Origin of the sequence: Dactylosporangium sp. NPDC049525 (genome assembly GCF_040676755.1) — a bacterium.
GTDB lineage: Bacteria > Actinomycetota > Actinomycetes > Mycobacteriales > Micromonosporaceae > Dactylosporangium.
In genome coordinates this window covers 442890-499189 of record NZ_JBFAPO010000002.1, presented here as the reverse complement: position 1 = coordinate 499189, position 56300 = coordinate 442890, and the positions used below count along the sequence as shown (strand labels likewise).

53 protein-coding genes and 1 pseudogene (1 of these 54 only partly in view) are annotated in these 56300 nt (G+C 72.3%); 25 read left to right on the top strand and 29 right to left on the bottom strand.

Features of this window, described 5'->3' with window-relative positions:
* Positions 1-692, bottom strand: partial view of a cytochrome d ubiquinol oxidase subunit II gene (gene cydB / locus AB0K00_RS06615; protein WP_363516380.1) — the 5' portion only. 316 nt of this gene lie to the left of the window's left edge; only the first 692 of its 1008 coding nucleotides appear in the window; the start codon lies at positions 690-692; its stop codon lies off the left edge, out of view.
* 10 nt (positions 693-702) lie between these two features.
* A complete protein-coding gene (locus AB0K00_RS06610) occupies positions 703-2067 on the bottom strand; it encodes a cytochrome ubiquinol oxidase subunit I (protein WP_363516377.1) in 1365 nt (454 codons plus the stop codon).
* Between the two features lie 160 nt (positions 2068-2227).
* Between AB0K00_RS06610 and AB0K00_RS06605 the strand changes: the two genes are divergently transcribed.
* The gene (locus tag AB0K00_RS06605; protein WP_363516374.1) at positions 2228-2596 is read left to right on the top strand and encodes a BlaI/MecI/CopY family transcriptional regulator; all 369 of its coding nucleotides are present in this window, start codon (positions 2228-2230) and stop codon (positions 2594-2596) included.
* Positions 2593-3504, top strand: coding sequence for a M56 family metallopeptidase (locus AB0K00_RS06600; protein ID WP_363516371.1), 912 nt, complete (start codon positions 2593-2595; stop codon positions 3502-3504). Before AB0K00_RS06605 ends, AB0K00_RS06600 begins: the two co-directional genes overlap by 4 nt.
* On the opposite strand, the gene AB0K00_RS06595 is transcribed toward AB0K00_RS06600, so the two are convergent.
* Both AB0K00_RS06595 and AB0K00_RS06590 read right to left on the bottom strand, forming a co-directional pair.
* The gene (locus AB0K00_RS06595; protein ID WP_363516368.1) at positions 3484-3792 is read right to left on the bottom strand and encodes a DUF1905 domain-containing protein; all 309 of its coding nucleotides are present in this window, start codon (positions 3790-3792) and stop codon (positions 3484-3486) included. The two genes, AB0K00_RS06600 and AB0K00_RS06595, sit on opposite strands and share 21 nt — an antisense overlap.
* Before the next feature lie 24 nt (positions 3793-3816).
* Entirely contained in the window at positions 3817-4542 is a 726-nt protein-coding gene (locus tag AB0K00_RS06590) for a Crp/Fnr family transcriptional regulator (protein ID WP_363516365.1), read from the bottom strand.
* Between the two features lie 100 nt (positions 4543-4642).
* Here AB0K00_RS06590 and AB0K00_RS06585 point away from each other — a divergent pair, with 100 nt between their 5' ends.
* Positions 4643-5314, top strand: a complete 672-nt coding sequence (locus tag AB0K00_RS06585) for a TetR family transcriptional regulator (protein WP_363516362.1) — start codon at positions 4643-4645, stop codon at positions 5312-5314.
* Between the two features lie 18 nt (positions 5315-5332).
* On the opposite strand, the gene AB0K00_RS06580 is transcribed toward AB0K00_RS06585, so the two are convergent.
* The gene (locus AB0K00_RS06580) at positions 5333-7009 is read right to left on the bottom strand and encodes a cellulose binding domain-containing protein (RefSeq protein ID WP_363516359.1); all 1677 of its coding nucleotides are present in this window, start codon (positions 7007-7009) and stop codon (positions 5333-5335) included.
* A 245-nt stretch (positions 7010-7254) separates the two neighbouring features.
* On the opposite strand from AB0K00_RS06580, the gene AB0K00_RS06575 reads away from it, so the two are divergent.
* The 4 genes from AB0K00_RS06575 (at position 7255) to AB0K00_RS06560 (ending at position 11761) form a co-directional block, all read left to right on the top strand.
* The gene (locus AB0K00_RS06575; RefSeq protein ID WP_363516356.1) at positions 7255-8292 is read left to right on the top strand and encodes a LacI family DNA-binding transcriptional regulator; all 1038 of its coding nucleotides are present in this window, start codon (positions 7255-7257) and stop codon (positions 8290-8292) included.
* Positions 8293-8338: 46 nt separating this feature from the next.
* Positions 8339-9385 (top strand): LacI family DNA-binding transcriptional regulator, encoded by a 1047-nt coding sequence (locus tag AB0K00_RS06570; RefSeq protein ID WP_363516353.1) that lies wholly within the window; start codon positions 8339-8341, stop codon positions 9383-9385.
* 29 nt (positions 9386-9414) lie between these two features.
* Entirely contained in the window at positions 9415-10323 is a 909-nt protein-coding gene (locus AB0K00_RS06565; RefSeq protein WP_363516350.1) for a DUF4304 domain-containing protein, read from the top strand.
* Positions 10324-10444: 121 nt separating this feature from the next.
* Positions 10445-11761 (top strand): condensation domain-containing protein, encoded by a 1317-nt coding sequence (locus AB0K00_RS06560; protein ID WP_363516347.1) that lies wholly within the window; start codon positions 10445-10447, stop codon positions 11759-11761.
* Here AB0K00_RS06560 and AB0K00_RS06555 read toward each other — a convergent pair.
* Positions 11745-12458: a PIG-L family deacetylase gene (locus AB0K00_RS06555; protein ID WP_363516344.1), complete on the bottom strand. Its 714-nt coding sequence runs from the start codon at positions 12456-12458 to the stop codon at positions 11745-11747. The genes AB0K00_RS06560 and AB0K00_RS06555 overlap by 17 nt on opposite strands.
* A gap of 176 nt (positions 12459-12634) precedes the next feature.
* Between AB0K00_RS06555 and AB0K00_RS06550 the strand changes: the two genes are divergently transcribed.
* Positions 12635-13309: a response regulator gene (locus AB0K00_RS06550; protein WP_363516341.1), complete on the top strand. Its 675-nt coding sequence runs from the start codon at positions 12635-12637 to the stop codon at positions 13307-13309.
* Between the two features lie 93 nt (positions 13310-13402).
* On the opposite strand, the gene AB0K00_RS06545 is transcribed toward AB0K00_RS06550, so the two are convergent.
* The gene (locus tag AB0K00_RS06545) at positions 13403-14485 is read right to left on the bottom strand and encodes a ricin-type beta-trefoil lectin domain protein (protein ID WP_363516338.1); all 1083 of its coding nucleotides are present in this window, start codon (positions 14483-14485) and stop codon (positions 13403-13405) included.
* A gap of 183 nt (positions 14486-14668) precedes the next feature.
* Between AB0K00_RS06545 and AB0K00_RS06540 the strand changes: the two genes are divergently transcribed.
* The 6 genes from AB0K00_RS06540 (at position 14669) to AB0K00_RS06515 (ending at position 22719) form a co-directional block, all read left to right on the top strand.
* Positions 14669-15646 (top strand): LacI family DNA-binding transcriptional regulator, encoded by a 978-nt coding sequence (locus tag AB0K00_RS06540; protein ID WP_363516335.1) that lies wholly within the window; start codon positions 14669-14671, stop codon positions 15644-15646.
* A 114-nt stretch (positions 15647-15760) separates the two neighbouring features.
* Positions 15761-16969, top strand: coding sequence for a sugar ABC transporter substrate-binding protein (locus tag AB0K00_RS06535; RefSeq protein ID WP_363516332.1), 1209 nt, complete (start codon positions 15761-15763; stop codon positions 16967-16969).
* Complete coding sequence (locus AB0K00_RS06530) at positions 16966-17826, top strand: sugar ABC transporter permease (protein ID WP_363516329.1); 861 nt, start codon at positions 16966-16968, stop codon at positions 17824-17826. Before AB0K00_RS06535 ends, AB0K00_RS06530 begins: the two co-directional genes overlap by 4 nt.
* Positions 17823-18629, top strand: a complete 807-nt coding sequence (locus AB0K00_RS06525) for a carbohydrate ABC transporter permease (protein WP_363516326.1) — start codon at positions 17823-17825, stop codon at positions 18627-18629. The genes AB0K00_RS06530 and AB0K00_RS06525 overlap by 4 nt, the downstream gene beginning before the upstream one ends.
* A gap of 7 nt (positions 18630-18636) precedes the next feature.
* Complete coding sequence (locus AB0K00_RS06520) at positions 18637-20583, top strand: TIM-barrel domain-containing protein (RefSeq protein ID WP_363516323.1); 1947 nt, start codon at positions 18637-18639, stop codon at positions 20581-20583.
* Complete coding sequence (locus AB0K00_RS06515; RefSeq protein ID WP_363516320.1) at positions 20584-22719, top strand: hypothetical protein; 2136 nt, start codon at positions 20584-20586, stop codon at positions 22717-22719. It begins immediately after the preceding gene.
* A 50-nt stretch (positions 22720-22769) separates the two neighbouring features.
* Here the strand turns inward: AB0K00_RS06515 and AB0K00_RS06510 are convergent, their stop codons facing one another.
* Positions 22770-22904, bottom strand: a complete 135-nt coding sequence (locus AB0K00_RS06510; RefSeq protein WP_363516317.1) for a hypothetical protein — start codon at positions 22902-22904, stop codon at positions 22770-22772.
* Positions 22905-23393: 489 nt separating this feature from the next.
* Positions 23394-24047 carry a transposase family protein gene (locus tag AB0K00_RS06505; RefSeq protein WP_363516314.1) on the bottom strand — a complete coding sequence of 218 codons (654 nt, stop codon included), beginning with the start codon at positions 24045-24047 and terminating at the stop codon, positions 23394-23396.
* Positions 24048-24388: 341 nt separating this feature from the next.
* Here AB0K00_RS06505 and AB0K00_RS06500 point away from each other — a divergent pair, with 341 nt between their 5' ends.
* Positions 24389-24922 (top strand): DUF3515 family protein, encoded by a 534-nt coding sequence (locus tag AB0K00_RS06500; protein ID WP_363516311.1) that lies wholly within the window; start codon positions 24389-24391, stop codon positions 24920-24922.
* A gap of 100 nt (positions 24923-25022) precedes the next feature.
* On the opposite strand, the gene AB0K00_RS06495 is transcribed toward AB0K00_RS06500, so the two are convergent.
* The 4 genes from AB0K00_RS06495 to AB0K00_RS06480 form a co-directional block, all read right to left on the bottom strand.
* On the bottom strand, positions 25023-26903 hold the full coding sequence (locus AB0K00_RS06495; RefSeq protein ID WP_363516308.1) for an RHS repeat-associated core domain-containing protein: 1881 nt from the start codon (positions 26901-26903) through the stop codon (positions 25023-25025).
* 115 nt (positions 26904-27018) lie between these two features.
* A complete protein-coding gene (locus AB0K00_RS06490; RefSeq protein ID WP_363516305.1) occupies positions 27019-27966 on the bottom strand; it encodes a transporter in 948 nt (315 codons plus the stop codon).
* Positions 27963-28853 (bottom strand): ABC transporter ATP-binding protein, encoded by an 891-nt coding sequence (locus AB0K00_RS06485; RefSeq protein WP_363516302.1) that lies wholly within the window; start codon positions 28851-28853, stop codon positions 27963-27965. Before AB0K00_RS06485 ends, AB0K00_RS06490 begins: the two co-directional genes overlap by 4 nt.
* Before the next feature lie 23 nt (positions 28854-28876).
* On the bottom strand, positions 28877-29266 hold the full coding sequence (locus AB0K00_RS06480; RefSeq protein ID WP_363516299.1) for a GntR family transcriptional regulator: 390 nt from the start codon (positions 29264-29266) through the stop codon (positions 28877-28879).
* A gap of 196 nt (positions 29267-29462) precedes the next feature.
* On the opposite strand from AB0K00_RS06480, the gene ctaD reads away from it, so the two are divergent.
* The gene (ctaD, locus tag AB0K00_RS06475) at positions 29463-31211 is read left to right on the top strand and encodes a cytochrome c oxidase subunit I (protein ID WP_363516452.1); all 1749 of its coding nucleotides are present in this window, start codon (positions 29463-29465) and stop codon (positions 31209-31211) included.
* Positions 31212-31215: 4 nt separating this feature from the next.
* On the opposite strand, the gene AB0K00_RS06470 is transcribed toward ctaD, so the two are convergent.
* The 7 genes from AB0K00_RS06470 to AB0K00_RS06440 all read right to left on the bottom strand — a co-directional run bounded on the left by AB0K00_RS06470 (position 31216) and on the right by AB0K00_RS06440 (position 37357).
* Complete coding sequence (locus AB0K00_RS06470; RefSeq protein WP_363516296.1) at positions 31216-32319, bottom strand: hypothetical protein; 1104 nt, start codon at positions 32317-32319, stop codon at positions 31216-31218.
* Positions 32320-32383: 64 nt separating this feature from the next.
* Positions 32384-33217, bottom strand: a complete 834-nt coding sequence (locus tag AB0K00_RS06465) for an IclR family transcriptional regulator C-terminal domain-containing protein (protein ID WP_363516293.1) — start codon at positions 33215-33217, stop codon at positions 32384-32386.
* Between the two features lie 24 nt (positions 33218-33241).
* Entirely contained in the window at positions 33242-34216 is a 975-nt protein-coding gene (locus tag AB0K00_RS06460; protein ID WP_363516290.1) for a zinc-binding alcohol dehydrogenase family protein, read from the bottom strand.
* Positions 34216-34578, bottom strand: coding sequence for a hypothetical protein (locus AB0K00_RS06455; RefSeq protein WP_363516287.1), 363 nt, complete (start codon positions 34576-34578; stop codon positions 34216-34218). The genes AB0K00_RS06460 and AB0K00_RS06455 overlap by 1 nt, the downstream gene beginning before the upstream one ends.
* A complete protein-coding gene (locus AB0K00_RS06450; protein WP_363516284.1) occupies positions 34575-35438 on the bottom strand; it encodes an extradiol ring-cleavage dioxygenase in 864 nt (287 codons plus the stop codon). The genes AB0K00_RS06455 and AB0K00_RS06450 overlap by 4 nt, the downstream gene beginning before the upstream one ends.
* Positions 35439-35450: 12 nt before the next feature.
* A complete protein-coding gene (locus tag AB0K00_RS06445; protein WP_363516281.1) occupies positions 35451-36230 on the bottom strand; it encodes a citryl-CoA lyase in 780 nt (259 codons plus the stop codon).
* Positions 36215-37357, bottom strand: coding sequence for a CoA transferase (locus AB0K00_RS06440; RefSeq protein WP_363516278.1), 1143 nt, complete (start codon positions 37355-37357; stop codon positions 36215-36217). Before AB0K00_RS06440 ends, AB0K00_RS06445 begins: the two co-directional genes overlap by 16 nt.
* A gap of 189 nt (positions 37358-37546) precedes the next feature.
* Between AB0K00_RS06440 and AB0K00_RS06435 the strand changes: the two genes are divergently transcribed.
* Both AB0K00_RS06435 and AB0K00_RS06430 read left to right on the top strand, forming a co-directional pair.
* A complete protein-coding gene (locus tag AB0K00_RS06435) occupies positions 37547-38998 on the top strand; it encodes an amidohydrolase family protein (protein ID WP_363516275.1) in 1452 nt (483 codons plus the stop codon).
* Positions 38999-39091: 93 nt separating this feature from the next.
* Positions 39092-39583 carry a hypothetical protein gene (locus tag AB0K00_RS06430; protein ID WP_363516272.1) on the top strand — a complete coding sequence of 164 codons (492 nt, stop codon included), beginning with the start codon at positions 39092-39094 and terminating at the stop codon, positions 39581-39583.
* Between the two features lie 43 nt (positions 39584-39626).
* On the opposite strand, the gene AB0K00_RS06425 is transcribed toward AB0K00_RS06430, so the two are convergent.
* Positions 39627-41345, bottom strand: a complete 1719-nt coding sequence (locus AB0K00_RS06425) for a sodium:proton antiporter (protein WP_363516269.1) — start codon at positions 41343-41345, stop codon at positions 39627-39629.
* Between the two features lie 39 nt (positions 41346-41384).
* Here AB0K00_RS06425 and AB0K00_RS06420 point away from each other — a divergent pair, with 39 nt between their 5' ends.
* Together AB0K00_RS06420 and AB0K00_RS06415 are read left to right on the top strand one after the other, a co-directional pair.
* On the top strand, positions 41385-42218 hold the full coding sequence (locus AB0K00_RS06420) for a HEAT repeat domain-containing protein (RefSeq protein WP_363516267.1): 834 nt from the start codon (positions 41385-41387) through the stop codon (positions 42216-42218).
* Between the two features lie 66 nt (positions 42219-42284).
* Positions 42285-42524, top strand: a complete 240-nt coding sequence (locus AB0K00_RS06415; protein WP_363516265.1) for a hypothetical protein — start codon at positions 42285-42287, stop codon at positions 42522-42524.
* Positions 42525-42569: 45 nt separating this feature from the next.
* On the opposite strand, the gene AB0K00_RS06410 is transcribed toward AB0K00_RS06415, so the two are convergent.
* The gene (locus tag AB0K00_RS06410; RefSeq protein WP_363516263.1) at positions 42570-43205 is read right to left on the bottom strand and encodes an HNH endonuclease family protein; all 636 of its coding nucleotides are present in this window, start codon (positions 43203-43205) and stop codon (positions 42570-42572) included.
* A 181-nt stretch (positions 43206-43386) separates the two neighbouring features.
* Positions 43387-46479, bottom strand: a complete 3093-nt coding sequence (locus AB0K00_RS06405) for a BTAD domain-containing putative transcriptional regulator (protein ID WP_363516261.1) — start codon at positions 46477-46479, stop codon at positions 43387-43389.
* Positions 46480-46692: 213 nt separating this feature from the next.
* Between AB0K00_RS06405 and AB0K00_RS06400 the strand changes: the two genes are divergently transcribed.
* Positions 46693-47214, top strand: a complete 522-nt coding sequence (locus tag AB0K00_RS06400) for an RICIN domain-containing protein (RefSeq protein WP_363516259.1) — start codon at positions 46693-46695, stop codon at positions 47212-47214.
* A 93-nt stretch (positions 47215-47307) separates the two neighbouring features.
* Here the strand turns inward: AB0K00_RS06400 and AB0K00_RS06395 are convergent, their stop codons facing one another.
* The 3 genes from AB0K00_RS06395 to AB0K00_RS06385 all read right to left on the bottom strand — a co-directional run bounded on the left by AB0K00_RS06395 (position 47308) and on the right by AB0K00_RS06385 (position 51872).
* Complete coding sequence (locus tag AB0K00_RS06395; protein WP_363516256.1) at positions 47308-48762, bottom strand: class II fumarate hydratase; 1455 nt, start codon at positions 48760-48762, stop codon at positions 47308-47310.
* 4 nt (positions 48763-48766) lie between these two features.
* Positions 48767-50473 carry an NAD-dependent malic enzyme gene (locus AB0K00_RS06390; protein WP_363516253.1) on the bottom strand — a complete coding sequence of 569 codons (1707 nt, stop codon included), beginning with the start codon at positions 50471-50473 and terminating at the stop codon, positions 48767-48769.
* 136 nt (positions 50474-50609) lie between these two features.
* Positions 50610-51872, bottom strand: coding sequence for a S1 family peptidase (locus AB0K00_RS06385; RefSeq protein ID WP_363516250.1), 1263 nt, complete (start codon positions 51870-51872; stop codon positions 50610-50612).
* 128 nt (positions 51873-52000) lie between these two features.
* Between AB0K00_RS06385 and AB0K00_RS06380 the strand changes: the two genes are divergently transcribed.
* A complete protein-coding gene (locus AB0K00_RS06380) occupies positions 52001-52453 on the top strand; it encodes a helix-turn-helix domain-containing protein (protein WP_363516247.1) in 453 nt (150 codons plus the stop codon).
* Between the two features lie 66 nt (positions 52454-52519).
* Here AB0K00_RS06380 and AB0K00_RS06375 read toward each other — a convergent pair.
* The 3 genes and pseudogenes from AB0K00_RS06375 to AB0K00_RS06365 form a co-directional block, all read right to left on the bottom strand.
* Positions 52520-52609, bottom strand: a pseudogene (locus AB0K00_RS06375) (hypothetical protein); the annotation flags it as partial.
* Positions 52566-53111 carry a hypothetical protein gene (locus AB0K00_RS06370; protein ID WP_363516244.1) on the bottom strand — a complete coding sequence of 182 codons (546 nt, stop codon included), beginning with the start codon at positions 53109-53111 and terminating at the stop codon, positions 52566-52568. The pseudogene AB0K00_RS06375 and the gene AB0K00_RS06370, both read right to left, overlap by 44 nt.
* A gap of 144 nt (positions 53112-53255) precedes the next feature.
* Positions 53256-53381, bottom strand: coding sequence for a hypothetical protein (locus AB0K00_RS06365; protein ID WP_363516241.1), 126 nt, complete (start codon positions 53379-53381; stop codon positions 53256-53258).
* A gap of 144 nt (positions 53382-53525) precedes the next feature.
* Here AB0K00_RS06365 and AB0K00_RS06360 point away from each other — a divergent pair, with 144 nt between their 5' ends.
* The 3 genes from AB0K00_RS06360 to AB0K00_RS06350 form a co-directional block, all read left to right on the top strand.
* Positions 53526-54272 carry a sulfite exporter TauE/SafE family protein gene (locus tag AB0K00_RS06360; protein ID WP_363516238.1) on the top strand — a complete coding sequence of 249 codons (747 nt, stop codon included), beginning with the start codon at positions 53526-53528 and terminating at the stop codon, positions 54270-54272.
* Between the two features lie 23 nt (positions 54273-54295).
* Complete coding sequence (locus tag AB0K00_RS06355) at positions 54296-55516, top strand: MFS transporter (protein WP_363516235.1); 1221 nt, start codon at positions 54296-54298, stop codon at positions 55514-55516.
* Positions 55517-55933: 417 nt separating this feature from the next.
* On the top strand, positions 55934-56300 hold a 367-nt coding region (locus AB0K00_RS06350; RefSeq protein ID WP_363516232.1), incomplete at its 3' end, for a hypothetical protein.

Genomic DNA, 56300 nt, shown 5'->3' with positions numbered 1-56300 from the left:
GCCACGACGGCGGTCGTGCCGGCGGCGACGACCAGGGCGGCGACGGCCACCACGAGCGCACCGCCCGCGCCGGCGGTGCCGACCCGCCGGGCCAGCAGGCCGGCCCTGCGGCGCACCGGACCCGTGGTCCGCAGCGCCAGGAAGGTCGCGCCGAGCAGCACCGCCGCGGTCAGCGCGAGCAGGGCGCCGAGCGCCGCGGCAGGGGTGAGGACCGGCGCGACGGTGCGGCCGAGCCCGCCGCCCTGCACGGCACCGCCGGCGTCCAGGGCGAGGCCGCGGACGAAGACGGTCAGCACGGCGCCCCACAGCAGCACGACTCCGGCGGAGCAGGCCGCGAGGACGAGGTCGCAGCGGCGGCGCCAGCGCGGGTCGTCGTGCTTGCCGCGGAACTCGAGGGCCACGCCGCGCCCGGCGAGCAGCAGCAGGATCGCGACCATCGGCAGGTACAGACCCGACAGCAGCGCCGCGTACCACGAGGGGAAGGCAGCGAAGGTGACGCCGATCGCGGCGACCAGCCACACCTCGTTGCCGTCCCAGAACGGGCCGATGGTGCGCACGGCCGCGGCGCGTTCGTGCTCGTCGCGGCCGAGCAGCGGGCTCAACAGGCCGACGCCGAAGTCGAAGCCTTCCAGCACGAAGAACAGGACCCAGCAGAGCACGACCAGGGCGTACCAGATGATGACGAGATCCATCAGAGTCTCCTCAGTAGCTCAGGGCCGGCTCGGGTTCGGCGGCGTCGCTGTTCAAAGGCTTGCTGAGCGGCTGGCGGGCGAGGTGCCGCACCAGGCGCAGCCACACGACCGCGAGGACGCCGTAGACGGCGGCGAAGCCGAGCAGGGACGCGAGGACCTCGCCGCTGGTGAGGCCCGGGGAGATGCCGTCGGCGACCTTCGACAGGCCGAACGCGATCCACGGCTGCCGGGCGGTCTCGGTGAAGATCCAGCCGAGGCTGTTGGCCGCGGAGGGCAGCAGCGGCAGCAGCACGGCCGCGCGGATCAGCCAGGCGGCGGGTTGCCGGCCGCGGCGGGTGCGCCAGAGGTACAGCACGGCGAAGAGCATCGCGAGCATGCCGACGCCGATCATCAGGCGGAAGGACCAGAACGCGACCGGGATCATCGGGATGTAGCTGCCCGGGCCGTATGCGGCGGTGTACTGCGCCTGGAGGTCGTCGATGCCGGCGACAGTGGCGTCGGGGCTGCCGTAGGCGAGGATCGACAGCAGTCGGGGCACCTCGATGCTGAAGTCCGGGCCGACCGCGAACAGGGAGAAGGGTGCGCCGGTCGTGGTGGAGTACAGCGCCTCGGCCGCGGCCATCTTCATCGGCTGCACCTGGGTGATGACCTTGCCAAGGTGGTCGCCGGTGATGGCGGTGAGGGCGCCGCCGGCCGCGGTCATCCAGGCGCCGATGCGGGCGAGCGTGGCGAAGGCGGCTCCGTCCACGTCGGCTGCGCGGCGCCAGGCGCCGATCGCCAGCAGCAGCGCGCCGCCGACCATGATTGCACCGGCGGTGGTGTGCGGGAACGCGGCGAGGTTGACCTCGTTGAGCAGCAGCTCGCGGAAGCTGGTCAGGTGGGCGCGGCCGGTGGTCGGGTCGAGCTCGAAGGCGACCGGGTGCTGCATGAAGGAGTTCGCGGCCAGGATGATGAACGCCGAGAGCAGGGTGCCGACGGCGACGACGACGATCGTGGCCAGGTGGACCGGGCGGGACAGCCGGTCCCAGCCGAAATACCACAGGGCGAGGAACGTCGCCTCGAGGAAGAACGCGAGCATGCCCTCGATGGCGAGGGTGGGGCCGAAGACGTCGCCGTAGAAGCGGGCGAACTCGCTCCACGCGAGCCCGAACTGGAACTCCTGGACCAGGCCGGTGACGACGCCGACGGCGAAGGTGACGATGAGCAGCTTGCCGACGAGCAGGGTCAGCTGCCGGTACCGGTCCTGCCCGGTCCGCATCCACGCGATCTGCAGCCCGGCCGTGGTCGCCGACAGGCTGATCGACAGCGGGACGAACAGGTAGTGGTAGATCGTGACGACGGCGAACTGCAGCCGGGTCAGGTCGAGCACGTCCATGGCACCCCCATCTACGACGGTTCGTAGTAGATACTACGCGACGTAGTACGACGCGCACCGTAATCCGCGTTACAGTGGGAGGCATGAGCGGCCCTCGGGCCGCTCATCATGGGCGCAGCGTTGGCTCAGGGCGGCGCCGGAGCGGAGCGGAGGTGGCGGCATGAGCGGACTCGGGGAGCTGGAGCGCGAGGTGATGGCGCGGCTGTGGGACGCCGGCGAGCCGCTGACCGTCCGGCAGGTGCACGAGCGGCTCGACCCTGACCGGGGCCTGGCGTATACGACCGTGATGACCGTGCTGGACCGGCTCGCCAAGAAGGGCGTCGTCACGCAGCAGAAGGCGGACCGGGCCTACCGGTACGCCGCCGCGCAGACCCGCGAGGAGATGACCGCGGCGCTCATGCTCGACGCGCTCAGCGCCGCCCCGGACGGCGCGGCCCGCGACGCGGCTCTCGCCCACTTCGTCGGGCGGGTCGGCCCGGCCGGCGCCGCCGCCCTGGCCGCGGCGCTCAAGGCCGCCGAGAGCCGGTGACCGCGCTCCTGCTGGGGGCGCTCGGGCTGACCCTGTCGCTGGTCGCGCCCGGCCCCCTGGCCAGGGCCCGGTGGACGGCGCGGGCGCCGGGCGCCGCCGTCGCGCTGTGGCAGTCGCTGACCCTGGCGGCGGTGCTGTGCGCGCTGGGCGTGGTCCTGGCGGCCCCCGAGGAGCTGGTCCGGGCCCACGGCGCCGACCAGGCCCTCGCCGTCGCCGCGCTCCTCGCCGCCCTCACCGTCGCCGCCGTGATCGTCGTGCGGTTGCTCGTGTCGCTGGGTCTGGTGGTGTACCGGTCGCGCGTCCGCCGGGCCCGCCACCGCCTGCTCGCCGACCTGCTCGACCGGGCCGAGGAGCGCGCCGGGTTTGACGACGCGGTGCGGGTGCTCGACGGCGGGCTGCCGTTCGCGTACTGCGTGCCGGGTCGCGACCCGCGCATCGTGCTGAGCCAGGGCACGCTGCGGGTGCTGGACCCGGAGCAGGTTGCCGCGGTCCTCGCCCATGAGCGGGCACACCTGCGCGCCCGGCACGACGTGGTGATGGAGTCCTTCACCGCCTTCTACCGGGCCGTGCCCGGCCCGCTGCGCAGCCGCGCCCCGCTCGACGCCGTACACATCCTGCTGGAGGCCCTCGCGGACGACGCGGCACGGCGGCGGCACGGCACCGGGCCGCTCCGCGAGGCGCTGCAGGCACTCGGCGGGTCCACCGGCGACCTCGAGCTCGAGGGGCACGACCGCGACGCCGACCAGGAGCGCCGGTGGCGGCTGGACCGCCTCGCCCCGGGCGCGCCCGGCACCGCCGGGTGGCTCAGCGCCGCCGTCTACACCCTCGCCGCAGCGATCCTGGTCCTGCCGACGGTGCTGCTGGTCGTGCCGTGGCTCAGCGAGGCGCTACGCACCTGGCCGCTCTGAGAAGACGTCGACGGTCAGCCGGATCGTGACGGTGTCGCCGACGTCGATCTCCTCCGCCTTGCGGACCCGGTCCTTCAGCGGCACGACATAGCCGCCGTTCTTCGGGAACAACGACGTCGTCCAGCCGGTGCCGCCGATGCGGGCCGCGACCGGGATCATGCCCCAGCCATAGGTGACCAGGGCGGCCGCGTCACGCAGCGCGACACACTCGTCCTCGGGCACGGTGACGAAGTGATACGGCGACGGCCCGCGCCAGAACCACACCTCGCCGCTGAACTCCAGGTCCATGCGACACAGGGTAGAAGCAGCCGCTCAGCGCCGCCGGCCGTACTCGGCGCGGCGGACCAGCGGTGCGTCGTCGAGGATGACGACGCACTTGTGCTCCAGGCGCAGCCAGCCGCGGCCGGCGTAGTCGGCGAGGACCTTGTTCACCGACTCCCGGGAGGCGCCGACGAACTGCGCCAGCTCCGACTGGGTGAGGTCGTGCACGACGCGGGTGGTGCCGTCCTCGGCCACGCCGAAGCGGTGCGCGAGCTGGATGATCCGGCTGGCGACGCGGCCGGGCACGTCGCTGAAGAGCCGGTCGTCGACGGCGGCGCGGTGGCCGCGGATCCCGCGGGCGATGACGCGCAGCAGCTGCTCCGCCACGTGCGGGTGGTGCGCGATCCACCGGTCGAGGACCGGCTTGGGCAGCACGGCGAGGCGGGCGTCGGACACGACGGTGGCGGCGACGACCCGCGGGCCGCCGTCGAGCAGCTCGAAGTCGCCGAAGTGGTCGGTCGGGCCGAGCAGCGCCATGACGCCCTCCCGCCCGTCGCGGGCGTGGCGACTCAGCTTCACCTTGCCGCTCAGCACGATGTAGAGCCGGTCGCCGGGGTCGCCCTCGGCGAACAGCACCGCGCCGCGATCCGCGTGGACCGTCTCGAACTCGGCGGCGAGCGCGGCGGCGGCGGTCGGGTCGATGCTGCGGAACAGGTCCGTGGAGCGCAGCACCGGGTCGGCGACCGGTGCCGTCACGGGCGGAAACGTCAGGACCATGAGCCCTCCCCAGAGCCAGGTGGTACTCAGTACCATTGCGACGGTACTAGATACCGCGACCGGAAAGCAACAGGTCAGACCGATGCGCGAGGATAGGACCGTGACCGGGATTCCTGTACGAGATCGTCTGGTGGACGCCGCCCTCGAGTTGTTCGACGAGCGTGGCTACGAGCAGACGACGGCCGACGACATCGCCGACCGGGCGGGCGTCGGCCGGACCACCCTCTTCCGCCACTACCGGTCGAAGGAGGACGTGATCTTCCCGGATCACGACCGGCTCATCGCGACCGTCAAGGACCGCCTGGCCACGTCCACCGCCGACACCGCGATCGTGGCCGTGACCGAGGCGGTCCGCCAGGTGCTCCTGCGCTACGTCGAGGAGGACGACCGGGCCCGCCGGCGGTATGCGCTCACCAGCCGCATCGCCACCCTCCGCGACCGCGAGATCGCCAGCGTCGCGCGCTACCAGCGGCTGTTCCGGGAGTTCATCGCCGAGTGGATGGGCCCCGCCCCGGGTGCGGCGCTGCGGGCCGAGCTGATGGCCGCCGCCGTCGTCTCGGCGCACAACCACGTGCTGCGGCGGTGGCTGCGGCGCGACACCACCGAGCCGGCCGCCGAGCTCGACGCCGCCATGGCCCAGGTGGTGGCGCTGTTCACGGGCCCCGAGCCCGCCAACGGCAACGGCAACGGCACCGCGGTCATCGTCCTGCACGACCAGCGCGACCCCGAGTACGTCGCCGCCACCATCCGGCGGGCGCTGCAGCAGGCCTGACGCCCGCCGGATGGTGTTTCAGGAGGCGGTGCAGCCGGTCGCGGCGATCCCGGCGGCCGATCCGGTGCCCTGGAAGCCGAATTCGGTCGCGGCACCGGCGCCCAGCGATCCGTTCCAGGTCGCGTTGGCCACGTCGGTACCGGTGAGTCGGCCGTTCCAAAGGTTGGTGACCGTCGCGCCGGGCAGGGCAAGCCGGACGGTCCAGCCGGAGATGGCGGCCGCACCGGCGGTCACCCGGACCGAGACCACGAACCCGCCGTCCCACACGTTCTGCACGGTGACGGCGGCCGAGCACCCTCTACCCGGCTGCTGCGACGGGGATGCCGATGCGGATTGCGACGCGCTTGCCGACGCACTTGCCGACGCCGACGCGCTCGCCGAGGCCGAGGTCGACGCCGACGGGGACACGGACCGGCTGGGGCTGGGTGACTGGGAGTCGCTCAGGACCGGGGTCTGCCAGTCGCTCCAGTCCGACAGCCGGCCCTGCGCCTTGGCGGCGATCCGGATCGTGCCGGGCTCGTTGCCGGTGCCCAGCAGGTACTTGGCGATGTGCTGCTGCAGTGGGACGCGCCACTCGGCCCGGTTGGCGCAGTGGTTACCGTCCTGGATGTCGGACCAGTAGGTGATGTTCGCGCCCACGCCGAGCGCCTTGTACACCTCGGCGCCGCCGAGCGCGGCGACGCTGGCGGACCTGGGGCCGAGGTTGGCGATGTGCGGGTTGTCCATGATGAACAGCCCCCGCGGCGCGACCATCGCCACCATCTCGTGTGTGTCCACCGGCAGATTGTTCGGGTTGCCGGTGAAGGAGCCGAACGCGTCGCCGAGCCACGGCTGCTCCCCGTAGGCGCTGCTGAGGCTCTGCGCGCCCTCACCCGGGATGCCGCGGAAGATCGGCGCGCCGGCGCTGCCCGACTCGATCGGCATCGTCAGCGCGATGCGCTGGTCGAACGCGCCGATGACGAACGCGCCCTTGCCGAACCGGGAGCAGCCCGTGACACCGACCCCATCGGCGCGCAGAACGTTGCCGCCGGACTGGGCGATCACGTCAATGATCCGGCTGACACCCCACGCCCACGCCATCAACAGCCCGGTGCTACTCGTGGCGCCGTAGATGCTGTAGAACGCACCCTGCTTGTTGTTCCGGGGCGTGCCCTCCTTGCCGACCGCATACGGGTCATAGCTGATCACCGCGGCCCCAGCGGCACTGATCGCGGCGGTGTCCGCGCCGAACCCGCCAAGCACCACGACAGCCGGGAACGGCCCCGCCCCACTCGGCAGCGAGACACTGGCGGAGAAGCTGGCGCTCTTGCCATTGTGGTTCACATTCACCGTGATGCTGCTACCGGACACAGTGCCGGTGACACTCTGCGGCTTGCCGGGCTTCTCCCCGTAGACGAACTTCTCGGACAGCTTCTTGATGGTCTCGCGCTGGCAACGCCAGTCGGACTTCGTGGCGATCCGGGTGCCGTCGAGGCGCTTGAACGGGTCGGGCAGCTTGGCGTTGGTCGGCAGCGAGCCCGCGTCCGGCAGTGCGGGCACCGGACAGTCGGCGCCCTCGTCCTCCACTGTGGACACCAGCGCCGCCTCGGCGGTGCCGGTCCTCGCCACCACCGTGACGCCGGCCGCGAAGGTCGCGGCGACCGTGAGCACCACGGCGGCGAGACGGAGCCTGGGACGGTGCGATCTGATGGTCATCGGATTCTCCTTCGGCGTTGACGCGCGCCAGCGGAGGATCGCAGAATCCGATCAGCATCTGCACGGCAACATTTCCTCGGGCGATCGGACCCTGAGGTCAGCACTCCGGCCCGGCCGGCCGCCGCGTGAACCTTGCACGGCCGGTGGCACGACGCGGGCCGGGACCGCCCGGGTCCGGCCCGGGTCTGGCCGCGGCCGAAAGTTTCGACGTAGACTCCGCTGATCTTCACCGGGACGGGGGCGGCATGTCGCAGCACAGCAGGGCCACCATGTCGCAGATCGCCGCGGAGGCGGGCGTGTCCGTGCCGACCGTGTCCAAGGTGCTCAACGGCCGGCGCGACGTCGCCCCCGCGACCCGCGAGCGGGTCGAAGAGCTGCTGCGCCGGCGCAGCTACCTGCCCCGCCGCACGCAGCCGGCCCGCACCGTCGGCCTCATCGACGTGGTCTTCGTCGACCTCGGCAGCCCATGGGCGATGCAGATCCTCGCCGGCGTCGAGGAGGTCGCCCACCGCGCCGGGACCGGTGTCGTGGTCTCCGCCGTGCACGGCCGGTCCCGCACCGCGCCGGACCGCCGCTGGCTGGAGAACCTGGCGGCGCGCCGCTCCGACGGGGTCCTGCTGGTGCTGTCGGAGCTGTCCGCCGAGCAGCGCGCGCAACTGGCCGGGCACGGCATCCCCGTGGTCGTGGTCGACCCCGCCGGGCAGCCCGACCCGAGCATGCCGTCGGTGGGCGCCACCAACTGGACGGGCGCGCTGCGGGCCACCGAGCACCTGATCGGCCTCGGCCACCGGCGCATCGCCGTCATCGGCGGCCCCGGCGACGTGCTGTGCGCACAGGCCCGCGTCGACGGCTACCGGGCCGCGATGCACGCCGCCGGGCTCGACGTCCCCGCCGGTTACGAGCGCACCGGCGACTTCACCAGCCCGACCGGCTACCGGGAGACCCGCGCGCTGCTGGACCTGCCGGAGCCGCCCACCGCCGTCTTCGCCTGCGCCGACGAGATGGCCCGCGGCGCCTACGAGGCCCTGTACGAGCGCGGCCTCCGCGTCCCCGACGACATCAGCGTCGTCGGGTTCGACGACCTCGAACAGGCCCGCTGGTCCATCCCGCCGCTGACCACCGTGCGGCAGCCGCTGACCGAGATGGCCGGCCTGGCCACCCGCATGCTGCTGTCGCTCATCGCCGGCGAGGCGCTCGACTCGCCCCGCCTGGAGCTGGCCACCCCGCTGGTCGTGCGGGCCAGCACCGGCCCGCCCGGAAACGTTGCCAGCACGCCGGAATGACGCCGAGGCATCGACGCGGCTGCGCGGTGCTCCATACACTGTCGCCGTGGAGCCCGCGAAAGCTCAAGCCCCAGGCGGCCGTAAGCGGCGCGGCGAGGTCACCGTCGCGACCATCGCCCAGCTTGCCGGCGTGTCCCCGCCGACGGTTTCGAAAGTTCTGAACGGTCGGTCCGGCATCGCGGTGGAGACCCGCGACCGGGTCGAGGCGCTGCTGCGCGAGCACGGCTACCGGCGCGGCGACGCGGCAACCGTCTCCCCGAGCATCGAGGTCGCCTTCTACGGCCTGGAGAGCCACCTGGCGATGGAGATCCTGCGCGGCGTCGAGCAGGTGGTGCGCGACCGCGGCCTGGCGGTCGGTTTCACCGACCTGCAGGGCCCCGCACCCGGCGGCCGGCGCACCGCCGACCGGCTCCTCGCCCGGCGCCCGACCGGCGTCATCGCGGTCAACTCGGCGTTCCGCGCCAGGCAGTACGAGCAGCTCACCGCCAGCGGCGTGCCGATGGTGGTGCTCGACCCGACCGGCGAGCCGATGCACTCGATCCCGTCGGTCGGCGCGACGAACTGGAGCGGCGGCATCGCCGCGACCCGCCACCTGCTCGACCTCGGCCACCGGCGGGTCGGCGTGATCACCGGCCCTATGGAGTACCTGTGCGCGCGGGCCCGGCTCGAGGCGTGCCGCGGTGCGCTCGACGCCGCCGGCATCCGGCTCGAGCCGGCGCTGGTGCGGCACGGCCGGTTCCACTTCGACGACGGCGCCCTGCTCGGCCGGCAGTTGCTCGGCCTGGCGGACCCGCCGACCGCGATCCTGTGCGGCGACGACCTGCAGGCCCTCGGCGTCTACGAGGCGGCCCGCCAGCTCGGCGTCCGCATCCCCGACGAGGTCAGCGTCGTCGGCTTCGACGACATCGAGGTGACCCGCTGGTGCGGCCCGCCGATGACGACCGTGCGGCAGCCGTTCGCCGAGATGGGCGCCACCGCCGCCCGGATGGTGCTGCAGGTGGCGGTCGGCGAGACCGTCGAGCCGGCCAGGGTCGAGCTGGCCACCCAGCTCGTCGTGCGGGGCAGCACCGCGCCCCCGCCGCCACGCCCATGATCGTGCCGCCGGACAGGACCGGGCCGGCCATGGACCGCTCGGCGAAGGCCGTCATCTCCGACCTGCTCGCCCGCGACGTGACGCCGCTGCTGAAGCGGCACGGCTTCGCCGGCCGGGGCAGGAACTACCGGCGCACCCTGGCCGACCGGCAGGAGCTGCTCACCGTCGAGCCGCACCGGTGGAACACCCGCCACGGCGGCGCGTTCACCATCACCCTGGGCGTCTTCCTCACCGGCCTGGACGCCTTCGTGTCGCCGGCACCGCCGGCGGCGCCGCCCGAGGAGCACGAGTGCCACCTCCGCCGCGGCATCGGGGACACCGACCCCGGGCAGCACTGGTGGACGTTCGACGCGGCGACCGACCTGCCGGCGCTCGGCGCCGAGGTCCGCCACGCGGTGCAGGAGCACGCGCTCGGCGCCTTCGAGCGGCTGCGCACCGACGCCGGCGTCCTCGCCTGGGTGCGCGGCGCCCCGCTGCCGCACGGCGACCTGGGGCTACGCCACGTCTACCTGGCCGCGGGCGCGGGCGCGCCGGACCTCGCCCAGCGGTGGCTGGACGAGATCGTCGCGGCCGCAGACCCGGGTCCCGGCCCGCTCCCCCGCGAGGCGGCCCGGTTCGCGGCGCGGCTCGGCCTCACCTGCCCGCCGCCGTCCGACGCCCCGACGCTGACCGCCGTGTTCCGCGGCGCCGCGGACAGCCCGCCGCACGCCGCCGACGACGCGGTGCTGCACCTGGTGTACAAGCTGGACCAGCACCTGACGGAGCTGCGCCGGGACCGCCCGGACGCCGGCCGCCTGTACCACACCGTGACCCGCGACGGCCTCACCTGCACCGCCGACTTCTACGGCGCCGGCGCCGAGGAGCTGCTCCGGCCGCTGCGCCGAGCCTTCGCCAAGCTGTCCGGTGAGTTCGCCGAGATCACCTGGCAGGCCAGGTAGCGGCGGGCGTGAAAGTTCCACCCCGGCCGCAGCACCGATGGCACCGGCCACCCCCGCGCATTGACAGCGGCGGCGGGGGCCACCACGCTCGCGGCGGGCCGAGGGTGGACGGGAGTCGCCGGTGGACAACAGCACGCGCCACGTCGTCGCGTTTCACGGGGACGGCCACGGCGTCGAGGAGCTGACCTGGGGCCAGCGCGACGTCTGGGACCTCATGCGGCGCACCGGCCGGACCATGAACATCGGCGGCACCGTCCCCGCCGCCGCCGGTGAGACGGTCGAGCGGATCGCGGCGCTGCTGCGCTTCCTGGTGAGCCGGCACCAGGCGCTGCGCACCCGGCTGTCCCAGGTGGACGCCGGCCCGCCCCGGCAGGTCGTGTCCGGCTCCGGCGAGATCGCCCTCGAGGTCGTCGACACCACCGGGGACCCGGCCGAGGTCGCCGAGCGGCTGCGCGTGCGATACCAGACGACCGCGTTCGACCCGTTCACGGAGTGGCCGGTGCGGATGGCCGTGGTGCGCTCCGGCGGGACGCTGACCCACGTCGTGGTGATGTACTACCACGTCGTCGTGGACGGGTTCGCCATCAACGCGGTGGTCCGCGACCTGGCCCACCTCGACCAGGACACGGGCCTGGCGACCGCGCCGGCGGAGGGCACCCAACCGCTGGACGTGGCGCGGCAGCAGCGCACGCCGGCGGCGCGGCGGCAGAGCGAGCAGTCGCTGCGGTTCTGGCGGCGGCAGCTGCAGCGGATCCCGCCCCGCCCGGCCACGCCCACGGTCGCCGCCGATCCCGGGCAGCCGAGGTTCTGGGAGGTCGTCTGCGGCTCGCCGGCCACCGCGCTGGCGATCCGGCGGATCGCGGCGCGGACCAGGGTCGCGTCCGGCCCGATCCTCCTCGCCGCGTACGCCGTCGCGACCGCCCGCCTGACCGGCGCGGACACGGCCGTCGTGCAGGTGCTCGTCAGCAACCGGTTCCGGCCCGGGTTCGCCGAGGCGGTGGGCAGCCTGCGGCAGTTCGGCCTGTGCGTGATCGACGCGACCGGACCGTTCGACGAGGTGGTCGCGCGGGCCTGGAGCGCGGCGATCGGCGCCAACAAGCACGGCTACTACGATCCGGCCGAACACCAGGACCTGGTCGCCGGTCACGACCTCTCGTGCTATCTCAACGACCGCCGGGCGGAGACCCGCGACGAGGACCCCGGGCCGGTCCCTGCCGAGGACGACGTCCGCGCGGCCCTCGCCGCGAGCACGGTGCGCTGGGGCGTACGCGAGGACACCTACGACGGTGCGCTGTACCTGCACGTCGAGGACGCCGCGAGCTACTCGCTGTGGGGCGACACCCACCGGTACACCCCGGACGCGATCGAACGGTGCGCTCGGGACGTCGAGGCGGTCGTGGTCGGGGCGGCGCTGGGCGTCGTCAGCGCACCTCGATGAACGCCTCCCCGGCGTTGAGGGCCTGGAAGTCGTCGATGCCGAGCAGCGCGACCGCCGGCGCGACCTGCGTGTGCATCGCGAGCAGCGCGGCCGTCTTGCGGTCCAGTGCGGCACCGGTGAGCCGCAGGTCCACGGCCAGGTCCTCGCGCGCCACGCCGACCGGGCGCTCGTCGGTCATGAAGACCCGCCACTGCTCATATCGCTCGCCCCAGGTCTCCAGGTGCTCCGCGGTCATCGTCGCGTGCAGCAGCCGCCCGGGCCGGCCCGCGCGGTCCCACGCCGCGCCGACCCACGCGGAGATCGTCTGGTGGTCGGGGTGGAACGTCCCGCCGTCGGGCCCGAACGTGAGCACCGTGTCCGGCGCGACGTCGATGAGCAGCGCCGCGATCCGCTCGACCGGGCCGGTGGGGTCGAGCGCGGCCATCCCGCCGTCGGGGTAGTCCAGGAAGCGGTGGTCGGTGACGCCGAGCACGGCCATCGCCGCGGCCGCCTCCCAGCGCCGGGTGCGGCCGAGCCGCTCCGGCGGCCAGGCGACCGGGTCGTCGGTGCCGTGCTCCCCGACGGTCGCCGAGACGCACACGACCCGCTGCCCGTTGGCGACGGCGGCCGCCATGAGCCCGCCGGCCAGATATGTCTCGTCGTCGGGGTGCGCCCAGATCGACACGATCGTGCCGAGCTTCTCGACCTGATCCGTCACGTCCTGCTCCATCCCTCCATGGATACCGCACGACCCCCGCCGCGACCGCGCCGTGGCTGTCGGCTGCCCGTCCGAGTGGTGTCGGGTCGTGGACGCGGGTGGCGAGCCGCCGCACCGCGACGTGCGGGACGGGCCACCGCCGGTGCGGCCGGCTCCGCCGGGGGGACAATACGACCGTGAGCCGGATCCTCATCGTCGACGACGACGAGCCGCTGCTGCGCGCGCTGCGGGTCAACCTCACCGCCCGCGGCTACCAGGTCGACACCGCCGTCACCGCGACCGCCGGCCTCATCTCGGCCGGCAACCACCACCCGGACCTCGCCATCGTCGACCTCGGGCTGCCCGACCTGGACGGCATCGAGGTCGTGAAGGGGCTGCGCGGCTGGAGCGGCGTGCCGATCATCGTGCTGTCCGCGCGGCACTCGGAGCCGGCGAAGGTCGCCGCGCTGGACGCCGGCGCCGACGACTACGTCACCAAGCCGTTCGGCATCGACGAGCTTCTCGCCAGGATCCGCGCCGCGCTGCGCCGCGGGTCGCCGTCCCCCGAGGCACCCGTGGTCACGACCGCGTCGTTCACCCTCGACCTGGCGACCAAGCGGGCCGTCGGCCCCGGCGGCGAGGTCCGGCTCACCCCGACGGAGTGGCACCTGCTGGAGGTCCTGGCCCGCAACCCCGGCACCGTCGTCGAGCACCGGCAGCTGCTGCGGGAGGTGTGGGGTCCGCGGTACGAGACGGAGACGAACTACCTGCGGGTGCACTTCGCCAACCTGCGCCGCAAGCTCGAACGCGACCCGGCCCGGCCGCGGCACATCGTCACCAGCCCCGGCCTCGGCTACCGCCTGGACCTCTAGGGGCCGTGTCAGCGGACGGCGACGCGGCGCGGGCACGGCAGCGGCGCCACGCGGCCGGCCGCGTGGTGCCGGCCGGCCGCGTGACGAGGCGGGTCAGTAGGTCCAGAGCTGGTTCGCGGCGCCCGTGCAGGTCCAGATCTGCAGGCGGGTGCCGTTGGCGGAGCTGGGGCCGGTCGCGTCGAGGCACTTGCCGGAGCCGGCGTTGACCAGGGTCGAGCCGGTGCGGGTCCAGCGCTGCGCGGCCGAGCCGTTGCAGTCGTACAGCTGGACCTTGGTGCCGTTGGCCGTGCCGGCGCCGGTGACGTCCATGCACTTGCCGAGGGCGCGCAGGCTGCCGTCGGTGGCGCGGGTCCAGTTCTGTGCGCCCGTGCCGTTGCAGTCGTACAGCTGGACCGCGGTGCCGTTGGCGGTGCTGGACGCGGCGACGTCGACGCACTTGCCGCCGTAGCCGTGGATCGGGCCGGTGGAGCCCGCCGGCGGCGTGGTGGTGGGCGGTGTCGTGGTGCCGCCGACCCAGGCGGTGGCCGCCGCGGCGCCGACGGAGTCGATCGCCGAGCTGCTCTCGACCGGGCTCGGCACGCTGCTCGGGAAGACGATGAACGTGACCGGGCCGTTGGTGCCGCCGCTGGCGGGGTTGGGGTCGATGCCGAGCGCGACGGCCAGGGCGTAGGAGCCCTCGCCGATGATGTTGCTGGGGCCCTCGTCGGCGAAGACGGCGTAGGCGACCCGGCCGTTGTAGACGACGGCGGCGACGCTGCCGGCGCGGATGCCGTTCGCGGAGTAGGTGAACCGGCTGCTGGGCAGCGGCACGACGTAGTACCGGGTCACGTCGGAGGTGAAGTAGGCGCCGGTGGACGTGTTGAACGACGTCTGCGCCTGGTACCAGGGGTCGGTCGAGGCGTTGCAGCGGGACGTGGCGATGCCGTCGCAGTCGATGTCCATGTCGGCGGTCCAGAAGTACGCGGAGCCGCTCTTGCAGATCGCGACGGTCTCGGCGCCGCCGTCGTCGGTGGCGTACTTGCCGTTGGAGACCTGGCTGCAGGTTTGGGTCTTGGCGAGCAGCTGGCTGGCGGTGGGTCCGGCGGCGAGCGCCGCGGACGAGGTGGTCAACGCGTAGGCGGCGGTCGCGACCAGGGACAGGGCGACCGACGCGAGCGCCAGGATGGGTCTGCGCATGGGGGCTCCAGACGTCGTCGGGCTGGCGGGGGTACCGGATAGGTAACCTGACTAACAGATGTCTGTCAATACATGCGGAGTCTTGCCATCGTGAAACACCGGTGTTACTTTTCCAGGCGTTACAGACCGTCGAATCAGTTCGACAGTCGATCGACTACCGGCGCGTAGGGAAGGATGTGGGGCATGGCCGTGACCATCGCCGACGTCGCCAAGCACGCCGGGGTCTCCCGCAGCACGGTCTCCTACGTGCTCAGCGGCAACCGCTCGATCTCCGCCGAGACCATCGCCAGGGTCGAGGCGAGCATCGAGGCGCTGCAGTTCCGCCCGCACGCCGGCGCCCGCTCCATCCGCACCGGGCGCACCGGGGTCATCGCCATGGCCCTCCCGCTCGTGCACGGCCCGCACAACCAGGTCCAGATGCCCTACGTCTGGGCCGCCCTCACCGCCGCCCAGGAGGCCGGGCTCAAGCTGCTCATGCTGACCGACGACGACGGTGCCACGGCGATCCGTGACACGGTCGGGTCCGCGATGGTCGACGGGGTGATGGTGATGGAGGTGCAGCACCGGGACCCGCGCCCGAAGCTGCTGCGCTCGCTCAAGTGCCCCGCGGTCCTGGTCGGCACCCCGGCCAACCCGCACGGCCTGCCGTATGTCGACTTCGACTTCGTCGCCTGCGGCCGGACCTGCGCCGAGCACCTCCTGGAGCGCGGGCACACGCACGTCGGCTTCCTCGGCCAGCCGGCGGAGACCTACCGGCGCGGCCTGGCCTACGCCGAGCACGCCCGCGACGGCGCCCTGGCCGCCCTGGCGGAGGAGGGCGCGAGCGGCACCTGGACCGCCTGCGAGCCCACCAGCGGCGGGGTCGTCGACGCGCTGACCGACCTGGTGACCCGCGATCCGGGGCTCACCGGGCTGATCGTCTACAACGAGCGGGCGCTGCCGCTGGTGCTCGACCGCCTCGCCGGCCTCGGCCGGGGCGACGTCGACGTCGTCGCCATCTGCCCCGACGACGCCGCGGACCGGCTGGCCCGCCCGGTGACGTCGGTGTCCCTGCCGGTGGAGGAGCTGGCCCGCACCGCGGTCCAGCGGCTCGCCGGCGTGATCAACGGCGAGGCGCAGCCGTCGGTCACCATGCTCGCCCCCATCCTCAAGGTCCGCTGACCACCGCGTCACCACCGCATCACCACCGCATCACCATCGAGTCACCCTCGCAGCACACCCCTCCGCGAACTGTCGAATCAGTTCGACAAACGGCACACCCATGAGAGGCACCCCATGAGCAGACTCACTGCCGCCCTCACCGCCGGCGCGCTGGCCCTGACCGCGCTGACCGCGTGCGGCGACGGCGCCGGCGCGGCGAAGAACGACGCCGGCACCCTGACCGAGATCGACTACTACGAGGCCGCACCGCAGAACACGCAGCTGCCGAAGCTCCTCGACGCCTGCGGCACCGAGGTGGGCGTCAAGATCGAGCACCAGCAGGTGCCGCGCGCCCAGTTCATGCCGAAACTGCTGCAGCAGGCCTCCGCGCGGACGCTGCCCGACCTGGCCCTGGTCGACAACCCCGACCTGCCGCAGCTGGCCGCGAGCGGTGGGCTGGTGCCGCTCAAGGAGCTCAGCACCGACGGGCTCTACCCGTCGATCGTCACCGCCGGGCAGTACAAGGGCGACACGTACGGCATCGCCCCCGGCGTCAACGGCCTCGCCCTGTATTACAACCAGGACCTGTTCACCACCGCCGGGATCCAGCCGCCGAAGACCTGGGACGAGCTGACCGCCGCGGCGAAGGCGCTCACCAAGGGCACCCGCTACGGCATCGCGTTCTCCGCCGTCGGCACCGAGGAGGGCAGCTTCCAGTTCGAGCCGTTCTTCTGGACCGCCGGCGCCCACCTCGAGCAGCTCGACTCGCCCGAGGCGGTCAAGGCCCTCACCCTGTGGAAGGACCTGGTGGACAGCAAGGCCGCGTCCAAGTCGGTCGTCACCTGGACCCAGGCCGACGTCAACGACCAGTTCATGGCCGGCAACGCGGCCATGATGGTCAACGGACCGTGGCAGCTGCCGACGCTGAATGCCAAGCCGGGCCTCAAGTTCGGCATCGTGCCGATCCCGATCCCGTCGCCGCAGGCGAAGCCGGTCACCCCGCTCGGCGGCGAGATGTGGACCGTCGGGCGCAGCAACCCCGAGCGCGAGCGCAAGGCCGTCGCCGTCCTCAAGTGCCTGCTGGGCAAGGACAAGAGCCTCGAGTGGTCGACGGCCGCCGGGTACATCCCCAGCAACCAGGCCGCGGCCGCCGCACTCGCGCAGAGCAACCCGCAGCTCGCCGCGTTCGTCGAGGAGGTCGCCACCGCCCAGGCCCGCACCGCCGACCTCGGCACCGCCTACCCGAAGACCAGTGAGGCGCTGTTCAACGCCATCCAGTCGTGCCTCGCCGGCGGCAAGTCGCCGCAGGAGGCGCTCAAGGCGGCCCAGGCATCGCTGAAATGAGGAAGCTGGCCTTCGTGGCCCCGGCGTGGCTCTACGTCGCCGTGTTCTACCTGTACCCGCTCGCCACCAACGTGCGGATGGGATTCCAGGACTTCACGGTCACGTCGTTCTACACGGGCGTCGCGCCGTTCGTCGGGTTGCGCAACTACCGCGAGGTGTTCCGCGACCCGGCGTTCGCCGGCACCGTCGGCAACACGGTGCTGTTCACCGCCGGCTCGCTACTGCTGCAGTTCGGCATCGGCCTCGCCCTCGCCGTGTTCTTCCAGCGGACGTTCCCGCTCGGCGGGGCGCTGCGCTCGCTGCTGCTGGTGCCGTGGCTGCTGCCCCTCGTGGTGTCCGGCACCGCCTGGCGCTGGATCCTGGAGACCGACTCGGGCGTGCTCAACCGCACGCTGCTGCACCTGCACCTGGTGTCGGAGCCGGTGCCGTGGCTGGCCAGCACCGACCTGTCACTGACCGCGGTGACGCTGGTCAACGTCTGGGTCGGCATCCCGTTCAACATGGTGATCCTCTACGGCGGGCTACAGGCGATCCCCGCCGAGCTGTACGAGGCCGCGCAGCTGGACGGCGCCGGCGCGTGGCAACGGTTCCGCCGGGTCACGCTGCCACTGCTGCGCCCGGTCACCACGGTCGTGCTCACCCTCGGGCTCATCTACACACTCAAGGTCTTCGACGTCATCATGGTGCTCACCCAGGGCGGCCCGGCCGACTCGTCGCAGACCCTCACCACGTTCTCCTACGACCTGTCGTTCCAGCAGCTGGCGTTCGGTCACGGCGCCGCCGTCGGCAACCTGCTCGTCCTGGTCGCGGTCGTCTTCGCCATCGGCTACCTGCGCGCCGAACGGCGGCCCCGATGAGGAGGGTCAACACCGCGGTCGGCGTCGCGGTCCTCGCCGTGATGCTGTTCCCGCTGTACTGGATGCTCAACGCGTCCCTGCTGCCGTCGACCGAGCTGATCAAACCGGACCCGACCTGGTTCCCGGTGCACGGCACCCTCGACGGCTACCGCAACGCCCTGGACAGCCAGGGCGGGCACCTGCTCACCAGCCTGTACGTCGCGCTCGGCACGGTGGCGGTCACCCTCGCCGTCGCGGTGCCGGCCGCGTACGCGCTGACGCAGCTCGCCGCGCCGCTGGGCCGCACGCTGCTGTTCGCGCTGCTCGTCGCGCAGATGATCCCCGGCATCGTAATGGCCAACGCCTTCTACGCCGCCGCCAACGAGCTGTACCTGCTCAACACCCCGCTCGCGCTGATCCTGGCCGACTCGACGCTGTGCGTGCCGTTCGCGGTGCTGATCCTGCACGCGTTCATGCGTGGCATCCCGGCCGAGCTCCGCGAGGCCGCCGCGCTGGACGGCGCGTCGAACCTGCGGGCGCTGCGCTCGGTGATCCTGCCGGTCAGTCGCAACGCCGTCATCACCGCGAGCCTGTTCTCGTTCCTGTTCGCCTGGGCGGACTTCCTCTTCGCCGTCACCCTCACCACTCGCGACGAGGCCGCCCCGATCACCGTCGGCATCTACCGCTTCATCGGCGCGCACACCAGCGACTGGAACAGTGTCATGGCCACCGGCGTCATCGCGTCGCTGCCGGTCGCCGTGCTGCTCGTCGTCGCCCAGCGGTACGTCGCGGCCGGCATCACCAGCGGCAGCGTCAAAGACTAGGAGCACCGTGTCCAAACAACTTTCCTGGCGGCAGGGCCACCACGTCCTCACCGTCGAGCCCTGGGGCGCCGACAGCGTCCGCATCCGGGCCGGACAGCACCGCATCCAGCCGGACCTGCCGGGTGCGCTGCTGCCGCAGGACGAGGAACCCGCCGCCGCCGTGGACGGCAACACCCTCACCAACGGGCGGCTGCGGGTCGAGGTGAGCGACGACGGGCTGCTCACCGCGTGGCGCACCGACACCGGCGAGGAGCTGTTGCGGGAGGAGCCGGCGCACTTCTGGTGGCCGGGCGCCCGGCACTTCGAGGCCGCCGGCGGCGGCACGTTCCGCATCGAACAACGCTTCCGGGCCTACGACGGGGAGCGCTTCTACGGGCTCGGCCAGCACGGGCACGGCCGCCTCGACCAGAAGGGCATGGTCGTCGAGCTGCGGCAACGCAACGGCGAGGTGAGCATCCCGTTCACCGTCTCCAGCCGGGGCTACGGCTTCCTGTGGAACAACCCGGCGCTGGGCCGGGTGGAACTGGCCGCCAACGGCACCCGCTGGGTCGCCGACCGGGCCCGGCAGATCGACTACTGGCTCACCGCCGGCGAACCCGCCGACGTGCTGCGCCGCTACGCCGACGTCACCGGGCACGCACCCGAGCTGCCGTCGTGGGCCTCCGGGCTGTGGCAGAGCAAGCTGCGGTACACCTCGCAGCAGGAACTGCTCGACGTGGCCCGCGAGTACGCCCGGCGCGACCTGCCGCTGTCCGTCATCGTCGTGGACTACCTGCACTGGAAACACCTCGGCGACTGGGACTGGGACGCCGCGGCGTGGCCGGACCCGCGGGCGATGGCGGACGAGCTCAAGGCGCTCGGCGTCGAGCTGGTCGTGTCGGTGTGGCCGTCGGTGAGCCCGCTGTCGGTCAACCACGCCGCGATGCGGGACGCCGGGCTGCTGGTCGCGACCGACCGCGGCGCGGACGTCCACGCCGAATGGCCCGACGGCGAGTCCGCCGCGCCCATCGGCGTCTCCTTCTACGACGCCACCGACCCGCGGGCCCGCGACTACCTGTGGGACAGGGTGCAGGAGCACTACGGCCGGGCCGGCGTCCGCGCGTACTGGCTGGACGCCTGCGAACCGGAGATGCGCCCCGGCCACCTGGACAACCTGGCCTTCGCCGCCGGCGCCGGCAGCGAGGTCGCCAACCTGTACCCGCGCGAACACACCCGCGGCGCCTACGAACACCTGCGCGCCCAGGGCGAGACCGAGGTCCTGAGCCTGGTCCGCTCCGCGTGGGCCGGCTCGCAGCGCTACGGCGCGGCGCTGTGGTCCGGCGACATCCCGGCCACCTTCGACGCGCTCGCCATGTCCGTGCGGGCCGGGCTCAACACCGCCATGAGCGGCATCCCCTGGTGGACCACCGACGTCGGTGGCTTCCACGGCGGCGACCCGGCCGACCCGACGTACCGCGAGCTGCTGGTGCGCTGGTTCCAGTTCGGCGTGTTCTGCCCGCTGCTGCGCCTGCACGGGCACCGCGAGCCGCGCACCGCCCGGGCCGGCGTCGGGGTCGGCGGCGGGCCGAACGAACCATGGTCCTACGGCCCCGGTGTCTACCCGATCCTCGAACGTCTCCTGCAACTGCGCGAGCGGCTCCGCCCGTATCTGCACGAGCAGTTGCGCACGGGCCTGCCGTTGATGCGCCCGCTGCCGCTGGAGTTTCCGCACGACCCGGCCGCCTGGGACGTCGAGGACGCGTTCCTGTTCGGCCGGGACCTGCTCGTCGCGCCGGTCACCACCCCCGGGGCCACGCACCGCGAGGTGTACCTGCCGGCCGGCGCTACCTGGACGCACACCGACACCGGCACCACGTTCCCGGGCGGGCGGCACGTCACCGTCGCCGCGCCGCTCGCGCAGATCCCCATGTTCCTACGAGACGACGCCAGTCTCCCCATCGCACAGGAGGAATGAATGTCCCGCGCAGCTCCGCCAAGCCGCATCGTCGCCGTCCTGCTCGTCGCCGCCGCCGTGTTCGTGCCCATCCGCGCCGAAGCCGCCGACAGCACCGTGACCGTCAACCTCGCCGCGCCCGGCAAGACGCCGACCCGGGCCGGCGCCGGCTTCCTCTACGGCCTCACCCAGAACGGCGCCGGCCCCGCCGACAGCGTCCTGCAACCGTTGCGCCCCACCCTGTTCCGCGGTGGCGGCGCCCGCATCGCTGGGCACGGCTGGCTCGGCGACGGCTACCGGGCCGGCACCGGCTACCGGGTCCGGGTCACGTCCGCGATCGACCAGGCCCGGCGGGTCACCGCCGCGCCGTACAACGCCACCTACCACCTGCTGGTCTCCGACGTCTGGGGCGCCGACACCGAACAGCCCGCCAACACCGTCTACCCCTGCGACAACGGCGACTGCGCCAACTGGCGCTCGTTCATCACCCAGCTGGTCACCGACGTCAAGGCGTCCGGGGTACGGGTCCGCTACGACATCTGGAACGAGCCCGACGGGACCGGCTTCTGGCCGCGCGGCGTCAACAGCGCCCAGTACTTCCAGATGTGGAACACCGCCGTCACGGAGATCCGCCGGCTGGACCCGGCCGCGGTCATCGTCGGCCCGTCCTACAGCGGCTACAACCACGGCTGGCTGGACACCTGGCTGGCCCGCACCAAGACCGACGGGACCCTGCCGGGCGTGCTCAACTGGCACTTCGGCAACGACCCGCTCGCCGACTCCAACGACGCCAAGGCCATCATGTCGGCCCGCGGGGTCGGGCCGCTGCCGATGACCATCGACGAGTACCTATTCTCGCAACAGCAGCAGCCCGGGTACCTCGCCTGGTACCTCACCCGGCTCGCCCCGTCGGACGTGTCGGCGGCCGCGCACGCGATCTGGTCGGACTGCTGCACCGCGGGCACGCTCGACTCGGTGCTCAGCAACGGCCAACCGACCGGCCAGTGGTGGGTGTACCGCGCGTACGCCCAGCTGACCGGCAACCTCGTGGCCACCGGCGGCGGCTCCGGCGTCGCGGTCGCCGCCGCCGTCGACCAGGGCGCCGGGCGGGCCGTCGCGCTGCTGGGCAACCAGACCGGCCAGACGGGCACGACCACGGTCGCGTTCAGCGGGATCCCGTCGTGGCTGCTGTCCGGCGGCCGGGCCCGGGTCACCGTGCAGCGCATCCCCAACCAGTCACCGCTAGCCGCGCCGCTGATCGTCAGCAGCGCCGAGCTCACCGTCACCGGCGGCGCGCTCAATGTGCCCGTCACGATGGTCGCCGGCACCGACGCGTACACGGTGACCCTCGGCAACCCGATCGACGGCGGCACCACCGGCGGACCGTCCATCGTGGACGCCAACACGGCGGACTTCAGCTACGACGCGAACTGGGGCGTCACGACCGGCGTGGCCGACATGTACGCCGGGACTGCGAACTGGAGCCACGTCGCCGGGGCGACCGCCACCTTCCGGTTCACCGGCACCCAGGTGGCGCTGCGGGCGGTCCGCGACGTCGACCAGGGCCGCATGACCGTCTCCGTCGACGGCGGCGCACCGGCCACAGTGGACAACTACGCCGCCACCCGCAACGCCTCCGGCGTCGTGTGGACCAGCGCCACGCTCGGCAACGGCCCGCACACCGTCACGATCGTCAACACCGGCCAGCGCAACCCGGCCTCCACCGGCATCAACATCGCCCTGGACCGGGCCGACGTCACCGCCGCCGCGCCGCCGAGCATCATCGACGGCAACGACGGCCGGTTCGTCTACAGCGCCGGCTGGGGCCTCGCCACGGGCATCGCCGACATGTACGCCGGGACCGCGAACTGGAGCTTCACCGCCGGCTCCACGGCGCAGCTGCCGTTCACCGGCACCCGGGTCGCCCTGCACGCCGTCCGCGACGTCGACCAGCAGATCATCGCCGTCTCCGTCGACGGCGGCGCCGAGACCCTGGTGGACAATTACGCCGCGACCCGCAACGCCTCGGGGGTGGTGTGGACCAGCCCGGTCCTCACCGCCGGGGCGCACACGTTGCGGGTCCGGGTGACCGGCACGAAGAACGCCGCCAGCTCCGGCTGGAACGTGGCCATCGACAGCGCCGACATCACCGCCTGATCGAGCCCCGCCGCGGCCCGGACTTGGTGCCGGCCGCGGCGCACGCCGCGTCACTCCGTGTCGGGCGGGGCCGCGTCCTCGCCGTCCCGGACCTGCTCCGGTGGTGTCCCGGACTCCTGCCGGGGCTCCAGCCAGAGGATCCTGATGAGGACGCCCACCGTGAGGCCAGCCAACACAAGGAACACCGAAAGACCTGTGATGTGACGCAGCCATCCGAGGAAACCGATGAAGAGAGCGATTCCCAGTGCCGCCAGCACTCTTCGCATCACGTCACCACGGACCGATCAGCTTCGGGAGATTCGGGAATCCCGGGAGTTTCGGGAGGCCTGGGATCTTCGGAATTCCAGGGAGCTTCGGGTTCCACGGGACGATGGGCCTGTCGAACCAACGTTCGAACAATTTTCGCAGTCCATTTCCAAGCAATCTTCCGCCACCGGTAGCTCCGAAAACGGCGTACAACATGTCGGTCACACAATATGACCACTGATCCCAGGTCTGTGGATCGTTGAGCCACACACATACGGAGAATTGATAGATCCCGATGAGGACGCCACCGATCGCGAGGCACAATACACTCTCGGCGGCGCAGAACATTCCGAGCAGAACGCCGAAGAGGACTGTCAACCCACCACAGACGCCGGCCCGGCAGAGCTTCTCGGCCCACTGAGGTGATCTCAACAAGTTAGGTAGCCGTGTTCGAAATGTGTGAGCACGAGCGTGGCCCTGGCGATATCGCCGATCTTTGTCGGTGAGGCGGTGACGTGTTGCAACACGCGCCAGCGTTGGGTCAGCAGGGCGAAGCCTCGTTCGCCGATACAGCGCATCGACCGCAGCAACATGTTGTAGGTGCGGGTGTCGAAGGCGAGTTGGCGTCCGTCGGCGGGTTGCTTAACCGGGGTGCACACGCCGTGGCCTGCACCTTCGTATCCGGGATCGGCCAGGGCGGGCAGGCCCCGCGTGGCCGCGGCGTACAACGCGCCTAGGGCATGTTCCCGGGCAACACTCAGGTCGTGGGTCGACCCGGGTTCGACATCGGACACCCAGATCGGCAAGCCGTCCGGACGCATCACCGCTTGAATGTTGCCGCCGAAGTCGTGGGTCTTCCCGGCATACCAGACGTCGATGGCTTTCCCTTTCTTACTGATGGTCTTCTCATGGCACCGGTCGGTGGCGATGACTTTGCCGTCGAGGATGACGTGGGACCAGCCCTCGGCCTGAACCCGGTGCAGGGCGTCGGCCAGCTCGAGGGCCCGGCCGGACAGCAGCGACAGGACCTCGTCGCGGTAGCGGTAGGCGGTTGCCCGGCTGATGCCGTGATAGGCGATCACGTGGGTCCGCACCGTGTGGGTGATCTTGCGGGGAGAATTACCTACCGGGCCCCGCGCCCTGATCAAGCATCGCCCGAACTGACCGATACGCCCGTGTCGCTCCGGGTTAACCAGGTGCGCCGCACTCCTCGGGCAGCACGACGTCGCCATCCGGTTCGGCACGGCCCAGCCGCCGGTGGTGGACCGGTCGTTTATAGGATGTTCCGCACTCGACTCACTGACTCAAACCTTGCGCGAAGAGTCCGCCGAAGCCACGAACGACCATGCCGTGTCGTCGACGATTGATGCGGGCTCATGCCGTTCGAAAGGGTTGCATGGAACGCACGAGCAGGCCGCCCCAGGTGCTCGCCGCCGTCGTCGCCGTGCCGGTGGCGATCATCACCGGTGTGGCGGTCTGGATGATCAGCCGGCCGCAGCCCATGGGTGAGAACCGTCCGGTCCCCACCGCACCGCTGCCCGTCTCGGCAACACCCGGGTCCCAGCGGGCCGCAGTATGTCAAGCCCTGGTTGGCAGCCTGCCGATGAACCTCCTGGAAGCGACACGCCGTCCCGTCACCGCGCCCAACGACAGGTTCGCCGCGGCTTTCGGAGAGCCGCCGATCATCGTGCGGTGCGACACCGCCAAGCGATCGGTGGCGAAGGAGGACATGGTCTACCTGGTCTCCGGCACATGCTGGGCGACGCACCCGACCGGAAGCTCAACCACCTGGACCACCGTCGACCGGAACACGGCTGTCGGCGTCTCGGTGCCGAACTACTACACGTCCCAGGGTCAATACGTCGAGGCGCTCGCCGGTGCCGTGCGGGACACGCTGACCAAGTCAGAAGAAATGCCGTACGGTTGCCGCCCGGAGGTCGCTGCGACAGCAAGTTGACCGGCGAGCAATCAGTACCACTCAATGTAACTTTTCACGAGGGCCATGATCGACGCTAATGTAGGACCGGGGTTAGCCGCCACTGCTCGCTGAGATCACCTCACTCCAGGATGAGATCACCCAGCCAGGCCGGGAAGTCCCGCAGGCCGCAGACGGTGTCCACGCTGGGCCAGTCGCAGATGTCCGAGGACGGCTGACCGTTCTGGCCGATCGGGCAGTTGCCCGGACCGCACGGGATCGGGGTTCGGCCGGGAATGTAGGCAGGCGTGTAGTTCGGGCCGTTGGCGCAGTCGTCGAGGCATTGCGAGACCGTCGGTGGTGTCGCGACCATGTTGGTGTTGCCGACCGGCTGGCCGCCGTTGAGGTCGACGCTGCCCGGCCGCTGGTTCGGCTCCGAACCGATCGGCTTGCGTGGCGGGATGGAGACCTGGGTCGATCCGCCGCCGCCGCCGCCACCACCGCCACCGCCACCGCCACCGCCACCGCCGCCACCACCGCCGCCACCTCCGCACTTGGTGCACGGCGGCGGTGGGGGCGTGGGCGGGTTGGGCTTGGTGGGCTGGTTCGGCGGCGGCGGGGTGCCGGGTCCGTCGCCGCCCTCGCACGGGAAGCAGGGGTAGTGGCCGCCGGGGTCGGAGAAGGTGGTCGGCGCGCCGTTGGCGTACAGGTACCGGTTGGTCTGCGCCACCGGGTCCGGCTCCAGCGTCCATGTGTCGCGGGACACGAACGACCTGGCCGACGGCGAGTACCAGCGGGCGCTGGCGTTCGTCATACCGGTGACGGCGTCGGTGGACCCGCCCTGGAAGCCGACCGGCACACTCGAGCCGGTCGTGGTGCGCGTCCCGGTCGGGCTGTAGGTCGCGGTGCCGCTCACCGCGCCGGTGGCCGGGTCGGCGGTGGCGACGCCGTCGCCGTGCTGCTGGTCGGTGAGCAGCGCCTGACCGGCGGCGGTGCCCACCTTCGACGAGGTGACCAGCCCGCTCGGCAGCCGGAAGAGGGCCGCCTCCTCACCGGAGCCGGCGCCCTTGACGACGTTGTTGGTCTGGTCGGCGTAGCTGGAGTTGAAGCCGTTGCGCTGGGCCAGCCGGTCGAGGCTGTCGTAGGTGTAGTCGAGCGTCTGCCCCGGCGTCACGGCCCTGGTCAGGCGCTCGAACGCGTCGAACTGGAAGGTGCTGGTGGCGCCGTTGACCACGCTGGAGTTCGGCGTGCCCCGGGCCGACCAGGTGTAGGTCTCGGTGCCCGGCTGAGCGCCGGTGGAGGTCGCCGACAGCAGCCGGTTGCGCTGGTCGTAGGTGGCGGTACGGGTCGTGCCCGCGCCGGTCGTACCGATCAGGTTGGACGCGTTGTCGTAGGTGTACGTCGTCGCCGCGGTCGCGGTGGCGGAGGCCAGCCGGCCGAGGCCGTCGTAGGCGTACGTGGTGCCGGGGTTCTGCGCGGTCTGCGCGCCGGAGCACCGGTAGGTGAGCAGGCCGTCGCGGTCACGGTCGTACGTGGTGCTGCTGAGCATCGTGTTGTCGGCCTTGCGCCACTCCTCGGTGCTGACCTGCCGGTCCTGCGGATCGTAGGTGTACACCTGCTGCGCGCCGGTGCCGTACTGCCGCTTGACCAGCTGCCCGCTGGTGCTGTCGTAGGTGAAGTTCTGGGTGGTGCTGGTCAGCGGGTCGGTCGCGGTGAGGATCCGGCCGGCGAGGTCGTAGGTGATTGCCGAGGTGCCGGCGGCGTCGGTCTTCGTGGTCACGTGCCCGTCGCCGTCGTAGCCGAACGTGGCTGCCCCGGCCGCGCCGGTTGACTGGGTGAGCAGCCCCCGGTCGTTCCACGTGTAGGTGGTGTCGCCGGTGGGGCCGCCCATCTTGACGATCCGGCCGGCCGCGTCGTAGTCCAGGGACCTGGCCACGGCGCCGGTGCCGGTCTCCCCGGTCAGCCTGCCGAGCCCGTCGAAGGTCCGGTTGCGGACCACCCCGCCGGGGAGCTTCTCCGTCACCGCCTGGCCGGCTCCGGGCCGTGGGACGCCACGGCCCGGGAGGCGCTGCGCGCGGGGCTCGCGGCGGCCGACGCCCGGCGTTAGCTGGTTGCGCGGACGCGGGGCCGGGACCGCATCAGGCGATGCGGCGGATGCGGCGGACGGCGAACCAGACCAGGAGTGCGGCGAGGGCGACGAAGATGCCGGTCTCGATCCACTGGAAGGCCCAGAAGCGGTCGGCGGGCTGGACCAGCAGGGCGTTGTAGGCGCCGGGGCGCAGGCCGAAGTCGGTGACCGCGGCGCAGTTGTCCGGCGCTGGGCAGCGCACTGTGCCGGAGGCGACGAAGGTGCCGTCGGCCTGGTGGGTGCTCTTGGCCAGGACCCAGTCGCCGACGAGGTCGTCGCGGCTGCCCGGCGCCTTGAAGATGGACTCGGTGCGGGACACCGGGGACATGTAGTGCGGCCGGGCCAGGACGGTCACGGCGACGCGGACGGCGACGAAGCCGGCGAGGGTGGCGGTCATCGCGGGCAGCACCTTGGGCAGGACGGTGCCCGCGAAGAGGCCGAGCGCGACGGCGAAGAGGGTGTAGCCGACCGGGGCGATGCCCTGCATGTCGAAGAAGATCTGGGTGAACCGGTTCTGGCGGAAGTCGACCCGGCCGAGGGGTGCATACCACCAGGACATGCCCGCGCCGTACACCACCGCGAGGACGACGACTGCGCCGCCGAGCAGGGCTGTCTTGCTCAGGGCCCAGTGCCGGCGGCTGATGCCCTGGGTCCAGATCATCCGGTGGGTGCCGTGCTCGACCTCGCGGGCGACGACGGGCGCGCCCCAGAACAGGCCGACGACGAGCGGGAGGGTGAGCATGAGGACACTGACGAAGACCAGCGCGCCGTAGGTGTTGGTGAACTCGTCGAGCTTCGCGGCGCACGCGGTGCCGCCGTCGCAGCCGGCCAGGCTGAGCCGGTCATAGGCGTGCCGCATCGACAGGCCGGTCGGCACGACGAACGCGGCGAGGGCCACGAAGCCGAGCAGGGTGAACAGGGCCTGCCGGCGGTGCTGGCGCCAGGTCAACCAGATCATGCCGCTACTCCCCACGCCGCGTGGTTGGCCTGGGTGTCGCCGTCGGCGAGGTAGGCCAGGATGAGGTCTTCCAGGGTCAGTTCGCGGACCGTCCACGCCGGGTCCTGGATCGGGCCGGCGGTGCGCACGAGCAGGGTCGACTGCCGGTCGGTGTGCCGGGCGCGGACGGTGGCGGCGACGCCGCCGATCGGGCCGCCGAGGTGCCGCGGGCCGACCAGCTGCCGGTGCCCGGCCACGATGTCGTCGACGGCGCCGGCCAGCTGCACCTGGCCGCCCTGCAGCACGACGAGGAAGTCGCAGGAGCGCTCCAGGTCGGCGAGGATGTGCGAGGAGAGCAGCACGGTGGTGCCCGACTCGGCGACGCTGCCCATCAGCGACTGCAGAAACTCCCGCCGGGCGAGGGGGTCGAGGCTCGCCACCGGCTCGTCGAGCAGGAGCAGGCGGGGCCGCTTCGCCAGGGCGAGGGCCAGGGCCACCTGGGCGCGCTGGCCGTTGGAGAGCTTCCCGACCGGGGTCCGGGGCGGGATGCCGAGCTGCGCGAGGCGGGTGCGGGCCAGCGTGGCGTCCCACCGCCGGTTGACCTTGCCGCCCATCGTGACGAGGTCGTCGGCGGTGAAGTCGCGGTAGATCGGGGTGTCCTGCGCGACGAACCCGATGTCCGCGAGGGTGCCGGTGTTCTCGAACGGTGCGGCGCCGAAGACCCGCACCGCGCCGGCGTCGGGCCGCAGCAGCCCGACCGCCAGGTGCAGCAGCGTGCTCTTGCCCGCGCCGTTGGGGCCGACGAGCGCGGCGACCCGGCCGGCCGGCAGGTGCAGTGTGCAGTCGCGCAGGGCCCAGCGTCCCCCGTACCGCTTGCCGAGGCCATCGGCCTCCAGCACGTGCTCCATCGCGTTTCCTTTCATACGGAAGCTCATACGGAAGCCTGGCGTGCGGCGCGCATCGTGGTCTCGACGAGGGCGGTGACGTCCTCGTCGGTGAGCCCGGCCGCCTGCGCGCGGTGCAGCCAGTCGACGAGCTCCTCGCGCAGCGCCGCCTGGCTGCCGAGTGACTCGCCGGCGAGGCTGCGCCGCACGAACGTGCCGACGCCGGGCCGCCCTTCGGCGAGCCCCTCCAGCTCCAGCTCGCGGTAGGCCTTCAGCACCGTGTTGGGGTTGATGGCCAGTGACTGCGCGACGTCGCGGACCTTGGGCAGCTGGTCCCCGGGTGACAGCAGCCCGACCCGCAGGGCCTGTTTCACCTGCTGGACGAGCTGCATGTAGGTGTTGACCTTCGACCGGCCATCCAGGACGAACTCGATCACCCGGGTCCAGCTCCTCACTTGTCCTACGACAATAGGACTATAGGACAGCCGTCGGCGTCGGTGTCAAGCCACCGGCCGTTTCGGCAGTCGGCGATCGGGTAGCGAGCGGCGCCAGGGATCGTGCTGCGCTTCGGGGGTTGCCGTGACGACGTTGAAGCCAGGCGTGGCGGTGGACCGCCGGCGCCAGGTCCGGCCGATGGTCAAGGGGTCCGCGCTGGGCCGGCTGATGCGCACCACGGACGCAAAGCAGATCGGCATCATGTACCTGGTCACGTCGTTCGTGTTCTTCATCGCCGGTGGCCTGATGGCGCTGCTGATGCGCGCCGAGCTGGCCCGGCCGGGGCTGCAGTTCCTCTCCCCGGAGCAGTACAACCAGCTGTTCACCATCCACGGCACGGTGATGCTGCTGCTCTTCGCGACCCCGGTCCTGTTCGCCTTCGCCAACTACATCGTGCCGCTGCAGATCGGCGCCCCGGACGTCGCGTTCCCCCGGCTGAACGCGCTCGCCTACTGGTTCTACCTGTTCGGCGGCGCCATCGTGGTCGCCGGGTTCATGACACCGAACGGGGCGGCCGACTTCGGCTGGTTCGCCTACGCCCCGCTCAACAGCGTCACCGACTCCCCCGGCATCGGCCCCGACCTGTGGATCGTCGGCCTGGTGCTGTCCGGCCTCGGCACGATCCTCGGCGCGGTCAACATGATCACCACGATCCTCACCCTGCGGGCGCCGGGCATGACGATGTTCCGGATGCCCATCTTCACGTGGAACATCCTGATCACCGCCGTGATGGTCATCCTGGTCTTCCCGCTGCTGGCCGCGGCCCTGCTGACGCTGCTGGCCGACCGGGTGCTCGGCGCGCACGTGTACGACCCCGAGACCGGCGGCCCGATGCTGTGGCAGCACCTGTTCTGGTTCTTCGGCCATCCCGAGGTGTACATCGTGGCGCTGCCGTTCTTCGGCATCATCACCGAGGTGATCCCGGTCTTCAGCCGCAAGCCCGTGTTCGGGTACAAGGGCATGGTCGGCGCCACCATCGCGATCGGGGCCCTGTCGATGAGCGTGTGGGCGCACCACATGTTCGGCACGGGTCAGGTGCTGCTGCCGTTCTTCAGCTTCCTCAGCTACCTCATCGCCATTCCGACCGGCATGAAGTTCTTCAACTGGTCCGGCACGATGTGGCGCGGTCAGCTGACGTTCGAGACGCCGATGCTGTTCGCCATCGGGTTCCTCGTCACCTTCCTGCTCGGCGGGTTGTCGGGGGTGCTGCTGGCCTCACCGCCGATCGACTTCCACGTCACCGACACGTACTTCGTGGTGGCGCACTTCCACTACGTGCTGTTCGGCACGATCGTGTTCGCGGTCTACTCCGGCGTCTACTTCTGGTTCCCGAAGATGACCGGCCGGATGCTCGACGAGCGGCTCGGGCGGGTGCACTTCTGGCTGACGTTCGTCGGGTTCCACCTCACCTTCCTCGTCCAGCACTGGCTGGGCACCCAGGGCATGCCACGCCGGTACGCCGACTACCTGCCGACCGACGGGTTCACCACGCTGAACACGGTCTCGACGATCGGCTCGTTCGTCCTCGGCGCCGCCACCCTGCCGTTCCTGTACAACGTGTGGAACTCCTACCGGACCGGCCGGGTCGCCGGTGTCGACGACCCATGGGGCCACGGCAACGCCCTGGAATGGGCGACGAGCTGCCCGCCGCCGCTGCGCAACTTCGACCGGATCCCGCGCATCCGCTCCGAACGGCCGGCGTTCGACGCGAAGTTCCCGGCACTGGCCGCCGGCGGCCAGTCGGCGGCCGGACCGCCGGAGGGCGGCGCCAAACCGCTCACCAGCGAATCCGACGACGGATCAAGTTACCAGGACCACCGAAGCCCCGGTCAGATCGACCCGCGCAGGGCAGGGAAGGACAGCCGGCCGTTCCCAGAAGGTCCGTGAGGCGTCACAGCCCCGCTCGAGCGCGGCGGCGGGTCACCGGGAGGCGGTGGAAGGCGATCGGCCGGTCGGCCGACCACGGGGCGGGCGGCGCCGTGGTGAGCGACGCGAACTGCAGCAGCACCTGCTCGTAGCAGACCCGCGACCCGGCGAAGTCCCGCCAGGCCTGATCGCGGTCGTCCTTGAGCTTCGCCCCCGCCACGGCCAGCCGGTGGCACGCCTCGTCGAACTCCGCACGGGTGACCGCGATCGGGTCGGTCGGCCGAGGATCGGGGTCGTAGGGCATGTGGAAGTAGTCGCCGACGCGCCGCAGCGCGAGCGTGCCGGCCCGCACGCACAGCTCCGCGTGCGAAGGTTGCGGGTCGTCGGAGGCGAACGTCGAGGACACCAGCGACGCGGAGTCCAGCACGGCGCCGGCGGCGGTCACCCAGTGCCGGTCCGGCGACGGGGAGCGGAAGAACACCAGCAGCGGGTTGGACGAGTGCGTCTCCTCGATCTCGTTGAACCAGCGGGTCCACTCGTGCCAGTAGCCGTCCAGCAGCGACAGGCCCTTGACCCGCAGCAGCCGCTCCAGCAGCTCGGTGGCCGACGGCGGGGTGCCGGCCTCGCACTCCAGCGCCGTCACCAGGATCTCGCGGCGGGAGTAGCTGGCGTACAGCGCCGGCAGGAAGCTGATCAGCAGCGCGAGCAGTCCCAGGCCGAGCGTGGCCTCGATGAGCTGCAGGACGCCGGTGTCGACGCCACCCGGTTGGTGGAAACCCAGCGTCAGCAGCGACGAGCCGCTGTCCAGCAACGCGTTCTGCCACGGACGCACGCCGAGGGACCAGTAGAGGGCGGCGAACCCGGCCAGGATGATCGTCAGCCACACCAGCGGCAACGCCAGCAGCGTGAGCGGCGCGAACAGCGCCAGCACCCGGTCGCGCTCCGGATAGGTGCGGGCCCATCGCAGCCGCAGGTCGAACAGCGCCCGGCTCCCGGCCATCACCCAGCGGGTCAGCAGGACCGCGGTGCCACGGGGCACCACCAGCGTGTGCGTCGCGGAGGCCACGGTCAGCACGATCGCGGCCGACGCGAGCACGCCGACCAGCAGGAGAAAAGCGTCATGGAGCATGGCATCGCCTTGCCAAACGGTTGCGGAGGGGGTCCACCGCCAACGTACCCCGCCCGTGGCGGGGTCAGTGCCGCGCGACGACCGGGGACGGGTCGGCCGACGCCTGGTCCACCTGCGGGCGGGACTGCCACAGCGCCCAGTCGGAGCTGATCGCGCCGGCGGCCCGCTGCAGGTGCGGCAGGTGCCGGTCGAGGAGGGTCTTGGTGCTGGTCTCGGCCGAGTTGACGGTGACGTTCATGGCCGCGCGGACCTCGCCGCGCCCGTCGCGGATGGGCACGGCGACGGACCGGATGCCCGGCGCGAGCTCATTGTCGGCGAGGGCCCAGCCGCGGGCGTTGACCTCGCGCAGCATGGCGTCGATCGCGGCCCGGCCGTGCCGCACCCACGGCTGGATGCCCGAGCGGCTGGGCAACGCGAGCACGGCGTCGAGCTGCTCCGGCGGCAGCGCGGCGAGCAGCACCTTGCCCTGGGACGTGACGGTCGCCGGGAACCGGGTGCCGATCTGCACCCGCAGCGCGATGATCTTCGGTACGGCGACCCGCGCGAGGTAGACCACGTCGGAGCCGTCCAGCTGGGTGATCGACGACGACTCGCCGGTCGCGGCGACGAGCTGCTCCATGTGTGGGCGGGCCATGTCCCACAGCGACAGCGCGCCGACATACGCCATGCCGAGTTCGAGCACGCGCGGGGTGAGCTCGTGGCCGCCGGCCGCGGTCCGCACGTAGCCGAGCTCCTCCAGGGTCAGCAGGATGCGGCGGGCGGTGGGCCGGGCCAGGCCGGTGGCGGCGGCGACCTCGGCGAGGGTCATGCGCGGGCGGTCGGCGTGAAACGCCCGGATCACGTCCAGCCCGCGGGCCAGGGCCTCGATGAAGTCCGGTCCTTCTCCGCGCTGTGCCATCGCCGCCTCAACTGTCGTGGTCTGTTATGCGCCGAGCCTAGTCGGGACGATCACCGTCCGCCGCTGCGCGCGGCCCTCCGCCTGCGCCGTCCAGGCGGCACCGATGTCCGCGAGGGGCACCGGCGCGTAGTCCACGACGAGCCGGCCGGCGGCCGCGTGGTCCGCGAGGTACCGCATCGTCGCGCCCTTCTCCGCGGCGCTGAGCTCGTTGTTGGTGTAGCCGAGCACCCGCAGCGACCCGCTGCGCAGGGTCGCGGAGTCCAGCGGCGCGACCTCGCCGGCGGCGCTGCCGAGGTTCACCAGGCGGCCGCCGCGGCGCAGGGTCCGCAGGGCGGCCGCGGCCGGGATCCCGAACAGCGGGTCGAGCACCAGGTCGACGGGCCCGTCGGCGGCGTCGTGCAGCCGCCGGGCGAGCGTCACCACGTCGTCGGTGTCGTGCAGCGGCACGACGGCGTCCGCGCCGAGGCGGGCCGCGCGTTCCCGCGCCGCCTCGGACCGGCAGGCGGCGATGACCCGTCGCGCGCCGGCCAGCCGGGCGAGCTGGATCGCCGCCTGCCCGACGATGCCACCGCCGCCCAGGATGATCACCTGCTCGCCGGGGCGCAGCTCGCCGCGCCAGGTCAGGGCCTGCCAGGCGGCGACCGCGGACAGCCCGAGGGCGGCGATGAGCCGGTGGTCGGCGCCGTCGGGCAGGTGCACCACGGTGGCTGCCGGCACGGTGACCTGCTCGGCCATGCTGCCGTCGCCGGGGCGCATGCCGGCGTCGGTCGGGAACCACACGGCCGTGCCGTCGTCGAGGGTGCCGACGCCCTGCACGCCGGGGACGTACGGCACGGCGGGCGCGCCGAAGTAGGACGTCCCGGTGGCGCACAGCACGTCGAGCGGGGTGATCGGGGCCGCGGTCACCGTGACCGTCACCATGCCGTCGGCGGGCGGCACCGCCGGTCGTTCGGCGACGACCGGCGGCTGCCCGCACTGGATGATCGTGGCGGCGCGCATCAGGTGGCGATGTCGGGGTACGGCAGGTCGAAGTGGGCCAGGCGGGCGCCGTACTGCTTCTGGTAGAACAGCGGCTCGTCGTGGTCGCGTTCGAACATCGCGATGAACAGCGTCAGCGTGAGGAACGGGTGCGCGCCGAGCGCGAACAGCGCGACGTGGTCGTGCCCGGCGAGCGCGGCGCGTTCCTCGTCGGTGAAGCGCTGCCACGTGCTCGCCTCGCCGGTGTGGCAGTTGAGCAGCGCATTGGCCATTGTGGACTCCCACCAGTCGACGGTCCCGGCGGGGTCTTCGCGGTACCGTTCCACCAACGAGGCGTCTCTGTCCACTGTGTACAGGAACTTGTCGAGCAGGTACTTGCTCATGCCGGCGCTCCCTGCGGGTACCAGGTGAAGTAGGCCTCCATCGTGTGGAACAGGTCGTAGGTGTCGACGTAGTCGGCCTTCACACCGTCGCCCGCGACGCCCATCATGAGCATGAAGTCCATGAACCCGTGCGTCGCGTTGCCGGGTGCGTGCAGGCTGTCGAGGGTCACCTCGGACAGGCAGCCGTCCAGGTCGCCGTCGGCGATCCACTGCACTGCCCGGCGGTCGAACTCCGGGTCGGGGCCGTGCGGGCCGAACTGGCGGGGCCCGCCGAGCTCCAGGGACAGGTGCCCGGTGCCGATGACGGCGACGCGCAGGTCGCTCGGCCACGACTCGACGAGTTCCCGGATGGTGCGGCCCAGCTGCACGAAGCGTTTCGGCTGCGGCAGCGGCGGGGCGAAGATGTTGGTGTAGATCGGCACGATCGGCAGGTCCGCCTCGGGCCGCAGCGTGATGATCGGGCAGGTGATGCTGTGATCGATCCGCAGCTCGTTGCTGAACGCCAGGTCGAAGCCCGCGTCGAGGCCCTCGCGCAGCACGTGCGCCGACAGGTCCTCCTGGCCGCGCAGCGTCATCCGCGGCAGGCCGAACTCGCGCTCCTCGTTGTACCAGTTGGCGTCGTAGAACGGCGCCTTGCCGACGAGGAACTGCGGCATGTTGTCCAGCCACAGCTGGTGGAAGTGGTCGGAGCCGACCATGACGAGGACGTCGGGGTTCGCGCGGGTCAGCGTCTCGCGGAACGCGGTGACCTTGCGGACCCACTCGTCGGCGAACGGTGGGCGGTCCGCGCCGGTGGCGGTGCTGGCCTTGAAGTAGAACGGATGGTGCGTCGAGGCGATGACCGCGACAACCTCAGCCATGGCGCCGTCCTTTCATTCGGGTGTGACGTAGCGGGCGTTCCGGTCGACGGTGCGGTAGATGTCCAGGCCGAGGCCGGTGCGGCGCTCCTCGGCGAGGTGCCCGAGCAGCCCGGCGGCGCGGGCCAGCAGCGCGAAGCCGCGCAGCATCTCCACCGGCAGGCCGAGGTCGGCGAGGGCCGCGCCGCAGACCCCGGCGCCGTTGAGCGGCAGGGTGCGGCCGAGGATCGCGGGGTGGACCCGGCCGATCGCCTCGAACAGGCGCAGGTGCGGCCCGCGCAGCCCTTCCTCCTCGGCGATGCGGATCAGGACCGGTGTGCGCGGATCCTGCGTCTTGTGTACAGGGTGCCCCAGGCCGGGCACGAACTTGCCGGCGGCGCGCCGGGCCGTGATCGCGTCGGCGGCCAGCGCGTCCCAGTCGGCGGGCTCCCCGTCGACGGAGGCCAGGGTGTCGCGCAGGAACACGGCGCAGTCCTCGGTGACGCCGAGGAACCGGGAGCCGCCGCCGAGCAGCCCCGCGGCGAGGGCGCCCTGCAGCGCCTCGGGTGCGCTGGCGTAGGTGAGCCGGGCCGCGATCGCGGTCGGCGTGAACCCGTGGTCCGCGAGGGCCACCAGGACCGTCTCGAACACCCGCGTCTCGCCGGCGGTGGGACGGCGGCCGGCGACGAGCCAGAAGGCGAGCTCGCCGAAGCCGACCTTGCCCATGAGGTCGGCGGCCAGGTCCTGGCCGAGCAGCGTGATGCTGTCGGCGTCGGAGGTGCCGATGGAGGTGGGGAAGCTCAGCTCTTCAGCCATTGCCGGATCTCCTCGCCGTGCTCGTCCAGGCCGGGCGGCGGCAGCTCGTATCGCGGCGGGGTCGCCGAGAGCGTGATCGGGTTGCGGATGCCGGGCACCGCGCCGACCTGCACGACCGGTTCGAGGCCCAGTGACGTGGCGAGCGCGACGCCGCCGTCGATGGTGTTGATCGGCGCGCACGGCACGCCGGCGGCGAGCAGCTCGTCGAACCACTCCTGCTTGCCCTTGGCCCGCAGCCGCTCCACCAGCAGCGGACGCAGCGCCTCCCGGTGCGCGGTGCGGTCCTGGTTGCGCTGGAAGCGGGGGTCGTCGAGGAGCTCCTCGCAGCCGAGCACGGCGCACAGCTTGCGGAACTGGCCGTCGTTGCCGGCGATGACGATGAGGTCGCCGTCGGCGGTGGGCAGCGGCTCGTACGGGAACAGGCTCGGGTGCGCGTTGCCCATCCGGAACGGCACGGTGCCGCCGGCCACATAGCCGCTGCTGTGGTTGACCAGGCCGGACAGGGCGGAGGACAGCAGGTTGACCTCGACGTGCTGGCCGGCGCCGGTGGCGGTGCGGTGGTGCAGGGCGGCGAGGATGCCGATGCTCGCATGCATGCCGGCCATCACGTCGAAGACCGAGATCCCGGCCCGGAACGGCGGCCCGTCCGGGTCGCCGGTGAGGCTCATCAGCCCGGAGATCGCCTGCACCATCAGGTCGTAGCCGGGCAGGGCCGCGCCGGCGCCGGCACCGAAGCCGCTGATCGAGGCGTAGACGACGCCGGGGTTGGCGGCCGCGACAGAGGTGTAGTCCAGGCCGAAGCGGCGCAGGCCGCCGGGCTTGAAGTTCTCGATCATGACGTCGGCGCGGGCGGCGAGGGCCTGGGCCGCCTCGAGGTCCTCCTCCAAGCGCAGGTCGAGGGCGATCGAGCGCTTGTTGCGGTTGATGCCGAGGTAGTAGGTGGAGACGCCGTCGCGGGTCGGCGGCATCCACGTGCGGGTGTCGTCCCCGCCGGGCCCCTCGACCTTGATCACGTCGGCGCCGAGGTCGGCGAGGAGCATCGTGGCATAGGGCCCGGCGAGGATCCTGGAGAAGTCGGCCACCAGCAGCCCGCTGAGCGGACCCCGTGGCCGGTCCGGTGCCTCCAACAGCTCCCCCTCGCGAATGTCCGTGCAGCGGACAATCGTCCGTTCAAACAGTCTCGGCCGCTCCACCTGGACTGTCAACCACGTCGGGAACCTTGACAGCGCCCGTGAGGCGGACCACACTTTCGCCACTCGATCCTGTGACCGCCACACGGACGATCGTCCGGAACCGGCGATCCGTACCGACAGGAGATGACAGCAATGACCGCGGTGCTGTTCCGCAACGGTCTGGTTCTCACAATGGATGACGCACACACGGTGCTGCCGGGCGCCGACGTCCTGGTCGTCGACGAACGCATCGCCGAGGTCGGCGTCGGCCTGACCGCCCCACCCGGCGCCGTCGAGATCGACGCCGCCGGCGGCATCATCATGCCCGGGATGATCGACACGCATCGGCACCTGTGGCAGACCGCGATGCGCGGCTACGGCGCCGACTGGACGCTCACCCAGTACTTCGTCTGGTACTACCTCGAGTCCGGCCGGCACTTCCGCCCCGAGGACATCTACGCCGGCAACGTCCTCGGCGCCCTCGAGGCTCTCGACGCCGGCGTCACCACCACCGTCGACTGGTCACACGGCCTGCAGACCCCGCAGCACGCCGACGCCGCCGCCGACGCCCTCGAGTCCGTCCCGGGCAGGTTCGTGCTCGCCTACGGCAACATCCAGCAGGGCCCGTGGGAATGGGCGACCAGCCCGGAGTTCCGTGACTTCGTGTCCCGGCGCATCAGCGGCAACGACCTGCTGGGCTTCCAGATGGCGTTCGACGTCACCGGCGACCCCGCCTTCCCGGAACGCGCCGCCTTCGAGGTCGCCCGGGAGCTGGGCGTGCCGGTCAGTACGCACGCCGGTGTCTGGGGTGCCACGAACGACGACGGCATCCGCCTCATGCACGAGAACGGGTTCATGACCCCGTCGACGATCTACGTGCACGCCGCGACGCTGACGCACGACTCGTACCATCGCATCGCCGCGACCGGAGGGTCGGTGTCGGTGTCGACGGAGAGCGAGCAGAGCGCCGGGCAGGGCTATCCTCCCACCTGGCAGCTGCGCGACCATGGCATCCCGGTGTCGCTGTCGATGGACACCAGCGTCTGGTGGAGTGGCGACCTGTTCTCCGCGATGCGCGCCACCCTCGGCGCCGACCGGTCCCGGGAGCACCTGCAGGCGCACGAGCGCGCCGAGACCGTCACCCACGTGCACCTGCGCGCCGAGCAGGTCGTCGACTGGGCGACCCGCGGCGGCAGCAGGGCCCTCGGCCTCGACAGCGTCGTCGGCAGTCTCCAGCCCGGCCGCAAGGCCGACGTGGTGCTGCTGAAGAACGACGACTCGCCGGTCATGTTCCCGATCCTCAACCCCTACGGGCACGTCGCCTTCCAGGCCCAGCGCGGCGACGTGCACACCGTGCTCGTCAACGGCCGGATCGTCAAACGCGACCACAAGCTCGTCGGCGTCGACCTCGCCAAGGCCCGGCTCGACGTCGAGCGGACCGTCGAGCACCTGATCGCGACGATGGGCGCGGACGCCTGGAAGCAGGGCATGAACCCCGACATCCCGGCCGCCAAGGTGCTCGACAACCCGTACACCTACACAGAGTGGGACGCCGGCTCCGCGCAGTGGAAACACGGCACCCCGCCAACCGGCTGACCGCCGTGGCACGTTCCGGGGATTCGCCGGATCTTCGGCATGCCTAACGTTCTCCTTGGCAACACACCACGACTCCCCTGAGGGCGGACGAGAATGAGCGACTACGACGGCGGCGGCGAGCTCGACCCCGGCTACACCGGCGACGACCAGCCCGACACGTACGGCGGCGACGGCGGCACGGACTACGGCCAGATCGAGACGGGGCAGCAGCACGAGTCGCTGGACCAGCTCCACCAGGTCGACGCCAGCGAGGCCGACTACAACAACCAGTTCAACGTCTACGAGCAGGACCACGCGTCCGCCGAGTCGACCTCGTTCGACCAGGGTCACCACGTCGAGTACTCCAACCCGACGGGCGAGCACTACGAGGAGTCGGACTTCACGTCCTACGACCACTCGGCCGCCGAGTCGGACCACGTCTTCGCCGCCGAGGGCAGCGAGTCCTCGCACCAGGCCGAGTTCTCGCAGCTCGACGCATTGCAGGCGCAGCTGGACTCCGCGTTCACCTCGATCACCGAGGGCCACACCGGCGGCGGCGCCGAGGGCTCCGAGGGCAGCGCCGGCCTCGGCGTGGCCTCCAACTAGTTCGGCTCCGAAGGCCGCTCCCGGTTGCCCGGGAGCGGCCTTTTCAGTGTGCCGCTGCCGGGTCCAGGCTGGAGACCTCCGTGTCGAGCATGTGCTGGACGTGGCCGAGGGCGCGCGAGGTGTACGTGCCGGACTCCCGCGCGTCCAGCAGCGCCGCATGTGCGGACTCCAGCAGGAGCCGGTGCAGCTCGCGGCGCTGGTGCGCGACGCTGGACTCGGCCGGGTCGTGCGGCTGGGTGAGCGCCTGGCCGATCGCCGCGTTCTCCCGGCGGGCGGCCTCGAGGACCTCCGGGTCGAACGGCCGGCCGCTGGACTGGCGCAGGTCCGGGTTGTCCAGGACGTCCTCGCCCTCGGCGGTGATCTCACCGATGAGCCGGGCCAGCTCCCGCCGGTCGGCCTCGGCGTCGGTGCCGGCGATGCGCAGCCTCCTGATCAGCACCGGCAGCGTCGCGCCCTGGCCCAGCAGCGTGACGATCGCGACGGTGAACGCGATGAGGATCAGCTGGGCGCGGTGCGGGACGCTCTGCGGCAGCGACTGCGCCGCGGCGAGCGTGACGACGCCGCGCATCCCGGCCCAGGCGAGCGCCGCGCCGCCGCGCCAGCCGAGCCCCTCGGTGGTCAGGTAGGCGTCGTCGGCCTGCCGGCGGCGCACCAGCGAGGCGAGCCAGCCGGCCCGCGCCGCCGACCTCGCCGACTCGTGCTGCCGCTCCACGAGCTTGGCCAGGATCCCCTGGAGGCGGTCGGTGCGGGCCAGGGCGCGGCGCTGGTCGCGGCGCAGCAGCGCGGTGAGCGGCACGACGAAGAGCACCCGCAGCAGCACCAGCGCGGCCGTCACCGCGAGACCGATGGCGACGGTGCGGGCGACGTCGTCGTCGCCGTGGTGCACGTCGCCGACCACGGTGACGATCTGGTATCCCATGAGCAGGAACACGCCGTTGTCGAGCAGCAGCTGGATGGTGCGCCAGTTGGTGCGCTCGCTGATGCGGTCCTGTGCGGTGAAGTGCCGCGCGCTCTGATGCCCGGTGACCAGGCCGGCGACGACCACGGCCAGCACCCCGGAGGCGTGGATCTCCTCGGCCGGGACGAACGCGAGGAACGGCACGGTGAACGAGATCGCCGTGGTCAGCACGGGCTCGTCGAGCTTCGCCCGGATCCACACCGTGAGCAGCCCGGCGAGCAGGCCGATGACGAGCCCGGCGGCGACGGCGAACGCGAAGTCGCCGACCACGTCCCACAACGACACCACACCGGCCGTCGCCGCGACCGCGGAGCGGAGCATGACCAGGGCGGTGGCGTCGTTGATGAGTCCCTCGCCCTCCAGCACGATGACGAGGCGGGGCGGCAGGCCGAGGCGCTTGCCGATCGAGATGGCCGCGACCGCGTCCGGCGGGCTGACGACCGCGCCGAGCGCTATCGCGGCGGGCAGGCCGAGGTCCGGGATGAGCCAGTGCAGCAGGAACCCGACGGCGAGCGCCGAGATGACGACGAGCAGCACCGACAGCCCGCCGATCGCCTTGACGTTGCGCCGGAAGTCGGTGGCGTGCACGTTGACCGCCGCGGAATACAGGATCGGCGGTAGGACCACGGTGAGGATCAGGTGCGGGTCGACGTTCAGGTTCGGCACGAACGGCAGGTAGCTGGCGCCGATGCCGACGACGACCAGCGCGATCGGCACCGCCACACCGACCCGGGGCGCCACTTTCGCAACGGCGACAATGGCGAGGACCGCCGCGATCGCGAGGACACCGTGCTGGAGGTTCATGCCACAGTATTTCACCCGGGTCAGCCATAGGGTGAGCCGGTGACCGACCTTGGGCAAGACGATGCCGATCAGCTGCTGCGCCGCGCCGCCGCGTTCACCGACGTCGACGCCGGGGCACGCTGGGAGCTCGTCGCCGAGCTGCACCGCCGCACCGACCGGGCGGCGTTCGAGGCGGCCTGCCGGTTCGCCGTCGCCGACGGCACCGCCGACCGCGTGCTGGGGCTGGACGTCCTGGGCCAGATCGGCCACCTGGCGGACCGCCCGTTCCTGGAGGAGACCCTGCCGATCCTGACCGCGGCCTGCGCGGACGACCGGCCCGACGTCCTTGCCGCCGCCGCCACCGCGATCGGGCACGTCGGCGACCCGCGGGCGCTTCCGGCGATCCGGCGCCACGCCGGGCACGCCGGCGAGGACGTGCGCCTCGCGGTCGCGATCGCCCTGCCGCACGTCGCCGGCGACCCGCCCGACGCCCGGGCCGTGGCGGCGCTGATCCTGCTCAGCGCGGACGCCGACGCGGAGGTCCGGGACTGGGCCACCTTCGGGCTCGGCTCCCAGCTGGAGGTGGACGACGAGCCGGTCCGCGACGCCCTCGCCGCCCGGCTGACCGACGAGGACAGCGACACCGCCGGTGAGGCACTGGTCGGCCTGGCCCGCCGCGGCGACCCGCGGACCCTGGCGCCGCTGCTCGCCTGGCTCGCCGACGATCCCGGGAACCTCATCGTCGAGGCCGCGGCCGAGCTGGGGGCGAGCGAGGCACTGCCCTTGCTGCTGCGCCTCAAGGACACGGGCTGGCAGCAGCGCGACCCCCTCCCGGCCGTCCTCGACACGGCGATCCAGGCATGCGGTGCCGACCCGGAGCGCCGGTCCCCCTGAGGGCCGCGGGGAGCTACGATGCGCTCCTCCAGCGATCGCGGGGACACAGGCAGAGAGGCGACGAACATGACCGAATCAGTCGAGACCCGGGGCGATCAGCGCGACGAGCTGCTCGCCGTCGACACGAACCAGGACGGCGTCGCCGACGTGCTGGCCATCGACACCGACGGCAACGGCAAGGCGGACCTGTTCCAGCTCGACAGCGACGGCGACGGCGCCATCAACGTGACCATGGTCGACCTCGACGAGGACGGCATCATGGACACCAAGGTCGACGGCGACGGCGGCCACCCGCCGGTGAGCTGATCGACGGGGCCGGGACGCGGGCACGCGCCCCGGCCGCCGGGCCGTTCAGGAGGAGCAGGTGTTGAGCATCGTCTGCACCGCGGACTTCTCCGCGGACTGCAGCTTCAGCGCCCAGTAGTACTTCACGGCGATCCACATCTTGGCGTAGGTGCACCGGTAGGACGACAGCGACGGCTGCCAGGTCGACGGGTCCTGGTCGCCCTTGGACTGGTTGACGTTGTCGGTGACCGCGATCAGCTGCGGGCGGGTCAGGTCGTTGGCGAAGCTCTGCCGCTTCGCGGTCGTCCAGGAGCTGGCGCCGGAGCGCCACGCCTCGGCCAGCGGCACCACGTGGTCGATGTCGACGTCCGCCGCGGCGGTCCAGGTCGCGCCGTCGTACGGGGAGTACCAGCGGCCCGAGGTGGCGGCGCAGGAGCTGTTGGTGACCACCGACGTGCCGTCGCGCTTGAGGACGGTCTCGCGGGTGTTGCAGGCGCCGCTGATGGTGATCCAGTGCGGGAACAGGTCGCGGGAGTAGCCGCTGCTGGAGCCCTCGGTGGCCACGGTCAGGGCGTTGAGCCAGGTCTGCGCCGTCGCCTTCGACGGGATCCCTGACGGGGCCGCGGCGGCCGGGGCGACCAGGGCGAGTGCGGCGAGCGCACCGGCCAGCAGTGCGGCGATCAAACGAGACGGTCGGGTCATACCTGCTCCGATCAGACGTCCGGCGATGTGCGGCGCCGACCCCGGCACCGCCGCCGACCAATATCGACGATCACCAGTGTCTGGTGCGATGGTCGTGGCGTGAACATCCCGTGGACGTCCTACGACGTAACGGATGCACGCTCCGTCCCGGAACGTTCACATCCGAACGGGCGAGCGGCGGTCAGGACGCCGGCGCCGCGATCCGGGTGAACGCCGGGGCCGGCTGGTCCGCCGTGGGCACGCCGAGCGCCTGGAAGCCGGCCAGGGCGTCGCGCCGGCATCGGGCCGCGGTCACCTCGTCGCCGAGCGCCGCGGACGCGGCACCGAGCCCGTCGAGGGCCTGCGCGACCCGGTCGGGCTCGCCGAGCTCGCGGGCGATGAGCAGGGCCCGCCGGTGCAGGCCGGCCGCCTCCGCGGGCCGGTCGGGGCGCAGCGCCCGGCCGATCCCGTTGAGCGCCTCCGCCTCGAGGCGCCGCTCGCCGATGTCGACGGCGATGGCGAGGGCCCGCCGGTGCTCGGCGAGCGCGTCGGCGGCCCGGCCGGCGAGCAGGTGCGCGTCGCCGACGGCGATGCGGGCCTCGGCCTCGCCGAGCCGGTCGGCGACGCCCTCGAACATCCGCACCGCCTGCCGCAGCTGCGCCATCGCCTCCCGGTCCAGGCCGCACTCGGCGTCGGTGCGGCCCAGCCCGGCGATCGCAACCGCCTCGGCGGTGACGTCGCCGACGTCGTGCAGGATCCGGCGGGCGCGCTCGTGGCAGTCGCGGGCCTGCTCGTACCGGCGGTGCCGCTGGTGCACCTCGGCCAGGTCGAGCAGGTTGCGGCCCTGGCCGACCCGGTCGCCGAGGTCGGTGTAGATCCCGCCGGCCAGCTCGTAGCACTGCACCGCGAGGCGGTGCCGGCCGCGCAGCCAATGGATGCGGCCGATGTTGCTCAGTTCGCGGGCCTCGCCGAGCCGGTGCCCGGCCGCCCGGAACGCGCGCAGCGCCTCGCGTTTGTGGCTGAGCGCCGCGTCGTACCGGCCGAGCTGGAACTCGTTCGAGCCGATGCACCCGAGGGCTTTCGCCGCGCCGATCGGGTCGCCGAGCCGCTCGTACAGTCGCATCGCCCGCTGCAGGTCGGCGATCGACTCCAGGTAACGCTCGTCGCGGCCGCGGGCGGTGCCGAGCTCGAACAGCGCGGCGGCCTGCGCGGCGAGGTCGTCGCCGTGGGTGGCGAGGTCCAGCAGGTGCCGGTTAACGGCGAGGCTGTCGGCGACGTGATACCCGACCTTCAGGTATTCCTGCAGGGCCTGGCCGATGTCGACGGCGGCGCCGAGCGTCGCGCCGGTGGCGGTGAGCACGGCGGCGACGAGGTTGGGCCGTTCCAGGTCGAGCCAGGCCCGGGCCTGCGCCACCGCTCGGGGGTCGGTGGCGCCGGGCTCGAACACGGTCGCCGAGGCGGTGACCGTCGCCGTCAGGTAGTGGGTGTACACCGCGGTGAGCGCCGAGTCCCGCTCCGCCGCGGTGAGGGCTTCGCCGGCGCGTTCCCGGGCGTAGTCGCGCAGCAGGTCGTGCATCGTCCAGCGCCCGCCGGCGACGCGGTCGACGAGGTGGGCCCGTTCGAGGGTTTCGATCAGCCGCCGCGCGCCGGCGAGGGCTTCGGCGGCTTCGGCGCCGATCTCCCGGCCGGGGTGCAGGCCGAGCAGCCAGAGGCAGCGCGCCGCGGCGGGTGACAGGTGCCGTTCCGACCAGGAGAACACGGCGCGGACGGCGCTGCCGTCGTCACCGGTGTCCAGCAGGTCGAGCCGGCTCCGTTCGCCGTCCAGCTCCGCGGACAGCTCCGCGAGGGGAACCTCCGGCCGCCCGGCGGCCAACTCCGACGCGACCCGGATGGCCAGGGGCAGCCGGGCGCATTGTTCGGCGAGGGTCGCCGCCGCGGCCGGCTCGCGCCCCGCCCCAGGGCCGGCGAGCCGGGTGAGCAGTGCGAGCGCGTCGGCCGGGGGCAGCACGTCGAGCCGGATCCGTTGCGCGCCGTCCCGGGCGACCAGCCCGGCCAGGGCGTCGCGGCTGGTGACGAGCACGGCGCAGCCGGCCGCGCCGGGCAGCAGTGGGCGGACCTGAGCGGCGCTGAGCGCGTTGTCCAGCACGATCAGGAGCCGCCGGCCGGCGGTCAGGCTGCGCCAGCGGGTGGTGCGCCCGGGCAGGTCCGGCGGCAGGTCGGCGGCGGCGACGCCGAGCGAGCCGAGCATCGCGCCGAGCGCCGCCTCGGGGGCGAGGGGCTCGTCGTGATGTGCGCCGCGCAGGTCGACGAAGAGCTGCCCGTCGGGGAACAGGTCCGCGACCTGATGGGCCCACTGCACGGCGAGGGACGTCTTGCCGACACCGCCGGAGCCGCACAGCACGGCGATCGGCAGGGTGGCCGGTGCGGCCCGGTCCTCCCCCGGCTGGAGGACCGAGGCGAGCGCGGTCAGCTCCGTGGACCGGCCCGTGAAGGCGTGCACGGCGGCCGGCAGCTCCCGCGGTACCGGCGGCGCAGCGCGGACCTCGATCGGCGCCTGCGGCGGATCCAGCCACGCTTCCTGGCGCAGGATCCGCGCCTGCAGCTCACGCACGGCGGGGCCGGGCTCGATGCCGAGTTCCTCGCCGAGGTGGCGGCGCAGCCGCTGGAACGCCTCGAGGGCGTCGGCCTGCCGTCCGCTGCGATACAGGGCGAGCATGTGCTGCGCGTGCACCTGCTCGTCGAACGGGTGCTGCCGCGCCTGCTCCCCCAGCTCCGCGACGAGCTGGACGTGCTCGCCGAGGTTGAGGCGGGCCTCGACGAGGGCGTGGGACGCCTCGGCGTGCAGCATCGCCAGCCGCTCGGCCTGCCGTTCGAGCCACGGCACCGCGCGGACGTCGGCGAGTGCCGGCCCCCGCCACAGCTCCAGGGCGGCCCGCAGCGCCGCGGCGGCCCGGGCCGGGTCGGCGTCGTTGCGGCCGGCAAGGATCAGCCGCTCCGCGCGCTGGACGTCGGTCGCCTCGCCGTCGAGGGCGAGCAGGTAGCCGGGTGGGCGGGCGACGACCGCCTCCCGGCGGCCGAGGACGGTCCGCAGGTGGGAGATGTGGCTCTGCAACGTGTTCGCGGCGGTCGCCGGCGGCGCGCCGGACCAGACGACATCGACGAGGTGCTCGACGCTCACCACCCGTCCGGCCGACAACCCGAGCACGGCGAGGACCGCCTTGCGCCGCAGGCCCGAGACCTGCCGCACGGCGTCGCCGTCGGTCACGTCGACCGGGCCGAGCATCCTCACCCGCACCCGGTGCACCGTATCGAGGACCGCGCGCCCGGCGGGACCTCTGCGTCGCACCTCCGACTGTTCCGGCGGCCCGGTGTCCCCGGGACCGGTGCCACCGGGTTGTCCGAGGTCCGGGGTTTCAGCGCCGTTTCAGCGCCGTTCCAGCGGTGCCGGGGACGGTCCTCGGCAGCGCTCCGCCAGACCGGCGGCGCACGACTGAAGGTGGGAACTACGTTGATCACATTCGTTCGCCGGGTCCTGCTGGCGCTGGTCCTCGGCGCCGGGCTGGCCATCACGCCGGTCGCGGCGGCCCAGGCCGCGGCGGCCCCCGTGTGGAGCTCCTGGGACGTGGCGCACAGCGGCCAGTGCATGGATGTGCCCAACTGGGGCACCAGCAACAAGCTGCAACTGCAGCAGTCGCCCTGCAACGGCTCGACGGCCCAGCTGTTCACCCTGGAGCCGGTCGGCGACGAGGGCTTCTACCTGATCCGCAACTACAACAGCGGCAAGTGCCTCGACGTGCGCGACCGCAGCAAGTCCAACAACGCGGTCGTGCAGCAGTACACCTGCCACGGCGACACCAACCAGTGGTGGTACCAGGCCCCGATCCTCACGGTGCCCGGCTACTACCACTTCGTCAACCGCAACAGCTGGAAGTGCCTGACCGTCCGCGACGGCAGCATCCTGGCCCTCGCCAAGCTCGTCCAGTACGACTGCAACCCCGGCGGCGTCACCACTCACCAGGCGTGGCGCTGACCGTCCGCGCCTGGACCGCGCCGTGACCGCCCCGGCTCCTGCGACGGAGCCGGGGCGATGTTCAGCCGGATCAATGTTCAGCTGGGGCGATGTTCAGCCGGCCGAGCCGCCTCGGGTGAGGGCGAGGGGGTCGACGACCCGGTCGAAGAGCTCCTCGCTGACGCCGTTGGCGAGCGCGGCCTGCTTGAGGGTCAGGTCGTGGGCGATGGCGTAGTAGGAGATGACCGCGGCCCTGTCGTAGCCGATGACGGGCGACAGCGCGGTCACCATCATCACCGAGCGTTCGACGTTCTGCGTCAACTGGCCCTCGTTGAGCTTGGCGCCTTCGACCATGAACTCGCGGAAGTGCTCGGACATGTCGGCGAGGATGCGCGCCGAATGCAGGTAGTTGTCGATGAGGATCGGCCGGAAGGCGTTGAGCTCGAAGTTGCCCTCGGCGCCGCCCATGGTGACCGCCGTGTCCGCGGCGATGACCTGGATGGCGACCATGAGCATGGCCTCGGCCTGGGTCGGGTTGACCTTGCCCGGCATGATCGACGATCCCGGTTCGTTGGCCGGCAGGAGCAGCTCGTGGATCCCGGTGCGGGGCCCGGATCCCAGCCAGCGCAGGTCGTTGGCGATCTTGAACAGGGTCACGGCCGCCGACTTGAGGCCGCCGTGCGCCCGCACCATCCGGTCGAGGGTGCCCTGCGCGGCGAACGGGTTGGCCGCGGCCTCGAACGGCGCCCCGGTCATCGTGGCGATCTCCCTGGCGACCTGCTCGCCGAAGCCGGTGGGGGCGTTGAGCCCGGTCCCGACCGCGGTGCCGCCGATGGCCAGCTGCAGCAGGCCGTGGGTGGCGTGCTCGACGTCGGCGATCGCGTCGGCGAGGGCGGCGTGGTAGCCCGACCACTCCTGGCCGACGGTGAGCGGGGTCGCGTCCTCCAGGTGCGTCCGGCCGATCTTGACCACGTCGCGCCACGCCCGCGCGTTGTGCTCGATCGCGTCCCGCAGCCGCTTCAGGGCGGGGACGGTCCTGCCCGTCACCATCGTGTACGCGGCGATGTGCATGGCCGTGGGGAACGTGTCGTTGCTCGACTGTCCCATGTTGACGTCGTCGTTGGGGTGCACCGGCTGCTGCGAGCCGAGCGTCCCGCCGACGAGTTGGATGCACCGGTTGGAGATGACCTCGTTGACGTTCATGTTGCTCTGCGTTCCCGAGCCGGTCTGCCACACGTACAGCGGGAACTCCTCGTCCAGGGCCCCGCTGGTCACCTCGTCGCAGACCCGCTGGATCAGCCGGCCCTTCCACTCGGGCAGCCGACCGGCGGCCGTGTTCACGATGGCCGCCGCCTTCTTGACGGTGCCGTAGGCGTGGTACACCTCCTTCGGCATCCGGTCGTCGCCGATGTTGAAGTGTTCGAGGCTGCGCTGGGTCTGCGCGCCCCAGTAGCGCCCGGCGGGCACGTCGACGTCGCCGAGGCTGTCGAACTCGCGGCGGGTGCCGGTGCCGTCGAGGCCGATGGGGACGTCGCGGACCTTCGGCGCCGTCTGGCTGACAGAGGTCATGGCGTCACCCGGCCTTGATCGGGCGGTACTCCGGCTGCCACATCGCGTCCTGGACCTGCTGGACCGGGTCCTTGAGCGTCACCTGGGCGAGGCCCTCCTCGGCCGCCCGCTTCGCGACGGCGACGGCGACGGTCGCCGACACCTCCCGGAGGTTCTCCACCTGCGGCAGCAGCGACGCACCCGGGGTGCTCACGTCGACGAGGCCGGCCACGGCGTCGGCGGCCGCGGCGAACATTCCGTCGCTGACCCGCCGCGCCCGCGCCACCACCGCGCCGAGGCCCAGCCCCGGGTACAGCAGGGCGTTGTTGGCCTGGCCGATGGCGTATTCGACACCCTTGTAGGTGACCGGTGCGACGGGGATGCCGGTGGCGATGAGCCCCCGGCCGCCGGTCCACGGGATCAGGTCGTCCGGCATCGCCTCGATGCGCTCGGTCGGGTTGGACAGCGGGAAGATCATCGGCCGGTCGACGTGCCGGGCCATCTCCGTGACGATGTCCTCGGTGAACGCGCCGTGCACGGTCGAGGTGCCGATGAGCATGCTCGGCCGCACGGCGGCGACGACCTCGGCGAGCCCGATGGCGCCTTCGTGGGCCCAGTCCTTGACCTCCGCGGCGGGCCGGGCGTACGGGGTCTGGAAGTCCCGCAGGCCGGACATGTCGTCGGTGAGCAGGCCCTGCTTGTCCACGCACCAGATCCGGCGGGTCGCGGCGTCCTTGTCCAGGCCGTCGCGGACCATCACGTCGCGCAGCTGGTCGGCGATCCCGATGCCGGCGGTGCCGGCGCCGAAGACCACGATGCGCTGGTCGCGCATCCGGGTGCCGGCCACCCGGGCGGCGCTGAGGGCCGCGGCGAGCACGATCGCGCCGGTGCCCTGCATGTCGTCGTTGAAGGTGCAGATCCGGTCGCGGTAGCGCTCCAGGATCCGGCGGCCGTTGCTCGGGCCGAAGTCCTCCCAGTGCAGCAGCGCGTCGGGGAACAGCTTCGTCGCGGCCCGCACATATGCGTCGATGAAGTCGTCGTAGCGCTTCCCCCGCACCCGGGCCTGCCGGTTGCCGACGTAGTCCGGGTCGTTGAGCAGCTGCTCGTTGTCGGTGCCGACGTCCAGCGAGACCGGAATCACCCGGCCCGGGTCGATCCCGGCCGCGGCGGTGTAGACGGCGAGCTTGCCGACCGCGATGCCGATCCCGCCGGCGCCCCAGTCGCCGATGCCGAGGATCTCCTCGGCGTCGGAGGCGACGATCAGATCCACGTCGCCGGCACCCAGCCCCAGGTCGTTGAACGCCGCCTCGATCCGGTCGGGCTCGTCGATCGACAGGTACACCCCGCGCGGGCGGCGGTATTCGTGGCTGTACCGCTTGATCGCCTCACCCACCGTCGGGTCGTAGACGACCGGCAGCATCTCCCGCAGGTGCTCGGTCAGCAGCCGGTAGAACAGCACCTCGTCGTTGTCCTGCAGCATCGCCAGGAAGACGTTCTTCAGCAGGTCGGTCGGCTGCTGGCGGTACTGCTCGTACACCCGCCTGACCTGATCCTCCAGCGACTGCACCGCGGACGGGAGCAGCCCCTCCAGGCCCAGCTCCTCTCGCTCCCGCTGGGTGAACGCCGTGTTCTTGTTCAGCAGCGGCGTGTCGAGCACCTCCGCCCCGCGCGCCGAGGTCACGCACGATCCGTCCTCGACCCAGAACCTTCGCTTCGCCACGACAGCAGTCATCAGCATGTCCTCCACACCGTGAGCACGGGTCTCTGGTTCGCTCGCGAACGCGTGCGCACCGGACCGCCGTCACGACGTGCTCCGGCCGCGCCGCCTCCGCCCCAAACCCCTACCCGCCGCTGCCGGCTTACACCTCTCAGCCGTGCAGGACGTCCACGTTCAGCAGCGTCTCGGCGGAGCGGATCCCCTGGTACAGGGTCGAGCACTCGTCGTTGCCGGCGACCAGGATCCCGTATGCGTTGTGCTTGGCGTACATCGGCGCCCCGCTGTCGCCCGGGACCGAGCACAGGTTCGTCCAGCCGAGGTGGTGCACGGTGGGCCCGGTGTAGGACACGCTGACGTTCAGCATCATCACGAAGCCGCACCAGCTCATCAGGTTGAAGGCGCCGGTGGCGCAGATGCGCATCCCGAGGACGCTCAGCTTGTCCGCGGCGATCCCGTAGTGCTGGTTCTCGGTCGTGAACGCACCGGGGGTCACCCTGACCTGCGCGGCGGGAGACCAGCCGGCCTCGTTGTTGATGCTGAGGATCGCGGCGTCACCGGATGCGTTGTACTCCCAGTGGTGGATCGCGCCGATGACGTGCGCCGAGCCGTCGGTGAACTGGGTGCTCCAGTTGCCGCTGCGGTCCTCGCCGCAGTGCCCGGCGGTGAACTGGTACAGCTCGTTGTCCACTTTGGACTTCGCCAGGAAGCCGCCGGTGCACGAGCCGGTCGGGTGCGTGACCCGGATCCCGCCCCGCAGCGGTGGGTCGCAGAACTGGCCGGCGCAGGCCAGCGGGCGCAGTCCGCGCGGCGCCGAGCCGACGACCAGCCCGGAGCCCAGGGCCTGCCGGGTCGTCTCGACGAGCGCCAGCTGGTCCGCCGTCGCGCCGGACGGCACGCCCAGCCACAGTGCGTTGAGGTCCGGCCGCACCCCGCCGGCGAGCCCGGCCGGAGCACCGGTGTTGACCCGGGCGATCTCGGGCCCGAGCCGGTCCATGCTCCGCTCCAGCGCCGCCGCCGACCGGGCGACGAGCACCACGTCGTAGGCCGCGCCGAGGCCCAGCGCGGTCGCGGCCCGGTTGATGATCGTGGCGGCCGCGGGGTCGAGCGACCCGGTGAGGCCGACCTTCACCCGGTCGCCGCCCTGGCCGTCGATCCACACGCCGCCGAACCGCTCGCCGAGCTCGGCCGGCAACCGCTCGAGCAGGTCGGGCGCGACCGCCTGCCAGCCCAGCCGCTGCTCGGCCGCGGCGACGGAGATGCCCCGCTCGCGGGCGAACGACGCGGCCTCCTCACTCGGTGCCGGTGCCGCCATCGCCGGCGCCGGCACCACCGACGTCGCGGACCCGGCGATGACGACCAGGACGGCCGCGAGGGCCGCCGACGTCCGGCTGCGAAGCGAACTGCCACGTGTCATGGCGCCCTTGCTAGACGCTCGGCAACGTGATTACCACTACGTGTCCGGATCGGGACACTTCGATGAACCGGCGGCCCGGCTCAACGTTTGAAGTTCCTTGAGGAAACTCCGGATGTTAGATTTGCCGCATGCAACGCACGAACTTCGGCGGGATGGCCTGCTCGATCGCGCGCACGCTGGACGTCATCGGCGAGCCCTGGTCGCCGCTCGTCCTGCGGGACGTGCACGCCGGCCTGACCCGGTTCGAGCAGATCCAGGCCGACCTCGGCATCTCCCGCAAGGTCCTGACCGAGCGGCTGCATCACCTCGTCGAACACGGGGTGCTCGAGCGCCGGCCCTACGACCGGCGGCCCCGGTTCGAATACGTCCTGACCGAGAAGGGCACCGAGCTCGTCGACCTGCTGATGGTCATGGCCGGCTGGGGCGACAAGTGGCTGGCGGGGGTGGCCGGCCCGCCGGTGCTGCACCGCCACCACGCCTGCGGCCGGGTCAGCCACGTCGACCTGCGCTGCGCCCACTGCGGCGAGCCGATGCACGCCGGCGACGTCGAGCTGCTCGCCGGGCCGGGCGCGGCGAGCTGACCCACCCGCGCCGGGTGCGACCCCGCGCTCTTTGTCATTGGCAGAAGCCGCGTCGCTGCCGCCGACGGTGGAGATGGTGTGGGTGCCGTGCCCGTTGCCGGCGACGGCGCTCTCACCGGGCACGAAGCTCGCGGTGCCGCTGACCCGCCCGGCCAGGTCGGGGTGGTCCAGGTCGACGCCGGTGTCGATTGACATGCACGGTGTCTATCGGGCGTCCCCGCCGCGCGGCTGGCAGGAACCCGTCACGGCGCATGTCCGCCACGCTCCCGCGCGTGCGGCCGTACCGGGGACAGCCGTGGATCGCCGACATGAGATACGCCACGGCCACCACCACGGCAGCGAGCCAGCCGGCGACGGCACCGACGGTGCCGACGAGCACGCCGGAGCGCAGCCGGGCGGCGGCGAGGCCGCCCACCACCGCCACCGAGACGAGCACGCTCGCCGCGAACGCCGGGATGCCGATGAACAGCGCCGCCAGCACCGCGACGTCCCGCGCGGTCCATCCACAGCCGAAGGTCTGGCACTCCTCCCCGGCCGGGGTGTCCGACAGGGAGAACCACCAGAGCACGGCCACCGCGCCGAGCACCCCATACCATCCCGCCATCGTGGCGAGCCCCGTGGCGAGCACCGGCCCCCGTGACGGCTTGGTCGCGTCCATGGCCGTCAGCCTAGGAACGCCTCCGCCGGCTGACCGCCGTGCGGCTACTCGACTTCGAGCTGGGTACCGTACTCAGGACTGCTCCCGCCGATCGCGCCGCGGCGATGCCGGCGGGTCCGGGAGGGCCCGCCCGCTCGCAGGAGGTCAGTTGCCGGTGGGAGGGATGTGCGAGGACTGGACGTCGCGCTTGGCCTTCTTGGCGGACCGCTTCTCTTTGAGCGTCTTGCCGACCTTCTTCGAGGTGGCCTTGTGCGGTGACTTGTCGGACATCTGCACTCCTTGGTCTCCGCGACAGCGGAGCCTGGATCGAGTCGCCACGACCGCGGCACACTGAGCCTAGTCGCTTTCGGCGGAAACAACGGCCGCGGCGACCTGATCTTCACCGGCGGGGCCGCGTGAGGAACACTCTTGCCCGTGACGTGGTGGATGTACGTGGTGCTGCCCCTCGCCGGGGTCGGTGCCGGGCTGGTCGGCAGCGTCGCGGGGCTCGCGTCGCTGATCAGTTACCCGGTGCTGCTGGCGTTCGGGTTGCCGCCCGTCACCGCGAACGTCACCAACAGCGTCTCGCTGGTGTTCGCCAGCGCCGGGTCGGTGGCCGGGTCGCGGCCGGAGCTGACCGGGCAGGGGCCGCGGCTGCGGTGGCTGGCGCTCGCCGCCGTCGCCGGGGGCGGGACCGGCAGCGCGCTGCTGCTGCTCGCGCCGGCGGAGACGTTCGAGTTCGTGGTGCCGTGGCTGATCGCCGGGGCGTCCCTGGCGATCCTGCTGCCGCGGCAGGCCGCGGACGCCGAGCCGCGCCGCCGGCACGGGTGGATGCTGGCCGGCGGGGTCGCGCTCGTCGGGGTGTACGGCGGCTACTTCGGCGCCGCCGCCGGCATCGTCCTGCTGGCGTTGCTGCTGGCGATGACGCCGGACTCGTTCGCCCGGGGCAGCGCGGCGAAGAACGTGCTGCTGGGCGTGGCGAACGCGGTCGCCGCGGGCGCGTTCGCGCTGTTCGGGCCGGTGCACTGGCTGGCGGTGCTGCCGCTCGGCGCGGGCCTGTTCGTCGGCGGTCGGCTCGGCCCCGCGGTCATCCGCAAGAGCCCGCCGGCGGCGCTGCGCGGGATCATCGCCGCGTTGGGGCTCGGGCTCGCCGTGCATCTCGGCTGGCAGGCGTACCGCTGATCGCTGCCGTAGGGTCGGGCCGCATGACCGCCGCGACAACCTACCGGGCGCTGCTGCGCACGCCCGGCGCCGCCGCGTTCTTTGTGCCGACCGCGCTCGGCCGGATCGGGATCGCGATGACCAGCCTCAGCATCGTCTGGCTGGTCCGCGCGGCGACCGGCTCCTACGCCACCGCCGGCCTCGTCACCGGGGCGTTCGCGGTCGCCGACGCCCTGGCCGGGCCGCAGGTCGGCCGGCTGATCGACCGGTTCGGCCAGAACCGGGTGCTGCCATCGGCGGTCGCCGCGCACGCGGTCGCGGTCGCCGCCCTCGTGCTCAGCGCCGTCAACGACGCGCCCGGCTGGCTGCTGGCGATCGCCGGCGCCCTGGTCGGCGCGAGCCTGCCGCAGCTCAGCGCCGTCGCCCTGGCCCGCTGGTCGGCGCTGCTGGACGGCGAGCGGCGGGCCACGCTGCCGTCCGCGTACGCGTTGGAGTCGCTCAGCAACAGCGTCGCGTACCTCGTCGGGCCGGCGCTGGTGAGCACCATCGCGGCGGCCGGCCGGCCGGTGCTCGGCACGCTGAGCGCCGCCGCGCTGGTGGTGGCCGGCGGCTCGGTCCTGGCGCTGCAGCGACGCACCGCGCCTCCGGTCGCCGCACGGGACGGCGGGCACGCGCATCACCGCCGTGCGTTGCTGCGGCCCGGGTTCGTGGTGCTCGTCGGGGTCAACACCGCGATCGGCGGCTTCTTCGGCACGATGTCGATCGCCGTGACCGCGTTCGCCGTCGAGCGGGACACGCCGGAGCTGGCGGCGGTGCTGTTCGCCGCGTCCAACGCCGCCGGGATCCTCGCCGTCCTGGTGTACGGGCTGAGCCGCTGGCGCACGGACCCCCGCCGCCAGCTCGCCGGGGCGGCGTCCGCACTGGGGCTCGGCAGCCTGCCGCTGCTGGCCGGCGGGTCGCCGGCGGAGGTCATGGCGGGTGTCGTGGCAGGGGTGCTGCTGACCGCGGTCGCGGTGCCGGTCGTCCTGGTGCTCGGCTCGGTGCTCGCCGACGCCGTCGTCGACCGCGGCGTGCTGACGGAGGCGTTCGCGTGGCTCGGCTCGGCGAGCGCGGCCGGCTCGGCGGTGGCGGCGACCGTCGCGGGGCTCGCGGTCGACGGCAGCGGCGCGCGGGGTGGGCTGCTGGTCGCGGTCGTGGCGGCGGGCGCGACGGCAACGCTCGCGCTGGCCGGCTTGCGCATGCTGCGCCCCGCCGACCAACCTTGAGCCCGCGCGGCCCGCCGGCCGACCGCTGACTGGATCGCACACTGCCTATGGATCAGAAGGCGCATCCTCGGGCATTGACCAACGTCTGTGTGCACCCGGAACCCTCCGGGGGACCGGGACCGGCGCCCGCGGCACTGGGCCGGCGTGCCGTGGGACGGGGACATCGGGCTGCGGCGCCGAGTCGGCGTGCCGCGGCATCGAGTCAGCGTGCCGCGGGCCAGGAACATCAGGACGAGCCACCGGTTCAGCGTGCCGCGCGACCGATTCAGCGTGCCGCGCCACCGAGTCGGCATGCCGCGGAACGGGTGCGGTGTGCCGCGGCGCAGGAACATCAAGCCACGGCACCGAATCAGTGTGCCGCACCACCGGATCAGTGTGCCGCACCACCGAGTCGGCGTGCCGCGGGACAGGTGCGGTGTGCCGCGGCACCGGATCAGCGTGCCGCGCCACCGGATCAGCGTGCCGCGCCACCGGATCAGTGTGCCGCGCCACGGAGTCGGCGTGCCGCGGGACGGGTGCCGTGTGCCGTGGCGCAGCAACATCAAGCAGCGGCACCGAATCGGCATGCCGCGGCATCGAGTCGGCGTGCCGCGGGCCAGGAACATCAGGCCGAGCCAGCGAATCAGCGTTTCGCGCCACCGAATCAGCATGCCGCGGCAGAGGAACATCAGGCCGCACCACCAGATCAGCATGCCGCGGCGCAGGAACATCAAGCCACGGCACCGGATCAGCATGCCGCGGCGCAGGAACATCAAGCAGTGGCACCGGATCAGCGTGCGGCGCC

Excerpts from the sequence above, each read along its gene's own strand:
- AB0K00_RS06385 (WP_363516250.1), bottom strand. The coding sequence starts at position 51,872 with ATGACACGTGGCAGTTCGCTTCGCAGCCGGACGTCGGCGGCCCTCGCG.
- AB0K00_RS06540 (WP_363516335.1), top strand. The coding sequence starts at position 14,669 with ATGGCCGTGACCATCGCCGACGTCGCCAAGCACGCCGGGGTCTCCCGC.
- AB0K00_RS06525 (WP_363516326.1), top strand. The coding sequence starts at position 17,823 with ATGAGGAGGGTCAACACCGCGGTCGGCGTCGCGGTCCTCGCCGTGATG.
- AB0K00_RS06410 (WP_363516263.1), bottom strand. The coding sequence starts at position 43,205 with ATGACCCGACCGTCTCGTTTGATCGCCGCACTGCTGGCCGGTGCGCTC.
- AB0K00_RS06565 (WP_363516350.1), top strand. The coding sequence starts at position 9,415 with ATGGACCGCTCGGCGAAGGCCGTCATCTCCGACCTGCTCGCCCGCGAC.
- AB0K00_RS06465 (WP_363516293.1), bottom strand. The coding sequence starts at position 33,217 with ATGGCACAGCGCGGAGAAGGACCGGACTTCATCGAGGCCCTGGCCCGC.
- AB0K00_RS06530 (WP_363516329.1), top strand. The coding sequence starts at position 16,966 with ATGAGGAAGCTGGCCTTCGTGGCCCCGGCGTGGCTCTACGTCGCCGTG.
- AB0K00_RS06380 (WP_363516247.1), top strand. The coding sequence starts at position 52,001 with ATGCAACGCACGAACTTCGGCGGGATGGCCTGCTCGATCGCGCGCACG.
- AB0K00_RS06595 (WP_363516368.1), bottom strand. The coding sequence starts at position 3,792 with ATGGACCTGGAGTTCAGCGGCGAGGTGTGGTTCTGGCGCGGGCCGTCG.
- AB0K00_RS06430 (WP_363516272.1), top strand. The coding sequence starts at position 39,092 with ATGAGCGACTACGACGGCGGCGGCGAGCTCGACCCCGGCTACACCGGC.
- AB0K00_RS06390 (WP_363516253.1), bottom strand. The coding sequence starts at position 50,473 with ATGACTGCTGTCGTGGCGAAGCGAAGGTTCTGGGTCGAGGACGGATCG.
- AB0K00_RS06460 (WP_363516290.1), bottom strand. The coding sequence starts at position 34,216 with ATGCGCGCCGCCACGATCATCCAGTGCGGGCAGCCGCCGGTCGTCGCC.
- AB0K00_RS06395 (WP_363516256.1), bottom strand. The coding sequence starts at position 48,762 with ATGACCTCTGTCAGCCAGACGGCGCCGAAGGTCCGCGACGTCCCCATC.
- AB0K00_RS06370 (WP_363516244.1), bottom strand. The coding sequence starts at position 53,111 with ATGGACGCGACCAAGCCGTCACGGGGGCCGGTGCTCGCCACGGGGCTC.
- AB0K00_RS06490 (WP_363516305.1), bottom strand. The coding sequence starts at position 27,966 with ATGATCTGGTTGACCTGGCGCCAGCACCGCCGGCAGGCCCTGTTCACC.
- AB0K00_RS06580 (WP_363516359.1), bottom strand. The coding sequence starts at position 7,009 with ATGACCATCAGATCGCACCGTCCCAGGCTCCGTCTCGCCGCCGTGGTG.
- AB0K00_RS06515 (WP_363516320.1), top strand. The coding sequence starts at position 20,584 with ATGTCCCGCGCAGCTCCGCCAAGCCGCATCGTCGCCGTCCTGCTCGTC.
- AB0K00_RS06545 (WP_363516338.1), bottom strand. The coding sequence starts at position 14,485 with ATGCGCAGACCCATCCTGGCGCTCGCGTCGGTCGCCCTGTCCCTGGTC.
- AB0K00_RS06450 (WP_363516284.1), bottom strand. The coding sequence starts at position 35,438 with ATGGCTGAGGTTGTCGCGGTCATCGCCTCGACGCACCATCCGTTCTAC.
- AB0K00_RS06365 (WP_363516241.1), bottom strand. The coding sequence starts at position 53,381 with ATGTCCGACAAGTCACCGCACAAGGCCACCTCGAAGAAGGTCGGCAAG.
- ctaD (WP_363516452.1), top strand. The coding sequence starts at position 29,463 with ATGGTCAAGGGGTCCGCGCTGGGCCGGCTGATGCGCACCACGGACGCA.
- AB0K00_RS06590 (WP_363516365.1), bottom strand. The coding sequence starts at position 4,542 with ATGGTCCTGACGTTTCCGCCCGTGACGGCACCGGTCGCCGACCCGGTG.
- AB0K00_RS06485 (WP_363516302.1), bottom strand. The coding sequence starts at position 28,853 with ATGGAGCACGTGCTGGAGGCCGATGGCCTCGGCAAGCGGTACGGGGGA.
- AB0K00_RS06445 (WP_363516281.1), bottom strand. The coding sequence starts at position 36,230 with ATGGCTGAAGAGCTGAGCTTCCCCACCTCCATCGGCACCTCCGACGCC.
- AB0K00_RS06435 (WP_363516275.1), top strand. The coding sequence starts at position 37,547 with ATGACAGCAATGACCGCGGTGCTGTTCCGCAACGGTCTGGTTCTCACA.
- AB0K00_RS06425 (WP_363516269.1), bottom strand. The coding sequence starts at position 41,345 with ATGAACCTCCAGCACGGTGTCCTCGCGATCGCGGCGGTCCTCGCCATT.
- AB0K00_RS06470 (WP_363516296.1), bottom strand. The coding sequence starts at position 32,319 with ATGCTCCATGACGCTTTTCTCCTGCTGGTCGGCGTGCTCGCGTCGGCC.
- AB0K00_RS06610 (WP_363516377.1), bottom strand. The coding sequence starts at position 2,067 with ATGGACGTGCTCGACCTGACCCGGCTGCAGTTCGCCGTCGTCACGATC.
- AB0K00_RS06455 (WP_363516287.1), bottom strand. The coding sequence starts at position 34,578 with ATGAGCAAGTACCTGCTCGACAAGTTCCTGTACACAGTGGACAGAGAC.
- AB0K00_RS06605 (WP_363516374.1), top strand. The coding sequence starts at position 2,228 with ATGAGCGGACTCGGGGAGCTGGAGCGCGAGGTGATGGCGCGGCTGTGG.
- AB0K00_RS06535 (WP_363516332.1), top strand. The coding sequence starts at position 15,761 with ATGAGCAGACTCACTGCCGCCCTCACCGCCGGCGCGCTGGCCCTGACC.
- AB0K00_RS06415 (WP_363516265.1), top strand. The coding sequence starts at position 42,285 with ATGACCGAATCAGTCGAGACCCGGGGCGATCAGCGCGACGAGCTGCTC.
- AB0K00_RS06355 (WP_363516235.1), top strand. The coding sequence starts at position 54,296 with ATGACCGCCGCGACAACCTACCGGGCGCTGCTGCGCACGCCCGGCGCC.
- AB0K00_RS06575 (WP_363516356.1), top strand. The coding sequence starts at position 7,255 with ATGTCGCAGCACAGCAGGGCCACCATGTCGCAGATCGCCGCGGAGGCG.